We start from the raw sequence: 56202 nt of genomic DNA, 5'->3' as shown, positions 1-56202 counted from the left end.
GAGGTGTCCTCGCTGGCCACGGTCCTGGAGGTACGGGCCCCGGACGCGGTGGGTCTGCTGCACCGGATCGGCCGCGCGCTGGAGTCCTCCGGGGTGCGGGTCCGCAGCGCGCACGTCTCCACGCTCGGAGCCAACGCGGTGGACTCCCTGTACGTGGTCGACCCGGACGGCAAGCCCCTGCCGCCGGCTGCGGCCTCGGCCCTGGCCACCGCCTTGGAGGCCGCCCTCCACTGACCCGGGGCCCCTCGGCGCCCCGCCGGGCCCGGGAGCCTCTCGGGCGCGGCCCCGCCACCTCCGGAAGCGGGAACGCCCGAGCGGCGGGCCGCGCCGCGGAGGGGACGGCGGAGCCCTGCCCTCGGCGCCCGCCTGTGTTCACGGGCGCGGGGCTTTCGGGGCCGGCCCCCGACCACGGCGCCGTACCCGCGGGGGTCCGGGCGGGCGCCCCGGGGAACGGCGGAAGGGCGGGCAGGGGACCGGCCGCCCCGCGCAGCTGCGGCCCGCGGCCACGGGGCTTCGCGTTCTGCCGCTGCCCCGGCACCGTCGGCGGGAGCCCGGCGGGGTGGCGGAGCGCTCCGGGCGGCGGGCCCGCCCGGGCGGGCCCCGGACCGGGGGCGGGCCGGTTCCCGGGCCGGGGACGGGCCGCCGGGTTCAGCATCCGGCGCGGCCCGATACCCTGGGGGGCGACCACACGCCCCCGACCCGAGGAATCGCGACCACCGTGTTCGATACGCTTTCCGACCGCCTCAGCGCGACCTTCAAGTCCCTCCGGGGCAAAGGTCGCCTCTCCGAGCAGGACATCGACGCTGCGGCGCGGGAAATCCGTATCGCCCTCCTTGAGGCCGACGTCGCGCTCCCGGTCGTCCGTTCCTTCATCGCGAACGTCAAGCAGCGCGCGCTGGGTGCCGAGGTCTCCAAGGCCCTGAACCCGGGCCAGCAGGTCCTCAAGATCGTCAACGACGAGCTCGTCTCGATCCTCGGCGGCGAGACCCGGCGCCTGCGCTTCGCCAAGACCGCGCCGACCGTGATCATGCTCGCCGGTCTCCAGGGTGCCGGTAAGACCACCCTCGCCGGAAAGCTCGGCCTCTGGCTCAAGGGCCAGGGCCACGCGCCGCTCCTCGTCGCCTGCGACCTCCAGCGCCCCAACGCCGTCAACCAGCTCAGCGTCGTCGCCGAGCGCGCCGGTGTCGCGGTCTACGCGCCCGCTCCCGGCAACGGCGTCGGCGACCCGGTGCAGGTGGCCAAGGACTCCATCGAGTACGCCCGCACCAAGCAGTACGACATCGTCATCGTCGACACCGCCGGCCGCCTCGGCATCGACCAGGAGCTGATGCAGCAGGCCGCGGACATCCGCGACGCCGTCAGCCCCGACGAGATCCTGTTCGTCGTCGACGCCATGATCGGCCAGGACGCGGTCAACACCGCCGAGGCCTTCCGCGACGGCGTCGGCTTCGACGGCGTCGTACTCTCCAAGCTCGACGGCGACGCCCGGGGCGGTGCCGCGCTCTCCATCGCGCACGTCACCGGCAAGCAGATCATGTTCGCCTCGAACGGCGAGAAGCTCGACGACTTCGACGCGTTCCACCCCGACCGCATGGCGGGCCGGATCCTCGACATGGGTGACATGCTCACCCTCATCGAGCAGGCCGAGAAGACCTTCAGCCAGGCCGAGGCCGAGAAGATGGCGGCCAAGCTGGCGAAGGGCCCGAAGGAGTTCACGCTCGACGACTTCCTGGCCCAGATGGAGCAGGTCCGGAAGATGGGCTCCATCTCCAAGCTGCTCGGCATGCTCCCGGGCATGGGCCAGATCAAGGACCAGATCAACAACATCGACGAGCGCGACGTCGACCGCATGGCCGCGATCATCAAGTCGATGACCCCGGCCGAGCGCCACGACCCGCACATCATCAACGGTTCGCGCCGCGCCCGTATCGCCAAGGGCTCCGGTGCCGAGGTCAGCGCCGTCAAGTCGCTGGTCGAGCGCTTCTTCGAGGCCCGCAAGATGATGTCCCGCATGGCCCAGGGCGGCGGGATGCCCGGCATGCCCGGCATCCCCGGGATGGGCGGCGGCCCCGGCCGGCAGAAGAAGCAGGTCAAGCAGGCCAAGGGCAAGCGCAAGAGCGGCAACCCGATGAAGCGCAAGGAAGAGGAGGCGGCAGCAGCCGCCCGGCGCGAGCAGGGTCCGCAGACCGCCGCGCCCGCCACCGGCAGCCCGTTCGGCCTTCCCGCCGGTGGCCAGTCCGGCCAGGACTTCGACCTTCCGGACGAGTTCAAGAAGTTCATGAAGTAACCCGCGAAGCAACCGCAGTCGCATCGGGAAGGGCCCTGGCCGGGCGATCCGGCCGGGGCCCTTCTGCGTACGCCTCGCACATTCCGCAGGGGCAATGGTGCGTTACATCCCTTATGGTCGGCCACGAGGACGGCAGTAAGGAGGCCCTGTGCCCAGCCCCACCCCCGTACCGCCTCGCGACCGCGCCGACACGCCTTGGCGCTCCGAGGGCGCGCCGCCCGCACCGCCGCCCAGGAGGCGGATGCCCGGGGGCTGGCGCGGACTGGTCCTCACCGCGCTGATCGTCTTCCTGCTGGCCAATGCGGTCCTGTCGTACTTCAACCAGGGCGACGAGCCGACGGTCTCGTACACGGAGTTCAGCCGGCAGGTCGCCGACGGCAACGTCTCCAAGATCTACTCCAAGGGCGACGCCATCCAGGGCGAGCTGAGGAACAAACAGCCGCTGCCCGACGGAGGCAAGGGCGACTACACGAAGTTCGTCACCCAGCGCCCGGCCTTCGCCGACGACCAGCTGTGGGCCAACCTCAGCAAGCACAACGTCGTCGTCACGGCCTCCCCGGTCGTCGTGCAGCGCAGCTTCCTGGCCAATCTGCTGATCTCGCTGGCGCCGATGCTGCTGCTGGTCCTCCTGTGGGTGTTCATCGCCCGCCGCATGGGCGCGGGCACGGGCGGCACCGGCGGCGTGCTGGGCCGCAAGGCACCGCCCAAGCCCGTGGAACTGGAGGGCGGCAGGCGCACCACCTTCGCCGACGTGGCCGGCATCGACGAGGTCAAGGGCGAGCTCAACGACGTCGTGGACTTCCTCGGGAACCCGCAGCAGTACCGGGCCCTGGGCGCCCGGATGCCCGGCGGGGTCCTGCTCGCCGGACCGCCCGGCACCGGCAAGACCCTGCTGGCGCGGGCGGTGGCGGGCGAGGCCGGGGTGCCGTTCTTCTCCGCCTCCGCCTCCGAGTTCATCGAGATGATCGTCGGCGTGGGCGCCTCCCGGGTCCGCGAGCTCTTCTCCGAGGCGCGCAAGGTGGCCCCCTCGATCGTCTTCATCGACGAGATCGACACCATCGGCCGGGCGCGCGGCGGCGGCGCCGCCCTCGGCGGCCACGACGAGCGCGAACAGACCCTGAACCAGATCCTGACCGAGATGGACGGATTCTCCGGCTCGGAAGGCGTGATCGTCATCGCCGCCACCAACCGGCCCGACGTCCTGGACCCGGCGCTGACCCGCCCCGGCCGCTTCGACCGTACGGTGTCGGTCTCCCCGCCGGACCGGGCCGGACGCGAGGCCATCCTGCGCATCCACACCCGGGACATCCCCCTGGCCGCCGACGCGGATCTCGGCCGGGTGGCCCGCACCACCCCGGGCATGACGGGCGCGGACCTCGCCAACCTGGCCAACGAAGCCGCCCTCCTCGCCGTGAAGCGCAAGCAGAGCCAGGTCACGCAGGCGGACTTCATGGACGCCCTGGAGAAGGTCCAGCTGGGCGCGGCGCGTTCGCTGGTCATGCCGGAGGAGGAGCGCCGCCGTACGGCGTACCACGAGAGCGGCCACGCCCTGCTCGGCATGCTCCAGCCGGGCGCCGACCCGGTCCGCAAGATCACGATCGTGCCGCGCGGCCGGGCCCTCGGCGTCACCCTCTCGACGCCGGACGCGGACCGCTACTCCTACACGGAGGACTATCTGCGCGGCCGCATCATCGGCGCGCTGGGCGGCATGGCCGCCGAGCACGTCGTGTTCGACGTCATCACCACGGGCGCGGAGAACGATCTCGAACAGGTCACCAACCTGGCCCGCGGCATGGTCGGCCGCTGGGGCATGAGCGAGCGCGTCGGCCGCCTCACCGCGATCCCGGCGGACGCACAGAGCCCGTACGGGCTCCTGGCGGCCCCCGCCACGCTGGACGCGGTGGACCACGAGATGCGGCGGATCGTCGACGAGTGCTACGTGGAGGCCTGCCGGCTGCTGCGCGAACACCGGCCGAAACTCGACGCCCTGACCGAGGCCCTGCTGGCGAACGAGACCCTGGACGAGCCGGCCGCGTACGAGGCCGCGGGAATCCCCCGCCTGTCGAAGTAGCGGGGGAGGCCGGCCGGGGCCGGGGCCGGAGCCCCGGCGCCGGGCGCGGTCACGGAACGCGGGCGATCACGTAGCGGAAGATGTTCGGCAGCCAGACCGTGCCGTCCGGCCGTTCGTACGGGTGAAGCGCCTCCGTGAGCTCCTTCTCGACCTGCGCCGCATCGGAGGAGGACTCGTACAGCCCCGTCGACAGCAGTCCCCGTACCGCGCTGTCCACGTCCGCGTACCCGAAGGGGCAGAACACCCGCCCCGACCCGTCGGGGCACAGCCCGGCGTCCGACACCGCCGCGTCCAGGTCCTGCGGTGCGGGACCGCCGCCCAGGACCGCCGGCACCGTGCACCGCTCCGCCGGGCCCCAGTCGGCCAGCACCACCGCCCCGCCCCGCCGGACCGCCGGCAGGGCGGCGCCCAGGGCCGCCGCGGACGGCGAGAAGGCCAGCAGCACGTCGTACGGCCGCGCACCGGCCGGCGGGGCGGGGACCACCTCCAGCAGCCGTTCGCGCGCCAGCGCCCGCCGGGCCGGGTCCGCCTCCACGCCCGTGGCGGCGGCGCCCCGCCCCGCGGCCAGCAGCAGGGCCAGCCCGGACCCGCAGTCCAGGCCGAGCAGCCGGTCGCCCGGCCCGACCTCCAGCCGGTCGTAGACCGCTTCGTACAGCGGTACCAGCATCCGTTCCTGGATCTCCGCCCAGTCCCGGGCGACGAGCGTCGCCGTCGGCGTCGGTGTCATCGAAAGAGCGCTCCTGATTCCTTCTCGCCCCCTTGCCCCCGTTGCCAGAGAACTCCCCATTCGCCCCCGCGTCCAGAGGAGTGCGCCACCCGATTCACGCATCGAGTGCCCGGCGCCGTACCATTCGCGCCATGGCAAAGGCACCCGTTCTCACCCCCCAGGCGGAGGATTTCCCCCGCTGGTACCAGGATCTGATCAACAAGGCCGAGCTGGCCGACAACGGTCCGGTACGCGGCACCATGGTCATCCGGCCGTACGGCTACGGCCTGTGGGAGCGGATGCAGCAGGAGATGGACGCGCGGATCAAGGACGCGGGCGCCCAGAACGCGTACTTCCCGCTGTTCATCCCGCAGTCGTACCTGACGCGGGAGGCCGAGCACGTCGAGGGCTTCGCCCCCGAGCTCGCAGTCGTCACGCACGGCGGCGGCAAGGAGCTGGAAGAGCCGGTCGTGGTCCGGCCCACCTCCGAGACGATCATCAACGACTACTTCTCCAAGTGGGTCCAGAGCTACCGCGACCTGCCCCTGCTGATCAATCAGTGGGCCAACGTCGTCCGCTGGGAGATGCGCCCGCGCGTGTTCCTCCGTACGAGTGAGTTCCTCTGGCAGGAGGGCCACACCGCCCACGCCACGTACGAGGACGCCCGCGACTACGCCGCCCGCATCCACACGGACGTGTACGGCGACTTCATGACGAACGTGCTCGGCATCGACGTCGTGCTCGGCCGCAAGACCGCCAAGGAGCGCTTCGCCGGCGCCATCAACACCCTCACCCTTGAGGGCATGATGGGCGACGGCAAGGCCCTCCAGCTGGGCACGAGCCACGAGCTCGGCACCAACTTCGCCAAGGCCTTCAACACCCAGTACCTGTCGAAGGAAGGCAAGCAGGAGCTCGTCTGGCAGACCTCGTGGGGCGTCTCGACCCGCATGGTCGGCGGTCTGATCATGTCCCACGGCGACGACAACGGCCTCCGCGTCCCGCCGCGCCTCGCGCACGTCCAGGTCGTCGTCATGGCGATCAAGGGCGACGAGGCCGTCGCGAAGGTCCGCGAGCTCGGCGCGCAGCTGAAGGCCGCCGGCATCCGCGTGCACGTCGACGACCGTGTCGACACCCCCTTCGGCCGCCGCGCCGTGGACTGGGAGCTCAAGGGCGTACCGGTCCGTGTGGAGATCGGCCCCCGCGACCTGGAGGCCGGCACCGCGATGCTGGCCCGCCGGATCCCGGGCGGCAAGGAGCCCGTGCAGATCGACGCGCTCGCCGACCTGCTGCCCAAGGTGCTCGACGAGGACCAGGCGCAGCTGCTGCGCGAGTCCCGCGAGCGCCGCCTGGCCCGCACCTCCGACGTCTCCACCATCGAGGAGGCCGCCGAGGCCGCCGTCGCCGGCGGCTGGGCGCGGATCCCGTGGGCCGACCTCGGCCCGGAGGGCGAGGCCAAGCTGGGTGAGCAGGCCGTGTCCGTGCGCTGCCTGATCGCCGAGGACGGCTCGGTGCCGGAGGCGGACGACGCCCCCGGTACGCTCGCCATCGTCGCGCGCTCGTACTGATCGCCGCCGCCTGACAGACGATCAGCCCCGGCGCACGGCACGAGCCGCGCGCCGGGGCTGATCTTTGCCGGTCGTCGTTACGTACCGACTCCTCCGGGGATCGGCGCACCCGTCCTCGTCGGCACGCATGAGACTGAACTGACGGGTACGTGCAAAAAATTTGGAATGGCCCGGAATCGGAACACCGGGGCACCCCGGCTCGTTGTGACGACGTGAGCACGACACCACCTGTTCTCGCCGCAGAGCTGGCGCAGGCGTGGGCCGACATTCAGCGGTACCACCCCGAGCTGCCTGACCTTGCCGCGCCCGAGTCCCTGATCGGAGAGTCCTCGTCCGCCTGCGGCGCCGAGCTCTCCTTCGAGCGACTGCTGCACGAGGCAGTCCACGGCATCGCCGCCGCCCGCGGAGTGCGTGACACCTCGCGGGCAGGCCGCTACCACAACCGCAGATTCCTGGCGATCGCCGAGGAGATGGGGCTGGACCACTCCGACGAGCCGCACGCCAGCAGCGGCTTCTCGCTGGTCTCGCTCAATCCCGAGGCGAAGAAGCGCTACCGCCCCACCATGGAGCGGCTCCAGCGCGCACTGAAGGCGCACACGGCCGCCACGACCGCCGACACCAAGCGCAGCTTCCGCGGGCCGGCCGCCCGGCACGGCTCCTCGGGTGGCGGCGTCCGCGTCAAGGCGGTCTGCGACTGCGGGCGCAATGTGCGGGTGGTCCCCTCCGTGCTGGCCCAGGCCCCGATCGTCTGCGGCGGCTGCATGAAGCCGTTCCGCATCCCCGAGGTCGCCATCTCGGCCGCCGCCTCCTGAGCCCGCGGCCCCACGGCCGTACGGGGGCGATGGGCGGGCGGGGTGCTTCCGCAGGGCGGGAGCGGCCCGGTGGCGCGCGGCCGCGCGCCACTGATCGCCGCTCCCCGCAAGAAGCGCCACGGGCATGTGGCACAATGGCTAGCTGTACTCGACAGTCGCATAGGACCCCTCTCTCCTCCGGCTGACGCGTCCATCGGGCACCCGAGTACCGCAACCCCACGTGGCATCTCATGTGCCCAACCACGTCAAGTTCAGGAGACACCACTCCAGTGGCAGTCAAGATCAAGCTCAAGCGCCTCGGCAAGATTCGCCAGCCGCACTACCGCATCGTCGTCGCCGACGCCCGCACCCGCCGGGACGGTCGCGCGATCGAGGAGATCGGTATCTACCAGCCGACCTACAACCCGTCGCGCATCGAGGTCAACGCCGAGCGTGCGCAGTACTGGCTGTCGGTCGGCGCCCAGCCCACCGAGGCTGTGCTCGCCATCCTGAAGCTGACCGGCGACTGGCAGGCGCACAAGGGCCTCCCGGCCCCCGCGCCGCTGCTCCAGCCGGAGACGAAGGAGAGCAAGCGTCGCTCCTTCGACGAGTTCGCCAAGGCCCTTGAGGGCATCGGCGAGACCAAGGGCGAGGCCATCACGCAGAAGGCCAAGAAGGCCGACAAGAAGGCGGACGAGGCTGAGGCCGCCGCCGAGTCGACCGAGGCCTGATCATGCTCGAGGAGGCTCTTGAGCACCTCGTAAAGGGCATTGTGGACAACCCCGACGAAGTGCAGGTCGCCTCGCGCAACCTGCGTCGCGGGCAGGTGCTTGAGGTCCGGGTTCACCCCGATGACCTCGGGAAGGTGATCGGCCGCAACGGCCGCACCGCACGTGCCCTGCGTACCGTCGTGGGCGCCATCGGCGGCCGCGGGATCCGCGTCGACCTCGTCGACGTGGACCAGGTCCGCTGAGCAGTTGAATCACCGGCACGGGCCGGGGAGGGCATACGTGCCCGCCCCGGCCCGTCGTCGTCTGGACAGGAGAGAACGAGAGTGCAGCTGGTAGTCGCGCGGATCGGCCGCGCCCACGGGATCAAGGGTGAGGTCACCGTCGAGGTGCGGACCGACGAGCCGGAACTGCGGCTCTCGCCCGGTGCCGTGCTCCTCACCGAACCGGCGTCGGCGGGCCCGCTGACCATCGAGACGGGCCGGGTGCACAGCGGCCGGCTGCTGCTCCGCTTCGAGGGCGTCAAGGACCGCACCGCCGCCGAGGCGCTGCGCAACACGCTGCTCATCGCGGAGGTGGACCCGGCCGAGCTGCCGGAGGAGGAGGACGAGTACTACGACCACCAGCTCATGGACCTGGACGTGGTGCTGGAGGACGGCACCGAGATCGGCCGGATCACCGAGATCTCGCACCTGCCCTCGCAGGACCTCTTCATCGTCGAGCGGCCGGACGGCTCCGAGGTGATGATCCCGTTCGTCGAGGAGATCGTCGCCGAGATCGACCTGGAGGAGCAGCGCTGCGTCATCACGCCGCCGCCCGGGCTGATCGACGACCGCGCCGAGGTCGTCTCCACGCGGGACGCCGAGGCCGGGGACGACGCCTGATGCGGCTCGACGTCGTCACGATCTTCCCCGAGTACCTGGAGCCTCTGAACGTCTCCCTCGTCGGCAAGGCGCGGGCCCGCGGCCAGCTCGACGTACACGTCCACGACCTGCGGGACTGGACGTACGACCGGCACAACACCGTCGACGACACCCCGTACGGCGGCGGTCCCGGCATGGTGATGAAGACCGAGCCGTGGGGCGAGGCCCTCGACGAGGCGCTGGCCGACGGATACGAGTCCGGCGCGCACGGGCCGGTCATGGTCGTCCCGACGCCCAGCGGCCGCCCGTTCACGCAGGAGCTCGCCGTCGAGCTGTCCGAGCGCCCCTGGCTCGTCTTCACCCCGGCCCGGTACGAGGGCATCGACCGCCGGGTCATGGACGAGTACGCCACGCGGATGCCGGTGTACGAGGTCTCCATCGGCGACTACGTGCTGGCGGGCGGCGAGGCCGCCGTCCTGGTGATCACCGAGGCCGTGGCCCGGCTGCTGCCCGGAGTCCTCGGCAACGCCGAATCGCACCGCGACGACTCCTTCGCGCCCGGCGAGATGGCCAACCTGCTGGAGGGGCCGGTCTACACGAAGCCCCCGGAGTGGCGTGGCCGGGGCATCCCCGACGTGCTGCTCAGCGGCCACCACGGGAAGATCGCCCGCTGGCGCCGGGACGAGGCGTTCCGCAGGACCGCGCAGCACCGCCCCGACCTGATCGAGCGCTGCGAGGCCTCCGCCTTCGACAAGAAGGACCGCGAGATGCTGAGCATCCTGGGCTGGCGGCCGGTCGAGGGCGGCCGATTTTGGCGTAGGCCGGAGGCCGTGGAAGAATAGGCGGCTGCTGTGTGCTCGCGTACGCCCCTGCCACAGGGGGACAGTCGTCCGCCGAGTGACCCGGCTCCCGAATTCTCTACGGAAACCCGCACCGGCGGCCTGTGGCGCCGTGCGAAGAAAGCAGACGAAGAACATGTCTCACCTGCTCGATGGCGTCAACGCCGCCTCGATCCGCTCCGACGTCCCGGCCTTCCGCCCGGGTGACACGATCAACGTGCACGTCCGCGTCATCGAGGGCAGCCGCTCCCGTATCCAGCAGTTCAAGGGTGTTGTCATCCGCCGCCAGGGCTCTGGCGTCTCGGAGACCTTCACCGTTCGCAAGGTCTCCTTCAGCGTCGGCGTGGAGCGCACCTTCCCGGTGAACTCCCCGATCTTCGAGAAGATCGAGCTCGTCACCCGCGGTGACGTGCGTCGCGCCAAGCTGTACTTCCTCCGTGAGCTCCGCGGCAAGGCCGCGAAGATCAAGGAGAAGCGCGACCGCTGATCTCCTCTCCGGGTCCCGGGGGCGGCCGGATAGGCTCGTTCCCGATGGACACCGAAGCAGAGCTCACACAGCGCGGCCACTCCTCCCCCGAAACGGGGGCGGGGCGGCCGCGTTTTGCGTTGTGGAGGCGCCGCGCGCTTCCCGGTTGGCGCGCCGTCCTGACCTGGCGGCGGGCCGGGGTGCTCGGCGTGCTCTGCACCACTTTCCTGCTGCTGATCAGCAATTTCGTCGTACAGCCCTTCCTGATCCCCAGCCGGTCGATGGAGCCGACGCTCCAGGTCGGGGACCGGGTGCTGGTGAACAAGCTGGCGTACCGTTTCGGCGACGGGCCGAAACGCGGGGACGTGGTGGTCTTCGACGGCACGGGGTCCTTCGTGCCGGAGCGCGCCGAGGGGAATCCGATCGGCGAGGCGGTGCACGGCGCGGTCTCCGCGCTCGGGATCGGCGAGCCGTCCGACACCGATTTCGTGAAGCGTGTCGTGGGCATCGGCGGCGACGACGTGGTGTGCTGCGACGCCAGCGGGCGGATCAAGGTGAACGGGGTGCCGGTGCCGGAGCCGTACTTGTATCCCGGCGACACGCCGTCGAAGGTGCCCTTCCGGATCGTCGTACCCGTGGGGACCCTGTGGGTCATGGGTGATCATCGTTCCCAGTCCCGGGACTCCCGGGACCATCTGGGGGAACCGGGCGGGGGGATGGTGCCGGTGGACAAGGTGATCGGGCGGGCCGACTGGATCGGCTGGCCGGTCCCGCGCTGGGGTCCGACAGCCAGGGGTACGGCGACCGCGTCGTCCGGCGGCGGTCATGGGTAGCCGGGGCCGCCAGAGAGGCGGGCGGGTCCCCGAGCCGGAGCCGGATCCGGAACCCGGGCCGAGGCGCGCGCCCCAGCCCCCGCGCGCGCCCGAATTCTGGCGTGCGCCCGAGACTCCGGGCGGCCCCGGGCCCCGGTGGGAGCCCGAGCCCGCCGCGTTCCCCGAGCCCGGGCCCCGGTGGGAGCCCGAGCCCGCCACGGTCCCCGAGCCCGGGCCGGCGCGGGAGCCCGGGTCCCGGCGAGCGTCCAAGGCGCAACCCGTCGCGGCGGAGGGCGGTCGGGCCGAGCGGCGCCGGCTGGCGCGCCGGGTCCGACGGCGCAGGCGAACACGCCGGGTGGGCGAGGTACCGCTGCTGATCGTCGTGGCGCTGTGCATAGCTCTCGTCCTCAAAACGTTCCTCGTACAGGCCTTCTTCATCCCGTCCGGGTCCATGGAGCAGACGATCCGGATCGGCGACCGGGTGCTGGTCGACAAGCTGACCCCGTGGTTCGGCTCCAAGATCGAGCGCGGCGACGTCGTCGTGTTCAAGGATCCGGGCGGCTGGCTCAAGGGAGAGACCGCGCGCCCGGCCGCCGACCCGGTCGGCGTCAAGCAGATCAAGGAGACGCTGACCTTCATCGGCCTGCTGCCCTCCGCCGACGAACAGGACCTGATCAAGCGGGTCATCGGCGTCGGCGGCGACCACGTCGTGTGCTGCGACGCCCAGGGCCGGGTCACCGTCAACGGGGCGCCGCTCGACGAGCCGTACGTGAACCCGGGCAACGCCCCCTCCGACATCCGGTTCGAGGTGCAGGTGCCCCCGGGACGGCTCTTCGTCATGGGCGACCACCGGGCGAATTCGGCCGACTCCCGCTTCCACCTCGACGAGGCCTTCGACGGCACCATCGACGAGAAGGGGGTCGTGGGGCAGGCCGTCGTCATCGCCTGGCCGTTCGACCACTGGCGCAAGCTGGAACAGCCCGCGACCTTCCGCACGGTCCCCGATCAGGCGCGGAGCGGGCGACGCGGGCGCCGTGGGCGCCGTCGTGGGCCACCGTTCGCATAGTGTGTCCTCGGTCTCCCGAGCCTTAGGGAACTCCCGCTCGTTAAGGGAGGGGAGGGCCCGTGCCCGATCCGGTACGGGCGGCGATCTGCGAGTGAGGAGTGGATGTGGGGGATGTGGCGGTAGGCGCGCGATCCGGACGCGACGAAGGTGAGGAGCGGCCGGACGATGCCGAGCGCGAGGCCGAGGACGGTGGTGCCGAGGCGCGCCCGCACCGCTCGTTCTGGAAGGAGCTCCCGCTCCTCGTGGGCATCGCCCTGCTGCTCGCCCTGCTGATCAAGACCTTCCTGGTACAGGCGTTCTCGATCCCCTCCGACTCGATGCAGAACACCCTGCAGCGGGGCGACCGGGTGCTCGTGGACAAGCTGACCCCGTGGTTCGGCTCGGAGCCCGAGCGCGGCGAGGTCGTGGTCTTCCACGACCCCGCGAGCTGGCTGGCCGGGGAGCCCACCCCGGAGCCCAACTTCGCGCAGCAGATCCTCAGCAAGATCGGTCTGATGCCGTCCGCGGACGAGAAGGACCTGATCAAGCGGACCATCGCCATCGGCGGTGACACGGTCGAGTGCAAGAAGGGGGGACCGGTCATCGTCAACGGCAAGGCGCTGGACGAGCCGTACATCTACCCGGGCAACACCCCGTGCGACGACGCCCCGTTCGGCCCGATCACCGTGCCCAAGGGCAAGATCTGGGTGATGGGCGACCACCGGCAGAACTCCCAGGACTCCCGCTACCACATGCAGGACTCCACCCAGGGCTTCGTGCCGGTCGACAAGGTCGTCGGGCGGGCCGTGGTCGTGGCGTGGCCGATCACCCGCTGGGCGACGCTGCCCGTCCCGGACACCTTCGACCAGCCGGGCATCGGGAACCAGACCAAGGCGACCGCCATGGGTCTCGGGGCCGCCGGACTGGGGCCCGTCGGGCTCGGCCCGGCCGCACTGGGCCTCGCCGGCGCGGTTCCGGTCGTGATGTGGCGCCGGCGGAGGCTGACCAGCGGGACTACCGGCAGGTAGGGTGCCGCCCAGGTCGTCGATCCCGGAAGTGTGGGGGCGCTGCAATGGGCGGAACGCAGGCAAGCGGTACTGAAGGAATACGCGGTGGCAAGGACGGCCGCGGCGGTCTCGGCCATGTGCTGTCGGGACTCGCCGTGGCCGTCGGCTTTGTGCTCTTCCTCGGCGGCTTCGTGTGGGGGGCGTTCGTCTACCAGCCCTACACGGTGCCGACCGACTCGATGATGCCGACGGTGAAGCCCGGCGACCGGGTGCTCGCCCAGCGGATCGACGGCGGACAGGTGCGGCGCGGCGACGTGGTCGTGTTCACTGATGCCATGTGGAGTGACTCGCCCATGGTCAAGCGGGTCGTCGGCGTCGGCGGCGACACCGTGAAGTGCTGCGGCCAGGGCGGCCGGCTCACCGTGAACGGCAAGGAGCTCGACGAACCGTACATCGAGCACACCAAGCCCGCGGCCGGGGCTGCGGGCACGGGTCTGGGCGTGGCCTCCGACACGCCGTTCGAGGTGACCGTGCCCGAGGGCAACCTCTTCCTGCTGGGCGACCGGCGGTCCGCCTCGCTCGACTCCCGGGCCCATCTCCAGGAGGCCGGCCAGGGCACCGTGGCCCGGTCGGCGGTCCGCGCCCGGGTCGACGCCCTCGCCTGGCCCTCCATGACGATGCTGGAGCGGCCCGGCACGTACGCCGCCCTGCCCGGCGGGACCTCGAAGCCGGGGCCGCTGCGCCTCCAGCTGGCCGCGGTGGTGGCCGGAGCCGCCCTGGTGGTGCTGGGAGCCGCGTACGGGCCCCTCGTGCGGGTCCTGGGGCGCGGGCGGCGGCGGGAGCCGGCCGGTGTCCGCTGACGCGGCCGCGGCGGGCGGCCCCCGCAAGGTGTCACGCGTGATCCTGCTGGACCCCGCGGACCGGATCCTGCTGCTGCACGGCTTCGAACCGGACGACCCGGCGGAGAACTGGTGGTTCACCCCGGGCGGCGGACTGGAGGGCGACGAGACCCGGGAGCAGGCCGCGCTGCGGGAGCTCGCCGAGGAGACCGGGATCACGGAGGTGGAACTGGGGCCGGTGCTGTGGCACCGGTACTGCTCCTTCCCGTTCGACGGGCGGCGCTGGGAGCAGGACGAGTGGTACTACCTGGCCCGCACCACCCGGACGCGGACCGAGACGGGCGGGCTCACCGAGCTGGAGCGGCGCAGCGTCACCGGTGCCAGGTGGTGGACTTCCGAGGAACTTCTCGCGGCCCGTGAGACGGTGTATCCGACCAGACTCGCCGAGTTGCTCCGTACGCTGCTCGACGACGGTCCTCCGGGTGCGCCGGTGGTCCTGGCCCCGGAAATCGTTTAGGGGCGCACGGGCCTGGCGCACAATAGGGGGACGCACGGCTGAAGGGGAACATGCCATGAGCGCCGAGGACCTCGAGAAGTACGAGACCGAGATGGAGCTGAAGCTCTATCGCGAGTACCGCGACGTCGTCGGGCTGTTCAAGTACGTGATCGAGACCGAACGCCGGTTCTACCTCACGAACGACTACGAGATGCAGGTGCACTCGGTCCAGGGGGAGGTGTTCTTCGAGGTCACGATGGCCGACGCCTGGGTGTGGGACATGTACCGGCCGGCCCGCTTCGTGAAGCAGGTGCGGGTGCTGACCTTCAAGGACGTGAACATCGAGGAGCTCAACAAGAGCGATCTCGAGCTGCCGGGCAGCTGACGCCCGCTCCTTCGCCGCCCGCGCGCGTCCCGCTTCGGATTCCCCCTCAGGAGTGAGGGGGTTGTCCACAATGCCCGGGCTGTCCACCAAGATCCACAGGGTGGGCGGGAGCGCGGGATCGTCGGGGGCGGAGGTGGTGCCCGATGAACGCGAAGGGCGTGGCACAGCAGGCATTGGGGCGGTACGGCGAGGAGCTCGCGGCGCGGCGGCTGACCGAGGCCGGGATGACCGTGATCGCACGGAACTGGCGGTGCCGCAGCGGAGAGATCGACATCGTCGCGCAGGACGGGGACGCCCTCGTCGTGTGCGAGGTCAAGACACGTCGGCCGGGGCGCTTCGAGCACCCCATGGCCGCCGTCCGCCCCGGCAAGGCCGAGCGATTGCGCCGGCTCGCCGGGCGCTGGCTCGCCGACCACGGCGGACCGCCCCCGGGCGGGGTGCGCATCGACCTCGTGGGAGTCCTGCTGCCGTGGCGCGGTGCGCCCGTGGTGGAGCACGTCCGGGGGGTGGCGTGATGGGGTTCGCACGCGCCTGCTCGGTGGCTCTGGCCGGCGTCGACGGAGTGGTGGTGGAGGTCCAGGCCGATCTGGAGCCCGGAGTCGCCGCCTTCACCCTGGTGGGGCTGCCCGACAAGACCCTGGTCGAGAGCCGGGACCGGGTACGGGCCGCCGTCGTGAACTCCGGCGCCGCATGGCCGCAGAAGAAGCTCACCGTCGGGCTCAGCCCGGCCTCCGTACCCAAATCGGGCGCCGGCTTCGACATGGCCGTCGCGGCAGCGGTGCTGGCTGCCGCGGAGGTGGTCGACCCCGCCGCGATCGCCGACCTGGTGCTCATCGGGGAGCTGGGGCTGGACGGCCGGGTCAGGCCGGTCCGGGGCATCCTCCCGGCGGTCCTCGCGGCGGCCGACGCCGGGTACCGGAACGTGGTGGTGCCGCAGCAGTGCGCCGCCGAGGCCATGCTCGTCCCGGATGTCTGCGTGCTCGGCGTCCGCAGCCTGCGCCAGCTGATCGCGGTCCTCACCGACGGGGAGGTCCCCGAGGAGGAAGCACCGGATCCGCAGGGGCGGCCGGACCCGATGCTGGCCGGGCTCGTGGTCCCGGGCGCCGGGCTCGGCACGGGGATTTCCCGGAGCCGGGCCGGGGAGGGCGGGTCCCCCGATTTCCCCGACCTCGGCGACGTCGCCGGCCAGCACGGCGCCCGCCGGGCCCTGGAGGTGGCCGCCGCCGGAGGCCACCACCTCTTCCTCAGCGGCCCACCGGGAGCCGGCAAGACGATGCTGGCCGAGCGGATCCCGTGGATCCTGCCACCGCTCTCGCGCCAGGACTCCCTGGAGGTCACGGCCGTCCACTCGGTCGCCGGGATCCTGCCGCCGGGCGAACCGCTGGTCGACCGGCCCCCGTACTGCGCGCCCCACCACTCGGCGACCATGCAGTCCCTGGTCGGCGGCGGAGCCGGGGCGCCCCGGCCCGGCGCCGTCTCCCTGGCCCACCGGGGCGTGTTGTTCCTGGACGAGGCCGCCGAGTTCAGCACCAAGGCGCTGGACGCGCTGCGCCAGCCCCTCGAATCGGGGCACGTGGTCATCGCCCGGGCCGCCGGGGTGGTGCGGCTGCCCGCCCGGTTCCTGATGGTGCTGGCGGCGAACCCCTGCCCGTGCGGGCGGCACACCCTGCTCGGCGCCGGCTGCGAATGCCCGGCCTCGGTGGTCCGGCGCTACCAGGCGAGACTGTCCGGGCCGCTGCTGGACCGGGTGGACCTGCGGGTGGAGGTACAGCCGGTCACCCGCTCCGACCTGCTGGGGCGCGGCGGTCGCGGGGAGGCCACGGCAGCCGTCGCCGACCGGGTGCGGGAGGCCAGGGACCGGGCCGCGGCCCGGCTCGCCGACACCCCGTGGCGGCTCAACGCCGAGGTGCCCGGGCACGAACTGCGGACCCGCTGGCAGGCGGCTCCCGGGGCGTTGGCGCAGGCCGAGCGGGACCTGGAGCGCGGGCTGCTCACCGCCCGCGGGCTGGACCGGGTGCTGCGGGTCGCCTGGACGGTGGCCGACCTGAGGGGCCGCGACCGCCCCGAGGCGCTGGACGTGGCCGTCGCCCTCGAACTGCGGACCGGAATCGCCCGAGGGGCGGCCCTGGCCATGGGAGCCGCGTCATGAGCGCCGCTGCCGGGCCCGAGCCCGCCGGGACGGGAGCCGCGGCCGGGCGTGAGCCGGACGCCGAGACCGCGGCGGCGGTCGGGCCCGGCCCGGAGCTGCTGGCCCGGGCGGCGCTGACCCGGGTGCTGGAGCCCGGCGACGAGCTCGGAGGGCGGTGGCTGCGCCAGCACGGCGCCGTCGCTCTGATACGGCTGCTGACCGGTCCGGACACCAAGGCGTCGGTCCTGGCCGGGGCGGGGGAGCAGCGGCTCGCCGGATACCGCAGACGGGCGGCGCTGGCCGACCCCCGGCGGGACCTGGCGACCGCAGCCCGGTACGGAGGGCGGTTCATCTGCCCCGGCTCGGCGCAGTGGCCGACCCAGCTGGACGACCTCGGCGACGCCCGGCCCGTCGGCCTCTGGCTGCGGGGCCGGCCGGACCTGCGGACCTGGGCGCTGCGCTCCGTCGCCGTGGTCGGGGCCCGGGCCTGCACCCCGTACGGGGCCCACATGGCCCAGACCCTGGCCGCCGGACTCGCCGAGCGGGGCTGGGTGGTGGTCTCGGGAGCGGCGTACGGGGTCGACGGCGCGGCCCATCGCGGGGCCCTCGCCTCGGGCGGTGCCACCGCCGCCGTGCTCGCCTGCGGGGTGGACGTCGCCTACCCGCGCGGACACGCCGGGCTCCTCGGCCGGATCGCCGGACAGGGGCTGGTGCTGGGGGAGCTGCCGCCCGGCAGCCACCCGACGCCCAGCCGGTTCGTCCTGCGCAACCGGGTCATCGCCGCGCTCACCCGGGGCACCGTGGTGGTCGAGGCGGCCCACCGCAGCGGCTCCCTGGTCACGGCCCGGCGGGCGCAGCAGCTCGGGCGGTTCACCATGGGCATCCCCGGACCGGCCACCAGCGGGCTCTCGGGCGGGGTGCACGAACTGCTGCGCGGCGAGGCCGTGCTCGTCACGGACGCCGCGGAAGTGGTCGAACTGGTCGGCGGCATGGGTGAACTGGCCCCCGAGCGGCGCGGCCCGGTGCTCGCCCGGGACCTGCTGGACCGGGACACCGCCCGCGTGCTCGAAGCCCTCCCCGCCGGCCGCCTCGCGCACGCGGACGAAGTGGCCCTCGCCGCGGGCACCGGTCCCGATGAAGTCATCGGCAGACTGTACGAACTTCACTCTCTGGGGTTCGTCGAACGGCAGGGCGAGGGCTGGCAGTTGACCACACGATCACCTGAGGGAGGCACACAAACCGGTGGTACCCGGCGAGGCGGTCGTTGACCTGGGGTGTTCCGGTGAAAGAGTGAAGCCGATGAGAGACGAGGTCTTCCCGGTGGCGGTCGCCGGGACCGGGCGCCAGGCGCCGGTCCCGGGTCGCCCGCGCGAGTCAGGACGCCCCGGGGCCCGTGCGCGATCCCGTACTCTTCGCGCACCGCGACACTCCCGTCACGCTACGCTCCCAAGGAATCCGGCTCCGGCAAAGGCGAAGCATGCCCCAGCACACCTCAGGGTCTGACCGCGCAGCGGTGCCCCCCGCTGCCCGCGGCAGCGTGCGGTCCACCGCGCCCTCGTCCCTGGAGGTGCTGTGGCGCTCGTACAAGGAGAGCGGCGACGAGCGGCTGCGGGAGCAGCTGATCCTGCACTACTCGCCCCTGGTGAAGTACGTGGCCGGCCGGGTCAGCGTGGGCCTGCCGCCCAATGTGGAACAGGCCGACTTCGTCTCGTCCGGGGTGTTCGGGCTGATCGACGCCATCGAGAAGTTCGACATCGGCCGGTCCATCAAGTTCGAGACGTACGCGATCACCCGGATCCGGGGCGCGATGATCGACGAGCTGCGGGCCCTGGACTGGATCCCGCGCTCGGTCCGGCAGAAGGCGCGGGCCGTGGAGCGGGCCTACGCCACCCTCGAAGCCCAGCTGCGCCGCACCCCGACCGAGCACGAGGTCGCCGGCGAGATGGGCGTCGGCGTGGAGGAACTCCACGCCGTGTTCAGCCAGTTGTCGCTGGCCAACGTGGTCGCCCTGGAAGAGCTGCTGCACGTCGGCGGGGAGGGCGGCGACCGGCTCTCGCTGATGGACACCCTGGAGGACACCGCCGCCGACAACCCGGTCGAGGTGGCCGAGGACCGCGAGCTGCGCAGGCTGCTGGCCCGGGCCATCAACACCCTGCCGGAGCGGGAGAAGACCGTGGTGACGCTGTACTACTACGAGGGCCTCACACTGGCCGAGATCGGCAACGTCCTCGGCGTCACCGAGAGCCGCGTCAGCCAGATCCACACCAAGTCGGTGCTCCAACTACGCGCAAAGCTGGCAGATGTCGGGCGCTGACCCAGCGCCACCTCCGTAAAGTGGAGACGTGCCCAGGATTCGAGCGGCCTCCGTGGCCGAGCACCGGTCGATGCAGCGCGCAGCCCTGCTGGATGCCGCGCGCTCCCTGCTGTCCGAAGGCGGGACGGAAGCACTGAGCTTCCCCGCCCTGGCGGAGCGCACGGGCCTCGCCCGCTCCTCCGTGTACGAGTACTTCCGCTCCCGCGCGGCCGTGGTCGAAGAGCTGTGCGCGGTGGACTTCCCCGTCTGGGCCGCCGAGATCGAGGCGGCGATGGAACAGGCGCCGTCCCCGGAGGCGAAGGTCGAGGCCTACGTGCGGAGCCAGCTCGGGCTGGTCGGGGACCGGCGGCACCGGGCCGTGGTCGCGATCTCGGCCAGTGAGCTGGACGCCGGGGCGAGGGAGAAGATCCGTGCCGCGCACGGGGGGCTGGTGGCGATGATCGTGGAGGCGCTCGGCGCCCTCGGCCACGAGCAGCCCCGGCTCGCCGCGATACTGCTGCAGGGGGTGGTCGATGCGGCGGTCCGGCGCATCGAGCTCGGCGCCGCCGAGGACCCCGCCGTGGTCACGGAGGCGGCCGTCGCCATGGCCCTGCGCGGCGTGCGGGGCTGAGGCCGCGGGGGCTCGGCCCGGGCCTCGCGGCTCAGTCGCCCGCCGCCGGAAGCGGCAGGAGTCTCGGGGTGGGCCGGGGGAGCAGGGTCAGGGGGTTCAGGTAGGCCTCGCCGGACAGCAGGCCCCAGTGGAGGCAGGGCTCCCCGCAGTGCGCGCCCTCCGTGAGGACCGCGACCACCTGGCCCGCCGTGACGTCCTCGCCCTCGGTGACCAGCGGCCGGACCGGTTCGTACGTGGTGCGCAGGCCGCCGGGGAGGGTGAGGGAGAGGACCCCGCGGCCGGCCACCGGGCCCGCGTAGTGGACCCGGCCCGGACCGACCGCCCGGAGTTCCGCGCCCACCGGGGCGGCCAGGTCCACCCCGCGGTGCCCCGCCGCGTAAGGGGTCGGGGGCGGGTCCCACCAGCGGGCCACCACCAGTGGGGGCGGGAGGGGGCGGCCCGTCGGCACGAGCGCCTGGGCCAGGGTCAGGATGAGCGTGAGCAGCAGTGTCGTCATACCGTCCAGGTTGCCGCGCCGTCGCGCAGCGTGAGCGTGCCTGTGGACGGGCGGCCGGGTGTGGACAACGGCGTCACCTGGCATACCGCCCGGTCCCGTACACTTCTTACGGCGATCCGGGTCACCGGGTCGACTTCGCACGCCCCAGCACCAGCCGCTCAGGCCGGGTGAAAGCGTCTCTCGGTCCCCTCTCCGGGGGCAGGGCGCGGTGGGGCGTCAGGAACCAAACCGAGAAACCAAGGAGATGGCCATGGCCGTCGTAACGATGCGGGAGCTGCTGGAAAGCGGCGTCCACTTCGGTCACCAGACCCGTCGCTGGAACCCGAAGATGAAGCGCTTCATCTTCACCGAGCGCAACGGCATCTACATCATCGACCTGCTCCAGTCGCTGTCGTACATCGACCGCGCCTACGAGTTCGTCAAGGAGACCGTTGCCCACGGCGGCTCCATCATGTTCGTCGGCACCAAGAAGCAGGCCCAGGAGGCCATCGCCGAGCAGGCGACGCGTGTCGGCATGCCGTACGTCAACCAGCGCTGGCTGGGTGGCATGCTCACCAACTTCTCCACCGTCTACAAGCGCCTCCAGCGTCTGAAGGAGCTTGAGGCGATCGACTTCGAGGACGTCGCCGCCTCGGGTCTCACCAAGAAGGAGCTCCTGGTCCTCTCCCGCGAGAAGACCAAGCTGGAGAAGACCCTCGGTGGTATCCGCGAGATGTCGAAGGTTCCCAGCGCCGTCTGGATCGTCGACACCAAGAAGGAGCACATCGCCGTCGGTGAGGCGCGCAAGCTGCACATCCCGGTCGTCGCGATCCTCGACACCAACTGCGACCCCGACGAGGTCGACTACAAGATCCCGGGCAACGACGACGCGATCCGCTCCGTCACCCTGCTCACCCGCGTGATCGCCGACGCCGTCGCCGAGGGCCTCATCGCCCGCTCCGGCGCTGCGACCGGTGACTCGAAGCCGGGCGAGAAGGCCGCCGCCGAGCCGCTCGCCGAGTGGGAGCGCGACCTGCTTGAGGGCGAGAAGAAGGCCGACGACGCCGAGGCCGCCCCGGCCGAGGCCGCTGTCGAGGCCCCCGCCGCCGAGGCTGCCCCGGCTGCCGACGCCGAGCAGGCCTGACCCACTGAGAGCGCCCGGCGTTCACGCGCCGGGCACTCACAGCACGGACGATGACGGCGGGGGAGCCGCGCCACAAGCGCGGCGCCTCCGCCGTTCACCCGTAGATCTACGACTTCGAGAGAGAATCACAGACTCATGGCGAACTACACCGCCGCTGACGTCAAGAAGCTCCGCGAGCTCACCGGCGCCGGCATGATGGACTGCAAGAACGCGCTGGTCGACTCCGACGGTGACGTCGACAAGGCCATGGAAGCGCTCCGTATCAAGGGTCAGAAGGGCGTCGCCAAGCGCGAGGGCCGTTCTGCCGAGAACGGTGCCGTCGTCTCCCTCATCGCGGACGACAACACCTCCGGTGTCATCGTCGAGCTGAAGTGCGAGACGGACTTCGTCGCCAAGGGTGACAAGTTCCTGGCCGTCGCCAACCAGCTGGCCGCCCACGTCGCCGCCACCTCCCCCGCCGACATCGAGGCGCTCCTCGCGTCCGAGATCGAGGCCGGCAAGACCGTCCAGGCGTTCGTGGACGAGGCCAACGCCAACCTCGGCGAGAAGATCGTCCTGGACCGCTTCGCGCAGTTCTCCGGCGGTTACGTCACGGCGTACATGCACCGCACCATGCCCGACCTGCCGTTCCAGATCGGTGTCCTGGTCGAGCTCGACAAGGAGAACGCCGAGGTCGCCCGCGGCGTCGCGCAGCACATCGCCGCGTTCGCCCCGCAGTGGCTGTCCGCCGAGGACGTCCCGGCCGAGAAGGTCGAGTCCGAGCGCCGCATCGCCGAAGAGGTCACCCGCGCGGAGGGCAAGCCCGAGGCTGCCATCGCCAAGATCGTCGAGGGTCGCGTCAACGGCTTCTTCAAGGAGGCCACCCTCCTCGGCCAGCCGTACGCGCTGGACAACAAGAAGTCCGTCCAGAAGGTTCTGGACGAGGCCGGTGTCACCCTGAAGCGCTTCTCGCGCATCAAGGTCGGCATCTGAGTCCGTCCGTACAACGACGGACACCGGACCCCGGTAGGGTCTGAAGCAGTCGTCCGCGTACGCGCGGAACGACCGCAGATCTGACGAGGAGGCCATTGCCGCAGAGGGAACCGCGAGGACCCACCGGCAATGGCCTTCTTCGTATGTGCACGAGGAGATCTCCATGAATCAGGGCGTGGACCCCCACACCGCTTCCGACGACAAGAGCGACCACGACAAGAAGGGCCGCCGCTTCATGCTGAAGCTGTCGGGCGAAGCCTTCTCCGGTGGTGGAGGACTGGGCGTCGACCCCGACGTCGTCCATGCCATCGCGCGCGAAATCGCCGCGGTGGTCCGTGACGGCGCGGAGATCGCCGTCGTGATCGGCGGCGGAAACTTCTTCCGCGGCGCCGAACTCCAGCAGCGCGGCATGGACCGTGCGCGGTCCGACTACATGGGCATGCTCGGCACCGTCATGAACTGCCTCGCCCTCCAGGACTTCCTGGAGAAGGAAGGCATCGACTCCCGTGTGCAGACGGCCATCACCATGGGCCAGGTCGCGGAGCCGTACATCCCGCTGCGCGCCGTACGGCACCTGGAGAAGGGGCGCGTCGTGATCTTCGGCGCCGGCATGGGCATGCCGTACTTCTCCACCGACACCACGGCCGCCCAGCGCGCCCTGGAGATCGACGCCGAGGCCCTGCTCATGGGCAAGAACGGCGTCGACGGCGTCTACGACTCCGACCCGAAGAAGAACCCCGACGCGGTGAAGTTCGACGCACTGGAGTACAGCGAGGTGCTCTCCCGCGACCTCAAGGTCGCCGACGCCACCGCCATCACGCTGTGCCGCGACAACAAGCTGCCGATCCTGGTCTTCGAGCTGCTCGCCGAGGGCAATATCGCCCGCGCCGTCAAGGGTGAGAAGATCGGCACGCTCGTGAGCGACCAGGGCACCCGGGCCTGAGCGTCCCGACGCCGGGCCCGGCCCCGCAGGGCCGAGCCCGCCCCGCCCGCCTGAACCATCCATATCTGACATGCAGGAGCACGTGGTGATCGAAGAAATCCTCCTCGAGGCCGAGGAGAAGATGGAGAAGGCCGTCGTCGTCGCCAAGGAAGACTTCGCCGCGATCCGCACCGGTCGTGCGCACCCGGCGATGTTCAACAAGATCGTGGCGGACTACTACGGCGCCATCACCCCCATCAACCAGCTCGCGTCCTTCTCGGTGCCCGAGCCGCGCATGGCGATCGTGACCCCGTTCGACAAGAGCGCCCTGCGCAACATCGAGCAGGCCATCCGCGACTCCGACCTGGGTGTCAACCCCAGCAACGACGGCAACATCATCCGGGTGACCTTCCCCGAGCTGACGCAGGACCGCCGCAAGGAGTACATCAAGGTCGCGCGCACCAAGGCCGAGGACTCCAAGGTCTCGATCCGCTCCATCCGCCGCAAGGCGAAGGACGCCCTCGACAAGCTCGTCAAGGACAAGGAGTCCGGCGAGGACGAGGTGCGCCGCGCGGAGAAGGAGCTCGACGACACCACCGCGAAGTACGTCGCGCAGGTGGACGAGCTGCTCAAGCACAAGGAAGCCGAGCTCCTCGAGGTCTGATGAACGACTCTCCCTGGGCCACGGAGCCGGTTCCGGCGGGTCCCGCATACGATGCGCTGGTGGGCCCGCACACTCGGCCCATGTCCATCGTGCCCGATGCCGCCGGCCGTGACTTCGACGACCGGGAAGTACGCGATCGGGGGGCCGCCGCCGACGGTGGCTTCCCGATCCGCACCGAGATGCCGCCGCAGGAGCCCATGCCCAGCCCCCCGCCCCCGCCCTCGCAGGCACCGCAGGACGCCTCGCCCCCGCCGCAGAAGAAGCGGGCTGGGCGAGACCTGCGTGCCGCCATAGGGGTCGGTGTCGGCCTCGGTGCGGTGATCTTCGCTTCGCTGTTCATCGTCAAGGCGGTCTTCGTCGGCGTCATCGTCGTCGCGGTCGTCGTGGGCCTGTGGGAGCTCACCTCCCGGCTCCAGGAGAAGAAGGGCATCAAGGCGCCGCTCGTCCCGCTCGCGGTCGGCGGCGCCGCCATGGTCATCGCCGGATACGTCCGGGGGGCCGAGGGTGCCTGGGTGGCCATGGCCCTGACCGCGCTGGCCGTCCTGGTCTGGCGGATGACCGAGGCGCCCGAGGACTACCTCAAGGACGTCACGGCGGGTGTCTTCGCGGCGTTCTACGTGCCCTTCCTGGCCACCTTCGTCGCGATGCTGCTCACCGCCGACGACGGCCCGCAGCGGGTGGTCACCTTCCTGGTCCTGACCGTGGTCAGCGACACGGGGGCCTACGCGGTGGGCTGGCGCTTCGGCAAGACCAAGCTGGCGCCGCGCATCAGCCCGGGCAAGACCCGCGAGGGGCTGATCGGCGCGGTGGCCTTCGCGATGGCCGCCGGCGCGCTGTGCATGGAGTTCCTGATCGACGGGGGCGCCTGGTGGCAGGGCCTGCTGCTCGGTCTCGCCGTCGCGGTCAGCGCCACGCTGGGCGACCTCGGCGAGTCGATGATCAAGCGGGACCTGGGCATCAAGGACATGGGTACGCTGCTGCCGGGCCACGGTGGCATCATGGACCGGCTCGACTCCCTGCTGCCGACCGCCCCGGTGGTGTGGCTGCTGCTGGCGGCATTCGTCGGCACGGGCTGAAACCGGCCTCCGCGGCTTCCGGCCCGGGGGCGGTTCACCGGAGCGACCCCGCTGAGCCGGGACGACGTAGATCCAAAGTCTCCGGGTGGGTCCGGGCGGTTACTCTTGAAAGGCGCGCTGCTTCTGCGGCGCGCCTTTCGTCTTACGAGGAGTACCAGCCATGGCCCGCCCCGTCCCGGGAGAGCTCACCTTCGTCGCCCCTCGCGGAGCAAAGAAGCCGCCCCGGCATCTCGCCGACCTCACGCCCGAGGAGCGGCGCGAGGCGGTCGCCGCGATCGGTGAGAAGCCCTTCCGGGCCAAGCAGCTCTCGCAGCACTACTTCGCCCGGTACGCGCACGACCCGGCCGAGTGGACCGACATTCCGGCGGGCTCGCGCGAGAAGCTCCAGCAGGAGCTGCTCCCCGAGCTGATGAACGTCGTCCGGCACATCTCGTGCGACAACGACACCACCCGCAAGACCCTGTGGAAGCTGCACGACGGCACCCTCGTCGAGTCCGTGCTGATGCGCTACCCCGACCGGGTCACCATGTGCATCTCCTCGCAGGCCGGCTGCGGCATGAACTGCCCGTTCTGCGCCACCGGCCAGGCGGGTCTGGACCGTAACCTGTCCACTGCCGAGATCGTCCACCAGATCGTCGACGGCATGCGCGCCCTGCGCGACGGCGAGGTTCCCGGCGGCCCGGCCCGGCTTTCCAACATCGTCTTCATGGGCATGGGCGAGCCGCTGGCGAACTACAAGCGGGTCGTCGGCGCCATCCGCCGCCTCACCGACCCCGAGCCCGACGGCCTGGGCATCTCGCAGCGCGGCATCACCGTCTCCACCGTCGGCCTGGTCCCGGCGATGCTGCGGTTCGCCGACGAGGGCTTCAAGTGCCGCCTCGCGGTCTCGCTGCACGCCCCGGACGACGAGCTGCGCGACACCCTCGTCCCGGTGAACACCCGCTGGAAGGTCCGCGAGGTCCTCGACGCGGCCTGGGAGTACGCCGAGAAGTCCAGCCGCCGGATCTCCATCGAGTACGCCCTGATCCGCGACATCAACGACCAGGCCTGGCGCGGCGACCTCCTCGGCCGCCTGCTCAAGGGCAAGCGCGTCCATGTCAACCTGATCCCGCTGAACCCGACGCCGGGCTCGAAGTGGACCGCCTCGCGTCCCGAGGACGAGCGGGCCTTCGTGGAGGCCATCGCCCGCCACGGCGTGCCGGTGACCGTACGCGACACCCGCGGTCAGGAGATCGACGGCGCGTGCGGGCAGCTGGCCGCGTCGGAGCGCTAGACGCTGTCGTCAAAGTAGCGCCGGTCCGGCCCGCGGCGTCCGGTGCCGTGCATCGCAAGGCGGAGGGGCTCCCGATTACTGGGCGTACTTGGGTGCCCCGACAACGCTGGGGGCACCTCCCAGCGGTAGCTGGGGGACGAGGTGCGGTGCCGGGCGTCGCGGGCCTGGGGGCACCTCCCAGCGGTAGCTGGGGGAGGGACTTTGACGACAGGGCCTAGCCCGCGGCCTGGGCTTTTCTCCGCCGCGATTCGGCCACGGGGTACCCTGTGGCCGAACCAATTGCATATTCCGACAGGGGAGCGCCACAGCGCTGAGAGTGCGGCAACCGTCATCCGCAGACCCTCTGAACCTCGCCCCGGTCATTCGGGGTAGGAAGTTCGGTCACCACTCAAGCTGTTGCGCCCTGCCCGGCTACCGCTCGCACTGAGCGCCGGGCAGGGCCGCGTCTTCTCCTGGTCATCCCAGGAGGAATTCACCAGTGAGCACCACCAAGAAGTTCGCGGGCGCAGCGCTCGCGGCCGCGCTCGGCGTCGCCACGCTCAGCGCCTGCGGCGGCGACGCCAAGGACAAGTCCGCGTCCGGCGCGAGCGAGGCGCCGAAGTCCAAGACGGTCACGCTCGTCTCCCACGACTCCTTCAACGTGACCGAATCGGTCCTCAAGGAGTTCGAGCAGCAGAGCGGCTACACCGTCAAGGTCCTGAAGTCCGGGGACGCGGGCGCCGCCCTCAACCAGGAGATCCTCACCAAGGGCTCCCCGCGCGGCGACGTCTTCTTCGGTGTGGACAACACGCTCCTCTCGCGCGCCCTCGACAACGGGATCTTCACGCCGTACGAGGCCAAGGGCCTGGCCGGCGTGAAGCCCGAGTACGTGCTCGACAAGGAGCACCGGGTCACCCCGATCGACTCCGGCGACATCTGCGTCAACTACGACAAGGCCTACTTCGCCGACAAGAAGCTCGCCCCGCCGCAGACGCTGGACGACCTGATCAAGCCGGAGTACAAGAACCTGCTGGTCACCGAGAACGCGGCGACCTCCTCGCCGGGTCTCGGCTTCCTCCTGGCCTCCGTCGGCAAGTACGGCGAGGACGGCTGGAAGGACTACTGGACCAAGCTGAAGGCCAACGGCGTCGAGGTCGTCGACGGCTGGGAGCAGGCCTACAACGAGCGCTTCTCGGGCTCCGCGGGAGGCAAGAAGGCCAAGGGCGACCGCCCGCTGGTCGTCTCCTACGCCTCCAGCCCGCCGGCCGAGGTCCTCTACGGCGACCCGCAGCCGGCCGAGGCCCCCACGGGCGTCTCCACCGGCACCTGCTTCCGCCAGGTCGAGTTCGCGGGCCTGCTCAAGGGCGCGAAGAACCAGGAGGGCGGCAAGGCGCTCCTGGACTTCCTGGTGAGCAAGAAGTTCCAGGAGGACATGCCGCTCCAGATGTTCGTGAACCCGGTGACCGAGGACGCGAAGCTGCCGGAGCTGTTCACGAAGCACGGCGTGGTCGTCGAGAAGCCCGAGAACGTCGCTCCGGAGACCATCGCCAAGAACCGTGAGCAGTGGGTCAAGACATGGTCCTCGCTCGTCGTGAAGTAGGACGCGAGAGCACTCCTGCGAAGGAGGGCGCACGCGGTACGGCCGTCAGGCTCGCCCTGATCGCCGTACCGCTCGCCTTCTTCGGGCTGTTCTTCGCCTATCCCGTCGCCGCGATCGTCGGCCGGGGGATCAAGACCGACGAGGGCTGGCAGTTCGGCCGGATCGGCGAGGTGCTGGCCCGGCCCGACATCGCCGAGGTGCTCTGGTTCACCACCTGGCAGGCCTTTGCGTCCACGGCGCTCACGCTGCTGATCGCACTCCCCGGCGCGTACGTCTTCGCGCGCTTCGAGTTCCCCGGGAAAGAGCTGCTGCGGGCGCTGGTCACGGTCCCGTTCGTGCTGCCGACGGTCGTGGTCGGCACTGCCTTCCTGGCGCTGGTCGGGCGGGGCGGGCTGCTGGACGAGCTGTGGGGCGTCCGGCTCGACACCACCGTGTGGGCGATCCTGCTCGCGCACGTCTTCTTCAACTACGCCGTCGTCGTACGGACGGTCGGCGGCCTGTGGGCGCAGCTGGACCCGCGCCAGGAGGAAGCCGCCCGGGTGCTGGGCGCAGGGCGGTTCGCCGCCTGGCGGCGGGTGACCCTGCCCGCGCTCGGGCCGGCGGTGGCCGCGGCCTCGCTGATGGTGTTCCTGTTCACCTTCACCTCCTTCGGCGTCGTGCAGATCCTGGGCGGGCCTTCGTACGCCACCCTTGAGGTGGAGGTCTACCGGCAGACCGCCCAGCTGCTGGACCTGTCGACGGCCGCCGTCCTCACGATGGTCCAGTTCGTGGCGGTCGGGCTGATCCTCGCCGTCCACGCCTGGACCGTGCGCAGGCGGGAGACCGCGTTGCGGCTGGTGGACCCGGCGCGGACCGCGCACCAGCCGAGCGGGCCGGGGCAGCGAGCCCTGCTGGGCGGGGTGCTGCTCACGGTGGCGCTGCTGATCGTGGCGCCGCTGGCCGTGCTGGTGGAACGTTCCTTCGATGCCCCGGGCGGGTACGGGTTCGGCTTCTACCGCGCGCTCCAGGACGCCGGCGCCGGCGGCGGAACGTTCCTGGTGCCTCCGCTGGAGGCGATCTGGAACTCCCTGCAGTACGCACTCGCCGCCACCGCCATCGCCCTGCTGATCGGGGGGCTCGCGGCAGCGGCACTGACCCGGCGCGGGGGGCGCTTCGTGCGCGGGTTCGATGCGCTGCTGATGCTTCCGCTCGGGGTGTCGGCGGTGACGGTCGGTTTCGGCTTCCTGATCACCCTGGACGAGCCGCCTCTGGATCTGCGGACCTCGTGGATCCTGGTGCCGCTGGCGCAGGCGCTGGTGGGCGTGCCGTTCGTCGTACGGACCATGCTGCCGGTGCTGCGCGCCGTGGACGCGCGGCTGCGTGAGGCCGCGGCGGTGCTCGGGGCGTCCCCGCTGCGGGCCTGGCGGGAGGTGGATCTGCCGCTGGTGCGGCGGGCGCTGCTGATCGCGGCCGGGTTCGCCTTCGCCGTCTCGCTCGGGGAGTTCGGCGCGACCGTCTTCATCGCGCGGCCCGACCGTCCGACGCTGCCGGTGGCCGTGGCGCGGCTGCTGGGGCGTGCCGGTGAGCTGAACTACGGGCAGGCGATGGCCCTGAGCACGATTCTGATGCTGGTGTGCGCGGCGTCCCTGCTGGTGCTGGAGCGGCTGCGCCCCGACAAGACCTCGGGAGAGTTCTGATGACGTTGCTCGAACTGGCCGGGGTGTCGGTCCGCTTCGGCGAACGCGCAGTCGTCGACTCGGTGGACCTGGAGGTCGCCGAGCAGGAGACCGTGTGCGTGCTCGGACCGAGCGGAAGCGGCAAGTCCACGCTGCTGAGGGTCGTCGCCGGACTCCAGCCGGTCTCGGCCGGGCGGGTCCTGCTGGGCGGTGCGGACCAGGCGCGCGTGCCCGTACACCGGCGCGGGGTCGGCCTGATGTTCCAGGACCACCAGCTGTTCCCGCACCGGAACGTCGGCGGGAACGTCGCGTTCGGCCTGCGCATGCGCGCCGCCGGGCGGTCGTCGAGCCGCTCGTACGAGGCCCGCGTCGCGGAACTGCTGGAGCTGGTCGGGCTCCCCGGGTCCCAGGGCCGCTCGGTGTCCTCCCTGTCGGGCGGTGAACAGCAGCGGGTCGCCCTGGCCCGGGCGCTGGCCCCGTCACCGCGGCTGCTGATGCTCGACGAACCGCTGGGGCAGCTGGACCGGGGGCTGCGCGAGCGGCTGGTGGTGGAGCTGCGGGGGCTGTTCTCCCGGCTCGGGACCACGGTGCTGGCCGTCACCCACGACCAGGGCGAGGCCTTCGCCCTGGCCGACCGGGTGGTGGTGATGCAGGAAGGGCGGATCGCGCAGGCCGGGACCCCGCTGGCGGTCTGGCAGCGGCCGGCCTCGGAGTTCGTGGCGCGGTTCCTCGGGTTCGAGAACGTGGTCCCGGCGACGGTTTCGGGCGGGGCCGCGGCGACCGCGTGGGGCAAGGTCCCGGTGCCGACCGGGTCCCCGGAGGGCGAGCAGCGGATCCTGATCAGGCCGGCGGGAGTCGTCCTCGCCGCCGCCGGCCTGCGCTGCGAGGTGCTCGCCCGCACCTTCCGCGGCACGCACGTGGCGCTTCGGCTGCGGCCGGAGGCGGGGCCGGTTCTGGAGGCCGAGTGCGCCCTGGCCGCGGCCCCGGCCGTGGGCGACCGGGTCGCGGTGTCGTTCACCCCGGCCGAGGTGGTCGTCCTCCCGGCGGCGTGAGCGCTGCGTTCGGGCGGGCGCCGCGGTCAGGCAGCCGGGGCCGGTTCCGGGGCCGGTTCCGGGGCGTCGGCTCCGGCCGCGTCGTGGTTGCCGTACCAGGCGACCGCGACCGCGCCCGTGACGGCCAGGACGAAGCCGAGGACCGCGAGCCACGCCAGGCCCGGCCGGGACGCGTCGCCCAGCCACAGCACGCCGATCGCACCCGGCAGAACGGTCTCGCCGACCACCAGCGCGGCCGTCGCGCCGTTCACCGAGCCGATCTGGAGGGCGACCGTGTGCAGGTACATGCCACCGACGCCGGCCAGCAGGATGGCGTAGAGGGCCGGGTCGGCGAGCAGCGTCCCAAGGTCGAACGGGTCGATGCCGTCGAGGATCCGGACGCCGACGCCCAGCGCGCCGAAGGCCAGGCCCGACAGGAGGCCCGCCAGGATCGCCGCCCGGGCGCCCAGGAGACGGACGGCCACCGTGCCACCCGCGATGATCAGCAGCGTCACCGCGAACAGCCACCAGTGCGTGGCCATCGGGGCGTGGTGGCCGCCCTCGTGGCCCGCCGCCGTCGCCAGCAGGACCAGCGCCGCGCAGACGACCCCGATCGAGGCCCATTCCTTCCGGGTCAGCCGGATGCCCAGCATCCTCACGCTGAGTACGGCCGTGATCACCAGGTTGGCGCTGATCACCGTCTGGGACAGGAAGAGGGGCAGCAGCCGGGCGGCCAGTGCGCCCAGCCCGAAGCCCACGAAGTCGAGGATGGTGCCGACGATGAATTCCCACGTCATCGCCGCCTTGGCGGTCGACGAGAGGTTGGGGCCGCCGTGCGCGGTCACGCCGGCGGCGGCCGGGGACGTCCGGGCCGCCCTGCGTGAGCCGACGGCTTGCAGGACGGACCCCGTGCCGTAGCAGATGGACGCCGCGATCGCGGTCAGCAGGCCTATGAGCACCGAGGGCTCCGTTCACGTCTGGCAGGGTTTTGCGCTTTGATTACCTAAGGCAGACGTGTGATCGGGCCGGGAAGTTGCCTCGGGCCGCTGCTCACTTCATCGCGGCGAGTGCGGCGGGAACCTCGTCCACCGAATCGACCAGTGCTATCCGGGACTCCATCGCGCGGCCGCGCGCCAGCGCTTGCAGCAGCGGCCACGCCGGCAGGTGCTCGGTCCAGTGAGCGCGTCCGACGAGCACCATCGGGGCCGGCTCGCCCCGCGACCCGTAATAGTTCGGCGTGGCGTTGTCGAAGATCTCCTGGAGGGTGCCCGCTGCGCCCGGCAGGAAGACGACCCCCGCGGTCGACCGGGCGAGCAGCCCGTCCTCCCGGGTGGCGTTCGCGAAGTACTTGCCGATGTGGCCGGCGAAGGCGTTCGGCGGCTCGTGCCCGTAGAACCAGGTCGGGATCCCCACCGAATCGCCGCCGCCGGGCCAGCGGCCCCGTACGGCGAACGCCGCCTGCGCCCAGTCGGACACCGAGGGCTCGAACGAAGGGGCCTTGGCCAGGATCTCCAAGGCCTCCGCGAGGGCCTCGTCGGGGGCGGGCGCCAGGTAGGCGCCGAGGTTGGCCGCCTCCATGGCGCCGGGGCCGCCGCCGGTGGCCACCGTCAGCCCGGACCGGGCCAGCTCCCGGCCGAGCTCCGCCGCGCCCCGGTAGTCCAGCCCGCCGCGGGCCATGGCGTGGCCGCCCATGACGCCCACCACCCGGGCGCCGGCGAGGTGCTCGTCGAGGGCGTCGGAGATCGCGTCGTCGTGGACGGACCGCAGCATCGAGGAGAAGACGTCGCCGTCCGCCTTGGTCTCCTGGAACCAGGCGTACGACTGGGCGTCCAGCGTGGCCTCGTAGCCGGCGGACAGCCCGGTGAACAGCTCGTCGGCGGTGTACAGCAGGCCGCGGTACGGGTTGAACGGCAGGTCCGGCACCGGAGGGAAGACCAGCGCGCCGTCCGCGCGCACCTTTGCCGAGGCGTCGGGCTCCATCGCGCAGCCCAGGAAGACTGCGGTGGAGGTGTCGGCGGACAGCAGGGCGAACGTGCGCTCCAGCAGGTTGACCGACTGGATCCGGTAGCCGCTGAGCGAGCCGCGGGCCACGACCTGGTCGAATTCGGCGAGCGTCTCGATCTCGATGTCTGCGTTGACCATTCGGCCCACCCTAAGGGCTGCCCGTGTCAGCGGGTCAACGCCAGCGACGTCAGCTGTGCCACACCCCACACGACCGGTGCGCACACCGCGAGCAGCGCGGCGGCCCGCAGGGTCGCGGCTGTACGCAGGACCGTGCCGGCGGCGCCGAGGTCGTGCAGGGTCGCGCGGGTGGCGGAGCGGTCCTGGCGGACCTCGACGGCGCAGGTGAGCAGGGTCGCGGCCACGCACAGCACCACCAGGGCGCAGGCGGGTCCCGTCAGCGGGCCCAGCGGGACGGCGATGCCGCCGTGTTCGCGCAGGGCCGCGGCGGTGAGGGCGCCCGCGCCGACCGCGCACAGCACCCCGAGCGGGCGGCCCAGTCGGGGCGCCTCCTCCTGGAGGGCCCGCCCGGCCAGCAGCCGCAGTCCGCCCGGGCGGGCCGCCTGGACCAAGGCCCCGCAGGCGTAGGCCAGTCCCGGGCCCGCGAGGGAGAGCCCGACGGCGGTGAGCGCCCAGCCGGCCGGCATCCCGGCGCCGCCGAGGCCCGCGTACGCCTCGACCGCCAGTCCGCAGGCGGTGAGTGCGATGCCCCAGGGCAGGGCGGTCTGCGGGGCCAGCGGCGGGTGCGGGCGCAGGGCGAGGGCCGTCGCGGCCGAGGCGGTGAGCGGGAGCAGGGCCAGCAGGGTGAGGGCGGCCGCCACGGGCAGCGGCCGGTCGGCGTGCAGCAGTCCGGCCCCGGCGCCGTCGAAGGGCAGGCCGGTGAGGTCGCCCCGCAGGTGCAGGAAGGCGGCCAGGGCGAGGGCGCTGCCCAGGGTGCACGAGACGGCGGTGGAGAACGCCGCGACGAGGGTGAGCCGTACGGGGCCCAGCCCGACGGCGTCCAGGCCTTCCCGGGGCCGGGTCGCGGGGTCGGTCCGGGCGACGGCGACTGCGAACTGCACGGTGACGGCGAGCGGGATCAGGGCCCACAGCAGGCGGGGGAACGATCCGGCAGGCCGGGCGGTGGCCCCGGCGAGCACGTAGAGCAGGAGGAATCCGGTGCCGGCGCAGGCGGCGGCGACCAGCAGCCGGCGCAGCTGGACGAGCGGGCGGGCGCCGCGGGCTAGGCGGAGAGCGAGCACGCGGCCTGGCCTTCCGGGGTCTCGTCGGGAGGGCCCCCGACGCCGTCCACGCCGATGGCGACGGCGGCAGCGGCCTCGGCGGGGCGGCCGTCGAGCAGCTCGACCCGGCGCTCGGCGACGGCCGCCGTCTCCTCGTCATGGGTGGCCAGCAGCACGGTGATCTCGTGCGAGCGGGCCGCGGTGGTGAGGTTGCGGAGCAGCAGGGCCCGCTCGGCGCGGTGCAGCGGGGCGGTGGGCTCGTCGGCGAAGACCACCGCGGGCTCGTTGACCAGGGCCCGGGCGAGGGCGACCCGCTGGGACTCGGCGCGGGTCAGTGCGCCGGGGCGCTTGCGGGCGAACGCGCCGAGGTCGAGGCGGTCCAGCCATTCGCAGGCGACGGCCTTGGCGGTCCGGTGGGAGCTGCCGGCGATGAGCAGGGGCAGTGCCGCGTTCTCCCACACCCTGAGCTCGGGCAGCAGCATCGGATCGGGGCCGATCCAGCCGAACCGGTCTAGGCGCATCCGTTCGCGGGAGGCGGCGCTCATGGTGTGGACGGGCGCGCTGTTGAACCAGATCTCGCCCTGCTCGGGCACCAGGTGTCCGGCCAGGCAGCGCAGCAGGGTGGTCTTCCCGCTGCCGCGCGGGCCGGTCAGGGCCAGGATCTCGCCCTGGCGGACGCCGAGCGAGACTCCGACGAGGCCGGGTGAACCTCCCCCGGACTTCGTCCGGGGGGACCCCCAGTGGGAGTAGTGAACGGACCGTGCCCAGAGGACGTCATTGTCCGGTGGGGCGTTGTCCGATGGAGCCACCATGGCGTACACCTCCGTCCGGGGGAACGAAGCGGAACCGGTTCAGTCACTGGCGCCGCACTGAGATGTAAAGAGATGAACGTCTTGGATGGTGACAGCACACGGCCCGGACCCCCGCGTTCTCACTCGAACGGAGGATCCGGGCCGCGGGGCCGGACGATTTACAGCTTGGTCCACGCCTCGGTGAGCACCGAGCGCAGGATGCCTTCGATCTCGTCGAAGGTGCCCTGGTCCGCGGTCAGCGGCGGGGCCAGCTGGATGACCGGGTCGCCACGGTCGTCGGCACGGCAGTACAGGCCGTTGTCGAAGAGCGCCTTGGAGAGGAAGCCGTAGAGCACGCGCTCCGTCTCCTCGTCCGTGAAGGACTCCTTGGTGACCTTGTCCTTGACGAGCTCGATGCCGTAGAAGTAGCCGTTGCCGCGGACGTCTCCGACGATCGGCAGGTCGTGCAGCTTCTGCAGCGTCTTGAGGAAGGCGCCCTCGTTGTCCAGCACGTGCTGGTTGAGGCCTTCCTTGTCGAAGATGTCGAGGTTGGCGATCGCCACCGCGGACGACACGGGGTGTCCGCCGAAGGTGTAGCCGTGCAGGAAGGTGTTGTCACCCTTGTAGAACGGCTCGGCGAGGCGGTCCGAGATGATGCAGGCACCGATCGGGGAGTAGCCCGAGGTCATGCCCTTGGCGCAGGTGATCATGTCCGGTACGTAGTCGAACTTGTCACAGGCGAACATCGTGCCGAGGCGGCCGAAGGCGCAGATCGTCTCGTCGGAGACGAGGAGCACGTCGTACTCGTCGCAGATCTCGCGGACCCGCTGGAAGTACCCGGGCGGCGGCGGGAAGCAGCCGCCGGCGTTCTGCACCGGCTCCAGGAAGACGGCGGCGACGGTGTCGGCGCCCTCGAAGAGGATCTGCTGCTCGATCTGGTCGGCGCACCAGCGGCCGAAGGCCTCGGGGTCGTCGCCGTGGATCGGGGCGCGGTAGATGTTGGTGTTCGGCACCTTGTGCGCGCCGGGGACCAGCGGCTCGAACGGGGCCTTCAGGGCCGGCAGGCCGGTGATGGACAGCGCGCCCTGGGGGGTGCCGTGGTAGGCGACCGCACGCGAGATGACCTTGTACTTGGTGTGCTTGCCCTGCAGCTTGAAGTACTGCTTGGCGAGCTTCCACGCGGTCTCGACGGCCTCGCCGCCACCGGTGGTGAAGAAGACCTTGTTCAAGTCGCCCGGCGCATAGTGGGCGAGGCGCTCGGCCAGCTCGACGGCCTTGGGGTGCGCGTACGACCACACGGGGAAGAAGGCGAGTTCCTGGGCCTGCTTGTAGGCGACCTCGGCCAGTTCCTTGCGGCCGTGACCGGCGTTGACGACGAACAGTCCGGCGAGACCGTCCAGGTAGCGCTTGCCCTTGTCGTCGAAGATGTAGGTGCCCTCACCCCGCACGATGGTGGGGACGGGGGAGTTCTCGTACGACGACATGCGGGTGAAGTGCATCCACAGGTGGTCGTACGCGGTCTTGGAGAGGTCCTGGCTCACGGGCTATCGAGTTCCCCACATGTAGGTCTGCTTCTTCAGCTTCAGATAAACGAAGCTTTCGGTTGATCGCACGCCGGGGAGCGCGCGGATCTTCTTGTTGATCGTCTCCAGCAGGTGGTCGTCGTCCTCGCAGACGATCTCCACCATCAGGTCGAACGAACCCGCGGTCATGACCACGTACTCGCACTCGGCCATCTGGGTCAGTGCGTCGGCGACCGGGTCGAGGTCTCCCTCGACGTTGATGCCGACCATGGCCTGGCGTCGCAGGCCCACGGTGAGCGGGTCGGTGACGGCGACGATCTGCATGACGCCCTGGTCGAGCAGCTTCTGTACGCGCTGGCGCACCGCTGCCTCCGAGAGGCCGACGGCCTTGCCGATCGCCGCGTAGGGGCGGCGACCGTCCTCCTGCAGTTGCTCGATGATCGCCAGGGACACAGCATCGACCGAAGGGGACGGTTGTCTGTTCCTGGAATCTGCGCTTCGACTGACCACGACCACACTGTGCACGAGGAGTCGTCTGTTCCGCAAGACGGAATCGATGAAATCCGTTGTTTGAAGACTTGGATCTCACTGATTTCGTAGTTGGCTGTGTCTGGCCCTGTCGAAAGCATCCGCCGAGAGGCTAGGCTTGGGATTCGTCTCAACCATTGGACATGTGATCAGGAGTGTGGCTGTAGTGACCACCGAACTGCGTCGTCTGCGCAACTACATCGGCGGAGAGTTCAAGGACGCCGCCGACGGGCGGACCACCGAGGTGGTCAACCCCGCCACCGGCGAGGTGTACGCCACCGCCCCGCTCTCCGGCCAGGCCGATGTCGACGCCGCCATGGCCGCGGCCGCGGCCGCGTTCCCGGGCTGGCGCGACACCACCCCCTCGGAGCGGCAGAAGGCCCTGCTCAAGATCGCGGATGCCTTCGAGGCGCGCGCGGACGAGCTCGTGGCCGCCGAGTCGGAGAACACGGGCAAGCCGCTGGGCCTCACGGCCAGCGAGGAGCTGCCGCCGATGGTGGACCAGATCCGCTTCTTCGCGGGCGCGGCCCGTCTGCTGGAGGGCCGCTCGGCCGGCGAGTACATGGACGGGATGACCTCGATCATCCGCCGTGAGCCGGTCGGCGTATGCGCCCAGGTGGCGCCGTGGAACTACCCGATGATGATGGCCGTGTGGAAGTTCGCCCCGGCCATCGCCGCGGGCAACACCGTGGTGCTCAAGCCCTCGGACACCACCCCGGCCTCCACCGTCCTGATGGCCGAGATCATCGACTCGGTCCTGCCCAAGGGCGTCTTCAACGTCGTGTGCGGCGACCGCGAGACCGGCAAGGCCATGGTCGAGCACTCCACCCCGGCGATGGCCTCCATCACCGGCTCGGTTCGCGCGGGCATGCAGGTCGCCGAGAGCGCCTCGAAGGACGTCAAGCGCGTCCACCTGGAGCTCGGAGGCAAGGCCCCGGTCGTGGTCTTCGAGGACGCCGACATCGCCAAGGCCGTCGAGGACATCGCGGTCGCCGGCTACTTCAACGCCGGCCAGGACTGCACCGCCGCGACCCGTGTCCTCGTGCACGAGTCCATCCACGACGAGTTCGTGTCCGCCCTCGCCAAGGCCGCTGCCGAGACCAAGACCGGGCAGCCGGACGACGAGGACGTGCTCTACGGCCCGCTGAACAACCCGAACCAGCTCAAGCAGGTGGCCGGCTTCATCGAGCGCCTCCCGGCGCACGCCAAGGTCGAGGCGGGCGGCCACCAGGTCGGCGACAAGGGCTACTTCTACGCCCCGACCGTCGTCTCGGGCCTCAAGCAGGACGACGAGATCATCCAGAACGAGGTCTTCGGCCCCGTCATCACCGTCCAGTCCTTCGCGGACGAGGCCCAGGCCCTGGAGTACGCGAACGGCGTCGAGTTCGCCCTCGCCTCCTCCGTCTGGACCAAGGACCACGGCCGCGCGATGCGGATGTCGAAGAACCTCGACTTCGGCTGCGTGTGGATCAACACCCACATCCCGCTCGTCGCCGAGATGCCCCACGGCGGCTTCAAGAAGTCCGGCTACGGCAAGGACCTCTCCGCCTACGGCTTCGAGGACTACACGCGCATCAAGCACGTGATGACCTCGCTCGACGGCTGATCGGTCCCCGCGGGGACCGCATCGTTCACCGAAGGAGCTTGAGAGGGCGGGCAGTAGACAATGTGTCTATTGTCCGCCCTCTTCTCGTCCCCGAGGCTTTCCCCATGCCTGAACTCGCCTTCTCCCGCCGCGCGGCGCTGCGCGGCCTCGGTGCCGCCGGCCTGTTCGCGGCCCTTGCCGGCTGCGGCGTGCCTGCCGCCTACGTCCCAGAGGACCGGCGGGGAGGCCCGGACCGCTCCGACCGGGACAAGAGGGTCGCCTTCTCCAACTGGCCGTTGTACATCGACACCGACGACAAGGACGAGGAACGCCGCCCCACGCTCGACGCCTTCTCGGAGAAGACCGGCATCGAGGTCCGGTACACCGAGGAGATCAACGACAACGACGAGTTCTTCGGCAAGGTCAGCCCGGCCCTGATGAACCACCAGGAGACCGGCCACGACCTGGTGGTGGTCAGCGACTGGATGGCCGCCCGCTTCGTCCACCTGGGCTGGGCCCAGAAGATGGACCGTGCGGCGCAGCCCAACGTGACCGCCCACCTGGATCCGCAGCTGCGGTCCCCCGCCTTCGACGAGGGCCGCCTGCACACCGTCCCGTGGCAGTCGGGGATCACCGGTATCGCCTACAACCGCAAGGCGCTGGGCCGCGAGATCAAGTCCGTCAAGGACCTGTGGCACCCGGACCTGGCCGGCAAGGTGACCCTCTTCTCCGGCCTGGACGAGTCCTTCGCCCTGCTCATGCAGGGCAGCGGCGTGGACGTCACCCGGTGGACCGAGTCCGACTTCCACCGGATGTGCGATCAGGTCGAGAGCATGGTGAAGAAGAAGCACATCCGCCGCTTCACCGGCAACGACTACACCTCCGATCTGAGCAAGGGCGACGTCCTGGCCTGCCAGGCGTACTCCGGCGACGCCATCCAGCTCCAGGCCGACAACCCCGACATCGAGTTCGTGGTCCCGGAGGAGGGCGCCGAGCTCTGGGCGGAGAGCCTGCTCGTCCCCAACCTGGCCCGGCACAAGGCCAACGCCGAGGCCCTGGTCGACTACTACTACGCCCCGGAGGTGGCCGCCGAGCTGGCCGCCGCCGTCAACTACGTCTGCCCGGTCCCGGCCGCCCGCGAGGTCCTGGCCGGCTCTGGCGAGAAGGAGACCGCCCAACTCGCCGAGAACCCGCTGATCTTCCCTGACGAGGAGATGCGCAAGCGGCTCGCCGTGGCCCGGGACATCTCCTCAGCCGAGCGCCGCTCCCTCGCCCAGTGCTGGAATGCCATCGTCGGCCTCTGACGGCCGAGGGGAGAACGACCACGATCCTGCCACCGAACTGAACGCGTTCAGGATTTTGGCTGAACGTGTTCAGAAACGGGCGTACGCTTCTTTCCATGAGCGAGAGAAGCGCCCTTCAGCGGCGTATCCGTGCCTGGCTGGTCCTGTTCATCGTCTGCCTCGTGCTCAGCGGGCTCACGGCCTTCCCCCTGGTCAGCGAGCTCCACTGGGCCAATGCCCTCGTGTCCCACGAGTGGCTGCGACGGGTGGGGGACGGGCTGGACCAGGCCGATGCGGACTACCCCTTCCTGCTCTACGGCACCGACTGGCTCGCCTTCGCCCACCTGGTCATCGCGGTTTTCTTCTACGGAGTCCACCGCGACCCCGTCCGCAACATCTGGATCGTCGAAGCCGGCATGATCGCCTGTGCCGGCGTGATCCCCCTCGCCCTGATCTGCGGTCCCATCCGCGGCATCCCCTTCGGGTGGAGCGTCATCGACATGTCGTTCGGCTTCTTCGGGGTCATACCCCTGCTGGTGCTCCGCCGCATGATCAAGCGTCTTGAGGCGCTGCCCGCCTGACGGTCACTTGGCGAAGGCGGCCATCACGATGCAGAAGGCCACCGGGCTCATGTCCTGGCCCTTGGCGTCCGTGGAGTTGACCGAGTAGACGAGCGTGCGGGAGAGATCGCGCGTCCCGCCGATCACGGTGCTGTATCCGTACCGGGAGCCCGTCTTGCCGTAGACCACCGTGCGGTCCGGCAGCACGAACCGCTTCATCCCCGCCGTCTGCACGGCGTCCTCCCCGGACTCGGAGTCCTTCACCGCCGGCACCGTGAACATCTCCTCCAGCTGCGCCTTCGGCACCACCCGGCCGCCGAACAGGGCCTGGGTGAACTTCTCCAGATCCGACGTGGTCGATATCAGGTCCCCGGCAGCCCAGTTGGACGAGGAATTCCACTCGGTCACATCGACCAGCGACGTCCCGCCGCCGGGCTGCCCGACCGCCTGGTAGCCGTGGTGGTGCGGACCCGCCAACCGGTTCTCCGCACGCGCCGGAACCGAAGTGCGGCGCAGGCCCAGCGGCTTGAGGATCCGCGTGGACAGGGCCTGCTCGTACGTCGTCCCTGTCAGCTTCTCGATCAGCACGCCCAGCACCGTGTAGTCGATGTTGAGGTAGTGCTGCTTCTCGCCCGGCCGGAACTCCGGCCCCTTCGCCGCCGCTTCGGCGATCAGCGTGTGCGGATCGACCACGTCGAACCGGTGCGCGTACTGCGCCTCGAACGAGTCCCCGGGGCCGTCGGCCGGCTGTATGCCGCTCGTGTAGTTCAGCAACTGCCGCACGCTGATGGGCTCGAAGCCCTTCGGGCCGCCCGGCAGCAGGCCCGGCAGATACTCCTGCACCGGCTTGTCCAGATCGACCTTGCCCTCGGCGGCCAGCTGGAGAACCACCGCCGCCGTGAACGTCTTGGTCACCGACCCCGCTCGGAACCGGGCGTCGTCCATGGCCTTGCGCCCCGTGCGGACATCGGCCACCCCCGAACTGCCCACCCAACTCCCGCTCGTACCGCTCACCCTGACCAGCGCCGCCGTCGCGTCCTTGTGGTCCGGGCCGAGGCCGGCGATCGCCTTCCGCAGCGCAGCCGCATCCGGCGGGGTCGTGTAGGCGGGCGGCGCCGTGACGCCCGCGGTCACCGCTCCGGTCACCGGCGCGGCCGCCGGTGCGGCATGGGCGACGGCCGGGCCGGCCGCGATGCCCAGCACCAGGGCGGTGGCGATCAGCGTGCGCATACGGACATTCATGACGGGAACCCCCTGTGAGCCATCCGGGCCCCAGCAGCCCCGATGACTCAATGCTGCAGGTCACAGGGGTGCCCGCGTATCACCACCGAGAGGGGTCTTCACCGGTACGACAACTCGCCGGTGCGAGGGAGGCGACTCGCCCGCCTCTCACTCCCCAGAGGGAGATACCCGGGAGCCGGCCCCGGCCCCGGCCGCGATCAGGCCCGTCTCGTACGCGCAGATCACCGCCTGGATCCGGTCCCGCAGTCCCAGCTTCGCCAGCACGTTCCCCACATGCGACTTCACCGTGTGCTCACTGACCACCAGCGCGGCAGCGATCTCCGCATTCGACAGCCCCCGCCCCAGATGCAGCAGCGTCTCCCGCTCCCGCGCCGTCAGCACCTCCAGGCGCTGGGCGGGCAGCGCCCCGGCGGCCGCCGGCCGCGCCGTCGCCGCCGTGTACTCCTCGATCAACCGCCGCGCCACCGAAGGCGCCAGCAGCGACTCGCCCGCCGCCACCACCCGTACGGCATGCACCAGATCGTCCCGCCGCACGTCCTTCAGCAGAAAGCCGCTCGCCCCCGCGTGGAGCGCCTCGTACACGTACTCGTCCGAGTCGAAGGTCGTCAGCATCACCGTCCGGCACGCGCTCTGCGCCGAGATCGCCCGGCACGCCTCGATCCCGTCGAGCACCGGCATCCGGATGTCCAGCAGCGCCACGTCCGGCTCCAGCTCCCGAACCGCCGCCACCGCCGCCGCGCCGTCCCCGGCCTCCGCGACGACCTCGATGTCCTCCTGCACGTCCAGGATCATCGCGAACCCGCTGCGCACCAGCTCCTGGTCGTCGGCCACCACCACACGGATCGTCAACTCCCCACCTCCAGCGGTGAGGTTACTAGGACGACGCGGACCGAGAACCCCGGGCCACCGGGGACCGGACCGCAGACGGCCGTGCCGCCGTGGGCCGCCGCCCGCTCCCGGATCCCGATCAGCCCGTGCCCGCCGGGCGTCCCCCCGGCCGCGGCCCCCGCTCCCGGTCCCCGCCCGTCGTCCACCACCGACACCGTGAGCGTCCGCGGCCCGTACTCCAGCCGTACGGACACCTCCGACGCCCCGGCATGCTTCACCACGTTCGTCAGTGCCTCCTGGACCACCCGGTGCACCGTCGCCTCCAGCGCCGCCGGCAGTGCGCGCACCGCGCCCGTCCGCTCGTAGGACACCTGCGGCCCGCTGCCGCGGACCCGCTCCAGCAGCTGCGGCAGCTCCTCGATCCCCGGCTGCGGCGCGCGCGGAGCCGCCTCCTGCGCGCGGTCCGTCCGCAGCACGCCCAGCATGGTCCGCAGCTGCGCCATCGCGTCCCGGCCTGTCTCGGCGATCGCGTCGAAGGCCGCCTCGGCCCGCTCAGGGGCCCGGCGCACCGCCACCGGACCGGCCTCCGCCTGCACGATCATGATGCTGACCGCGTGCGAGAGGATGTCGTGCATCTCCCGTGCTATCCGGGCCCGTTCGCGCGCCGCCGCCTGTTCCGCCTCGATCCGGTTCGCCCGCTCCAGCTCGGCGGCCCGCGCCTCGATGGCCGCCGTGTACGCCTGGCGGGTGTGCTGCAGGCGCCCCAGCACGTACGCCGCGGCGAAGACGAACAGTGCGAACAACAGCTCCCTGGTGGTCCCGGTGTTGAGCGCCACGGAAGCGAGGATCAGCCCGGTCAGGGTCACGCCCATGGCGATCCGCACCCGCGCCGGGCACAGGAGCGCCATCGTGTACACGCCGATCAGCGGGGCGTACGGCAGTGGCTGCCCGGGGCCGTCCAGCGCCAGTGTGTACACCGAGCCGGCCACGACCATCCCGAAGATCGCCGGCACGGGTGCCTGCCGCCGCCACACGAGCGGAACGTTCCCCAGCGTCGTCAGCAGGTACGCCGGCCAGGTGGCCGGCGAATCCAGCGGATCCCGGGGCACGACGAACGGAATCGTCGTCGCCACCTGGACCAGGAGCGTCAGCCCCAGGTCCTGCCACCGCGGATCCGCCCGCCGGATCCGCTCCCCCCAGGCGCGTATCACCGGCCGGACAGCCCGAGCCCGGCCCGCACGCCGGCCAGTGCGTCCACGCGGTTGGTGGTGACGGAGTCCACCCCGGCGGCGATCAGCCTGCGCATCGTCCACGGGGTGTCCGCGGTCCAGGCCGAGACCAGGAGGCCATCCTTGTGGAGGGCATCCGTCAGCTCCCGGCCGACCAGTCCGAAGCGGTAGTTGAGCCAGGCCGGCGCCACCGCGTCGATCAGCACCCGGCGGGGCGGCGCCAGCGTGGTCCACGTCAGCGCGATCTCGGCGCCCGGATCGGCGGCGCGCACGGCCAGCATGGTGGCGGGGCCCGCGCAGTAGTACGCACGCTCGCGCGCCCCGCACTCGCGGACCTGGCCGACGACCGTCCGCACGGTCTCGGCCGTCGCACCGGGCAGGTCGATCATCACCCGGCCCGCGCCGGCCGCCGACAGGGCCTCGCGCAGCGTCGGTACCGCACCGTCCGTCAACTCCTTCAGCTGCGGGGCCGTGACGGCGTCGAGCCGCACGTCGTGGCCCCACAGCCGCTGGAGCGTCTCGTCGTGGAGCAGGACAGCCTCCCCGTCCCGGGTCAGCCGTACGTCGATCTCGACCGCGTCCGCCCCGCGTACGAAGGCCGACCGGATCGAGGGCAGGGTGTTCTCACGGGCACGGTACGGATCTCCGCGGTGGCCTACGGCAGTCAGGGTGCGCATGACTGCCATTGTCGGCGTTCCCAGCAGTCCGTCAGCGCGCCAGCCAGGCGGAGGTGTAGGTGTCGATCTCCGCGCTGAGCTTCGCCTTGCCGGCATCGTCCAGGAAGGAGGCCTCGACGGCGTTCTTCGCCAGCTGCGCGAGCCCGCGCTCGTCGAGGTCGAGGAGCCGGGCGGCGACCGCGTACTCGTTGTTGAGGTCGGTGCCGAACATCGGCGGGTCGTCGCTGTTGATGGTGACGAGCACGCCCGCCGCGACCATCTCCTTGACGGGGTGCCGGTCCAGGTCGGTCACGGCGCGTGTGGCGATGTTCGAGGTCGGGCAGACTTCGAGCGCGATCCGGTGCTCGGCGAGGTAGGCGAGGAGTTCCGGGTCCCGGGTGGCGCTGGTGCCGTGGCCGATGCGCTCGGCGCCCAGCTCGCGGATCGCGTCCCAGACCGTCTCTGGGCCGGTGGTCTCGCCGGCGTGCGGCACGCTGTGCAGGCCGGCGGCGCGTGCGGCGTCGAAGTACGGCTTGAACTGCGGGCGCGGGACGCCGATCTCGGGGCCGCCGAGGCCGAAGGAGACCAGGCCCTCCGGGCGCAGGTCGACGGCGAGGCGCGCGGTCTCGGCGGCGGCCTCCAGGCCGGCCTCACCGGGGATGTCGAAGCACCAGCGCAGGATGACGCCGAGTTCGGTCTCGGCGGCCTTGCGGGCGTCCTCGATGGCCTCCATGAAGGCCTTCTCGTCGATGCCGCGGCGGGTCGAGGAGTACGGGGTGATGGTCAGTTCGGCGTAGCGGATGTTCTGCCGGGCCATGTCGCGGGCGACTTCGAAGGTCAGGGTGCGTACGTCGTCGGGGGTGCGGACCAGGTCGACGACGGAGAGGTAGACCTCGATGAAGTGCGCGAAGTCCGTGAACGTGAAGTAGTCGGTGAGCGCCTCGGGGTCGGTGGGGACCTTGGAGTCGGGGTGGCGGGAGGCGAGTTCGGCCACGATGCGGGGAGAGGCGGAGCCGACGTGGTGGACGTGGAGTTCCGCCTTGGGCAGCCCTGCGATGAAGGGGTTCAGGTCGGGCATGAGGGCGCCTCCGGGAGAACGCTGGTACGGACGGATCGGGCTTCATCGTAGGCAGCCCCGGGGGCTGTCGGCGGCAGCGCATAGCATGGCCGTACGAGAGGGGGGCGCCGCATGACCGACCAGAGCCCCGAGCCGAGGGACCCGTGGGCGCCGCCGGAGCGGCCGGCGGTGGAGCTCGGCAAACCGCAGCCCGCGCCGGGCGTTCCGGGTTCGCCGTCCGTGCATGACCAGGCCACGGTCGCGGGGATGCCGGGGGCCGACCTTCCGCCGGCGCAGATACCGGTGCCGGACCCGGCGCCCGCTCCGACGCTGCCGCCCGTGTACGGGTACCCGGCCCAGCCGGACCCGGGCGGCTACGCCTACCCAGGACCGCCGCCCGCGCAGCCGGTGTACGGCCACCCCGGCTATCCGGGCCACCAGGGATACCCCGGGTATCCCGGATACCCGGTCTATCCGGCGAAGAGCAACGGCTTCGGGGTCACCGCCCTCGTCCTCGGCATCGTCGGCGTGGTCACCTGCTACCTGGGCCTCCTGTTCGGAGTCCCCGCCGTCGTCTTCGGCGTCCTGGGCCGCGGCAAGGCGCGGCGCGGCGAGGCCGACAACGGCTCGATGGCGCTGGCCGGCATCATCCTGGGTGCGGTCGGCATCGTGATCAGCATCCTGATGATCGCGCTCGTGATCGCGGGCGTCCTGCTCGGCGACCCGGGCAGGGGCTCCGACTTCGACGGCCCGTCCTCGCACACGCAGATCCGCGAGAAGGTCTGACGCGGAGCGCGCAGAGCGCAGAAGCCGTCGGGTCGCCGCCGTAGGGGTACGTCGCCTGCTCGTCCGTGACGGTCAGGACCCGGTCGTGGCCCTTGTGGTACGGCCGTACGGCCTCGGCGGTGCAGGTGCCGCCGAGGTCCTCGAACCGCTCCAGCACCTTCAGCACGGACTCGCCCCGGCCGTACGGGACCTGCTTGCTGTCCGTCCCGAACTGCACCAGGTCCGCGTCCTCGGCGCGCAGCGCCGGCACCGTGCCGAAGACGGCGGCCGCATCGGCCCGCTCGAGCTGCGAACGGTCCGACAGCGGCGGCGGCATCGACCCGGAGCGGTCCACGAGCACCAGCGTCCGCCCGGGCAGGGCCGGTACGTTGGCCAGCGAGTGGCCGAGCGCCGGCTCCTGCGGGTACGCCCAGCGCGGCGAGGGCGCGTGCTGGCAGGCGGCCAGGTAGCGGAACGGCAACTGTTGGGACCGGGCGAACCCGACGCCTCCACCGCCTCGTACTTCTTCGCGGCGGCCGCGGTCACCGGGACGAGCGTCACCGTGCCCGGGTTCGGCCGGCGCACCGGGAGGTGCGTGACGCAGGTGTCCAGAGTTCGAGGCCGGCGAAACCACGTGGTGCTCTGCCAACCGAGCCACACCGGTCTGAAGCCGATGACGGGACTCGAACCCGCGACCGCCCCAGCAGGAGTGGAAGCAGGTCTCGCCTTCGCACCTGGACGAGTCCCGCGTCAGGCGGGCGGCTCGGCGGCCCGCCCGCCACGCATTTACGTCAGGCGGCGTCCGCGAGCAGCCGGTCACGGGCTTCCATGAGGGCGAAGCCCAGCAGGTTCAGGCCGCGCCAGCGGGACGGGTCCAGGGCGCGGTCGTCGTCCGCCGCCAGGCCTATGCCCCAGATGCGGTCCATCGGGCTGGCCTCCACCAGCACCCGCTTCCCGGTGGACAGCAGGTACGCGCGCAGCTCCGGGGTGGACCCGAACTTGTGCACGCTGCCCTCCACCACCAGCGCGAACCGCTCCTGCGCCCACACCGCCTCGTCGAAGCCGCGCACCAGCCGCCCGGCCTTCTTGGCCGCCGCCGGGCTCTTCGCCTCCAGCGCGGCGCGCTCCGCCTCGGCGTCGCCGAAGAGCCGGGCCTTTCCAGCCATCATCCAGTGCTCGGCGGTGGCATAACGGACATCACCCACGGTGAACGGGGACGGCCACCACTGGCTCATGCAGCTGGGGCCGAGCTTCCCGTCCGGCCGCGGCCGGTGCCCCCAGAAGGGCAGGTACTTCACCCGCTCACCGCGGCTGACCTGCTCGATCAACTTGTCGATCTTTTGCATGCACGCGAGTCTGGCAGTCGCCACTGACACTTCGTACGGGATTTGGAGTGTGCCTCGACACATGGTCGACCGATTCCGTCGCGTAATCAAAAGGCAACAACGGAATCACTTGGCGGTGGGGAACACCTCTGCCAGGATCGGCACTCAATTCGAGCTGAAGCTACGGAGAGCGTGAGAGCGTGATGGGTAGTCGCTTCCAGGTCAAGGACCGCTTCGCAGACGGCGCGCAGTTCATCGACGGGCAGCTCAGGTCCGGTACCTCCGGGCAGTCGCACACCATCGTCAATCCTGCGACGGGCGAGGAGGTGCTCACGTACGAGCTGGCCTCCACCGCCGACGTCGACGAGGCCGTCGCCGCTGCCAAGCGGGCCTTCCCGGCCTGGTCCGCGGCCACACCCGGCGAGCGTTCGGACGCCCTGCACCGGCTGGCCGCCGTGCTCGCCGAGCAGGCAGAGGACTTCGCGTACGCGGAGTCCCTGCAGTGCGGCAAGCCGATCAAGCTGTCCACCGAGTTCGACGTACCGGGAACCATCGACAACACCGCCTTCTTCGCCGGCGCCGCCCGGCATCTCCAGGGGCAGGCGGCCGCCGAGTACTCAGGGGACCACACCTCCTGCGTGCGGCGCGAGGCCATCGGGGTCGTCGGCTCCATCGCACCCTGGAACTATCCGCTCCAGATGGCCGCCTGGAAGATCCTCCCGGCGATCGCCGCGGGCAACACGATCGTCCTGAAGCCTGCCGAGCTGACCCCGCTCACCTCCCTGATGTTCGCCCAGGCGGCCAAGGACGCCGGCCTGCCCGACGGCGTGGTCAACATCGTCACCGGCGCCGGCCGGGACGCCGGGGAGCACCTGGTCGGGCACCCGGACGTGGTCATGACCTCCTTCACCGGGTCCACTGCCGTCGGCAAGCGGGTCGCCGAGATCGCGACCGCCACCGTCAAGCGGCTGCACCTGGAGCTCGGCGGCAAGGCGCCCTTCCTGGTCTTCGACGACGCCGACCCGGAGGCTGCCGCACACGGCGCCGTCGCCGCCTCCCTGATCAACACCGGCCAGGACTGCACCGCCGCCACCCGCGCGTACGTCCAGCGCCCCCTGTACGACGCCTTCGTCGCCCGCGTGGCCGAGCTGATGGAGACCGTCCGCGTCGGCGACCCCAACGACTGGGCCACCGACCTCGGCCCGCTGGTCTCGCACGCCCAGCGCGACCGGGTCGCCGGCTTCGTGGAGCGCGCCCGCGGATACGCCACCGTCGTCACGGGCGGCGAGATCCCGGGGGGCGAGCTCGCCGACGGCGCGTACTACCGGCCCACCCTCGTCTCCGGAGCCGCCCAGGACAGCGAGGTCGTCCAGTCCGAGATCTTCGGCCCGGTCCTCGTCGTGCTGCCCTTCGACACCGACGACGAGGGCATCGCGCTTGCCAACGACACGCCCTACGGACTCGCCGCATCCGCCTGGAGCCGTGACGTCTACCGGGCGAACCGCGCCACCCGCGAGATCAAGGCGGGCTGCGTCTGGGTCAACGACCACATCCCGATCATCAGCGAGATGCCCCACGGCGGCTACAAGGCGAGTGGCTTCGGAAAGGACATGAGCGCCTACTCCTTCGAGGAGTACACGCAGGTCAAGCACGTGATGTACGACAACACGGCGGTGGCGGCCAAGGACTGGCACCGCACGATCTTCGGGGACCGCACCTAACCGTCTGCGGCTTGTGCCGCGTGGTAGCCGACCGCCTGACCAGCGGCGCCCACCCATCCCGAAAGGGCAGCTCATGGAGCAGTTCGAGCCCGACCGCCTCTCGGCGGCGCAACTCGCCGCGATGCGGCGCAGCCTCACCAGTGGGCGCGGCGCCCTCACCCGCCGCTCACTGCTGCGCGCCTCCGGTGTCGGAGCGCTCACCCTCGGCGGCCTGGCCTCCCTGTCCGCCTGCGGCATCCCGCCGGCCAAACGCGAGGGCGCTGCCCCCGCCGCCTCCGACGACCACTCGGACCGGGAGAAGGAGATCAACTTCTCCAACTGGACCGAGTACATGGACACCAGCGAGGACGAGAAGAGCCACCCCACGCTGGAGGAGTTCACCAAGCGCACCGGCATAGCGGTCAAGTACACCGAGGACATCAACGACAACGTCGAGTTCTTCGGCAAGGTCCGCCCGCAGCTCGCGGCCGGCCAGGACACCGGCCGCGACCTGATCGTCGTCACCGACTGGCTCGCCGCCCGCATCATCCGGCTCGGCTGGGCGCAGAAGCTGGACCCCTCGCACCTCCCGCACGCCTACGCCAACCTGATCCCGCAGTTCCGCAACCCCGACTGGGACCCGGGCCGCGCGTACAGCTACCCGTGGACCGGCATCGACACCGTCATCGCCTACAACGAGAAGGCGACCGGCGGCAAGAAGGTCGACTCCGTCACGCAGCTGCTCGACGACCCCTCCCTCAAGGGTCGCGTCGGCTTCCTCACCGAAATGCGCGACAGCGTCGGCATGACCCTGCTCGACCAGGGCAAGGACCCGGCGAACTTCACCACCGCCGACTACGACGCCGCCATCGGCCGGCTCCAGAAGGGCGTGGACACCAAGCAGATCCGCCGCTTCACGGGCAACGACTACACCGCGGACCTCGACAAGGGCGACCTGGCAGCCTGCCTGGCCTGGGCCGGCGACGTCATCCAGCTCCAGGCCGGCAACCCGGACATCAAGTACGCGATCCCGGCGCCCGGCTACATCACCTCCAGCGACAACCTGCTGGTCCCCGCGCACGCCCGGCACAAGGCCAACGCCGAGAAGCTGATCGACTTCTACTACGAGAGCGCGAACGCCGCTCAGCTCGCCGCGTTCATCAGCTACGTCTGCCCGGTCGAAGGCGTCAAGGAAGACCTTGCGAAGATCGACCCCGCGCTCGCGGACAACCCCTTGATCATCCCGGACAAGGCGATGGCGGCCAAGGCCCACGCCTTCCGCTCCCTCAGCAGTGAGGAAGAGACCGCGTACGAGGAGAAGTTCGCCAAGCTCATCGGAGCCTGACGCCCCCTCGTGCCGGCACCCGCGCCCCGCACCCTTCCGACGACACCACCACCGAAGGCCGCGACCCATGACTGACAAGACCGCGGGCGGCGACGTCCGCCTCGCCGGGATCAGCAAGCACTACGGCTCGTTCACCGCCGTGCACCCGCTGGACCTCACCATTCCCCAGGGCTCCTTCTTCGCCCTGCTCGGCGCCTCGGGCTGCGGGAAGACCACCACCCTGCGCATGATCGCCGGCCTGGAGGAGCCCTCCACCGGCACGGTCCACCTCGGCGACCGCGAGGTCACCCAGCTGCCGCCGTACAAGCGCCCCGTCAACACGGTGTTCCAGAGCTACGCGTTGTTCCCGCACCTGAACATCTACGAGAACGTGGCCTTCGGACTGCGCCGCCGCGGCATCAAGTCCGTCAAGAAGCAGGTCGAGGACATGCTGGAGCTGGTCGAGCTGGGCCAGTTCGCGCAGCGCAAGCCGCACCAGCTCTCCGGCGGCCAGCAGCAGCGCGTTGCCGTCGCCCGCGCGCTCATCAACCACCCGCAGGTGCTCCTCCTCGACGAGCCCCTCGGCGCCCTCGACCTCAAGCTGCGCCGCCAGATGCAGCTGGAGCTCAAGCGGATCCAGACCGAGGTCGGCATCACCTTCGTGCACGTCACGCACGACCAGGAGGAGGCCATGACCATGGCCGACACGGTCGCCGTGATGAACGGCGGCCGCGTCGAGCAGCTGGGCGCGCCCGCGGAGCTGTACGAGAACCCGCGCACCACCTTCGTCGCCAACTTCCTCGGGACGTCCAACCTCATCGAGGCCGAGGTCCTGGAGGCGGGCGCCGCCGATGTCATGGTCAGCTCGGCCGAGACCAAGCTGCGGCTGCCCGCGGCCCGATGTTCGACAGCGCCCAAGGCCGGCGGAAAGCTGCTGGTCGGGGTGCGTCCCGAGAAGATATCCCTGGTCCACGCGGACGAGGAGGACACCATCGCGGCCGGCCGCAACAAGGTCCACGGCCGGATCGCCGCCTCCTCCTTCATCGGGGTCTCCACCCAGTTCGTCGTCGACAGCCCGGTCTGCCCCGAGCTGGAGGTGTACGTCCAGAACATCGAGCGCGACGCCCGCCTGGCCCCCGGCGCCGAGGTGATCCTGCACTGGAACCCGGAGCACACGTTCGGCCTCGACGCCGCCCAGGACATAGACGCCGGCATCGAGACGGTCGAGGAGGGCGCATGACCGCCACCGCCGCGCCGCCGGAGACCGAGGCCCCGGTCGAACCCCCGGTCCACAAGGCGTCCCTGCGCAAGCGGCTCGTCCCGTACTGGCTGCTGCTCCCCGGCATCCTGTGGCTGGTCGTCTTCTTCGTGCTGCCGATGGTCTACCAGGCCTCCACCTCGGTGCAGACCGGCTCACTCGAAGAGGGCTTCGAGGTCACCTGGCACTTCCGGACGTACTGGGACGCGTTCGCCGAGTACTACCCGCAGTTCCTGCGCTCCCTCGCCTACGCAGGCACCGCGACCGTGCTGTGCCTGCTGCTCGGGTACCCGCTGGCCTATCTGATCGCCTTCAGGGCGGGCCGCTGGCGCAACCTGCTGCTGGTGCTGGTCATCGCACCGTTCTTCACCAGCTTCCTGATCCGCACCCTGGCCTGGAAGACGATCCTGGCCGACGGCGGCCCCGTCGTCGCCGTGCTGAACAAGATCGGCTTCCTCGACGTCACGAGCTGGCTCGGCATCACCCAGGGCGACCGGGTGCTGGCCACGCCGCTCGCCGTGGTCTGCGGTCTGACGTACAACTTCCTCCCCTTCATGATCCTGCCGCTCTACACCTCGCTGGAGCGCATCGACACGCGCCTCCACGAGGCGGCCGGGGACCTGTACGCCCGCCCCGCCACCACCTTCCGGAAGGTGACCTTCCCGCTCTCCATGCCGGGTGTCGTCTCCGGGACCCTGCTCACGTTCATCCCGGCGAGCGGCGACTACGTCAACGCGGAGCTGCTCGGCTCCACGGACACCCGGATGATCGGAAACGTCATCCAGTCGCAGTACCTGCGGATCCTCGACTACCCGACGGCCGCGGCGCTGTCCTTCATCCTCATGGCCATCGTGTTGATCATGGTCACCATCTACATCCGCCGAGCGGGGACGGAGGACCTGGTCTGATGCGTTGGCTCCGGCGCAATCTCGTCGTCATCTTCGGCCTCGGCACGCTCGCGTACATGATCCTGCCGAACGTCGTCGTGACGGTCTTCTCCTTCAACAACCCCGCCGGGCGGTTCAACTACGCCTGGCAGGAATTCTCGCTGGACGCCTGGAAGGACCCCTGCGGGGTCGCCGACCTGTGCGGCTCCCTGTCGCTGTCGCTCCAGATCGCCCTGTGGGCCACGATCTGCTCCACCGTCCTCGGCACGGCCATCGCCTTCGCGCTCGTGCGCTACCGCTTCCGGGCGCGCGGAGCGGTGAACTCGCTGATCTTCCTGCCGATGGCCATGCCCGAGATCGTGATGGCGGCCTCGCTGCTCGCCCTCTTCCTCAACATGGGCATCCAGCTGGGCTTCTGGACGATCCTGATCGCGCACATCATGTTCTGCCTCAGCTTCGTCGTCGCGGCGGTCAAGGCGCGCGTCCTGTCCATGGACCCGCGGCTGGAGGAGGCCGCCCGTGACCTCTACGCAGGCCCGGTGCAGACCTTCGTACGGGTCACCCTGCCGATCGCGGCACCCGGTATCGCGGCGGGCGCGCTGCTCTCGTTCGCGCTCTCGTTCGACGACTTCATCATCACCAACTTCAACTCGGGCAACACCGTCACCTTCCCCATGTTCGTGTGGGGATCGGCCCAGCGCGGTACGCCCGTCCAGATCAACGTCATCGGCACGGCGATGTTCGTCATTGCGGTGCTGGTGGTCCTCGCCGGCCAGATGGTCGGCAACCGCCGCAAGAAAACCCAGCACAAGTAGCGCCCAAGTAACTCTGTGGGGAGTTGGAAGACATGGCCCCAGTCGCCATGCGAAGTGTTGCTCGATCCCTTTCCGAAGCACTGCCGGTCTCGTACTGGCTGGACGACCCCGGCAAGCCCGCCGCGCAGCCGGCGCTGACCTCCGACGAGGCCTGCGACCTGCTCGTCATCGGCGGCGGGTACAGCGGACTGTGGACCGCGCTGATAGCCAAGGAGCGCGATCCCGCCCGGGACGTCGTGCTGATCGAGTCGAAGGAGGCGGGCTGGGCCGCCTCCGGCCGCAACGGCGGCTTCTGCGCGGCCTCCCTCACGCACGGCCTCGCCAACGGCATGGCCCGCTGGCCGGGCGAGCTCGCCAAGCTGGAGGAGCTGGGCGCCCGCAACCTCGACGAGATCGAGGCGGCGATCGCCCGCCACGGCATCGACTGCGACTTCGAGCGCACCGGCGAGATCGACGTGGCCACCGAGCCGCACCAGGTCGAGGAGCTGCGCGAACTGTACGAGGAGGCCCAGAAGCTGGGCCTCGCGGGCGGATCGCGCTGGCTGGACCGCGAAGAGCTGCGCGCCGAGGTCGACTCGCCGACGTTCCTCGCCGGCCTGTGGGACACCGACGGCGTCGCCATGCTGAACCCCGCCAAGCTCGCCTGGGGCCTGAAGGAGGCCTGCCTCTCGCTGGGCGTGCGGATCTACGAGAACACCCGCGGGCTGTCGCTGGCCTCCTCGGGCGCCGGGATGGCCGTGCGCACCCCGTACGGGCGGATTTTCGCCCGGCGGGTGGCGCTCGGCACGAACATCTTCCCGTCCCTGGTCAAGCGGATCCGCCCGTTCACGGTGCCGGTCTACGACTACGCGCTGATGACCGAGCCGCTGACCGCCGACCAGCTGAAGGCGATCGGCTGGCAGGGCCGCCAGGGCCTGGGCGACAGCGCCAACCAGTTCCACTACTTCCGCATCACCCCGGAGAACCGCATCCTGTGGGGCGGCTACGACGCCATTTACCCCTACCGCGGCAAGCTCGACTCCGAGTACGACCACCGCCCCGAGACGTACCTGAAGCTCGCGCAGCACTTCTTCACCGCGTTCCCCCAGCTGGAGGGCATCAAGTTCAGCCACGCCTGGGGCGGGGCCATCGACACCTGCTCGCGCTTCTCCGCCTTCTTCGGCACCGCGCACGGCGGCAGGGTCGCCTACGCGGCCGGCTACACCGGGCTCGGGGTCGGCGCCACCCGCTTCGGCGCCGACGTGATGCTGGACCTGCTGGACGGGGCCCGCACCGAGCGGACCGAGCTGGAGATGGTGAAGTCCAGGCCGATGCCGTTCCCGCCGGAGCCCTTCGCCTGGACGGGGATCACCCTCACCAAGTGGTCCCTGGCCCGGGCGGACGCCCGCGGCGGCCGCCGCAACCTGTGGCTGAAGGCCCTCGACAAGCTCGGCCTGGGCTTCGACAGCTGACCTGCGTTCCACTGGCAGGATGCCGGCCGGTGCGTCGGCCGGCATCCGGTGCACGCCCCGGGCGCGCACCGCGGCTCACGGCGTGAGCCGCTTCACCACCACGGGTTGGTGAAACCCGCGTCATCGCAGGGCCCGGCCCCGCTCTCTCCCGGTGAGGACCCCTCACCACAGAGAACGGAGGCCGGGCGATGCAGGGCTCGGATTTCAAGACCGCGGTGGAATGGCTGGTGTCGGTGGCGCCGGATCCCGACGCCTGCCGGTGGGAGTGGGAGCGCAACCCCCTCGGGGTCGTCCTGCTGCCCGCCGGCCGGCTCTGGGACGTGCTGATCCTGCCCGGCGAACTGGGGCAGGCCGCCCTCGACGTCCTGACCTGCCTCCTCGACCGGCCCGGCCCGGTGCTCGCCGACTTCGGCGATTCGCGGCTGGGCTTCTTCGTGCCCCCGGGTACGGCGTCCCGCTGGCTCGGCACCGGTGTACGGGGGGCCGGGCGCGGGACCTGGATCGTGGTCCCGTACCCCGGCCGGGACACGGGCGGGGCGTACTGGGCGGTGGTCCCGGACGGCCGCGGGACGCTCACCGATCCGGTGCTGCTGGAGCTCGCGATGCACGAGGCCGCGGCCCGGGTGGCGGGGCAGGAGGGCCGGAAACCCTGACAAGGGTTTTGGTCCGGACCGTGTTGGGCGCCGCTGCCGCCTCACCGGCGGCCTGGCTCCATCCCCCATGTTCCGGCGGCAGTTGTGCGCAGGTCCCCGGCCGTGCCCCCAGCCGGAGTCACGGCCTTCCCGCCTCCGGCCGGTCGTGCTAGTCGCCGGAGGAGCCGTGGAAGCCGACGTGGGTGGGCTCGTCGCCGGTGTACAACAGGACGTACAGCCCGCTCCACCGCAGGTCGGCCTCGGCCGACAGGCTTTCCGCGTACTCCTGGTGGTTCATCGCCCGCCCCGCCCGAGCGAGCGCCTCCTCGTACTGGGCGACGGTCGGCCGGTCCGTGCCGAAGTGGTGGAGCAGGCGGTCGGCCGCGAGGGGCCGGACGGCGCCGTCCACCTCGTCCGGGCCAGGGACGACCCGCACGACGTCGAGGATCGTATGCGTGCCCTGCGTGCCCATGAACTCGTGGTCGGTCCACAGCGCGGCCAGGTCCGGGTAGTCGCCGATCTCCCCGAACTCCTCGACGAACACCCGTGCCTGAAGGGCGGTCAGCGATTCCTCGACGCTGCCCTCGTAGTCCGTCACGTAGTCCCAGTCGCTGGCACCCATCGCGCGCCGCCGCCTTCCGTAGAGGTCAGGTCCCGTGCAGCACAAGCCTCGGGACCGGCTCAGGCTAGGCGGACGGTCTGACAGTGCGGCGTACGGACCATTCGACGGCCAGCAGCAGGGGCGTGCACAGGAAGCCGCTGGCCAGAACGTCCAGGGGCCAGTGCCAGCCGCGCAGGA

The 56202-nt window shown here is 71.1% G+C and carries 57 protein-coding genes and 2 pseudogenes (2 of these 59 running past the window's edge); 42 read left to right on the top strand and 17 right to left on the bottom strand.

The genetic code is table 11. From position 1 onward, the window contains the following. From ABTY04_RS17165 to ftsH, 3 genes are all read left to right on the top strand, one after another. Positions 1–234, top strand: the end of a protein-coding gene (locus tag ABTY04_RS17165; protein ID WP_352214204.1) for a [protein-PII] uridylyltransferase. Its footprint begins 2187 nt before the window's first position; only the last 234 of its 2421 coding nucleotides appear in the window; the start codon falls outside the window, past its left edge; the stop codon is at positions 232–234. Between the two features lie 484 nt (positions 235–718). Continuing rightward, positions 719–2287, top strand: a complete 1569-nt coding sequence (gene ffh / locus ABTY04_RS17160; protein ID WP_352214160.1) for a signal recognition particle protein — start codon at positions 719–721, stop codon at positions 2285–2287. Between the two features lie 148 nt (positions 2288–2435). Continuing rightward, entirely contained in the window at positions 2436–4358 is a 1923-nt protein-coding gene (ftsH, locus tag ABTY04_RS17155) for an ATP-dependent zinc metalloprotease FtsH (protein WP_352214159.1), read from the top strand. A gap of 49 nt (positions 4359–4407) precedes the next feature. Here ftsH and ABTY04_RS17150 read toward each other — a convergent pair whose 3' ends face one another. Then, on the bottom strand, positions 4408–5085 hold the full coding sequence (locus ABTY04_RS17150; RefSeq protein ID WP_352214158.1) for a methyltransferase type 11: 678 nt from the start codon (positions 5083–5085) through the stop codon (positions 4408–4410). A gap of 131 nt (positions 5086–5216) precedes the next feature. Between ABTY04_RS17150 and proS the strand changes: the two genes are divergently transcribed. From proS to ABTY04_RS17060, 18 genes are all read left to right on the top strand, one after another. Next, positions 5217–6629, top strand: a complete 1413-nt coding sequence (gene proS / locus ABTY04_RS17145; RefSeq protein ID WP_352214157.1) for a proline--tRNA ligase — start codon at positions 5217–5219, stop codon at positions 6627–6629. A gap of 212 nt (positions 6630–6841) precedes the next feature. Beyond that, on the top strand, positions 6842–7441 hold the full coding sequence (locus ABTY04_RS17140) for a hypothetical protein (RefSeq protein ID WP_352214156.1): 600 nt from the start codon (positions 6842–6844) through the stop codon (positions 7439–7441). 269 nt (positions 7442–7710) lie between these two features. Then, positions 7711–8151 (top strand): 30S ribosomal protein S16, encoded by a 441-nt coding sequence (gene rpsP, locus ABTY04_RS17135; protein WP_352214155.1) that lies wholly within the window; start codon positions 7711–7713, stop codon positions 8149–8151. Between the two features lie 2 nt (positions 8152–8153). Next, complete coding sequence (locus ABTY04_RS17130) at positions 8154–8393, top strand: RNA-binding protein (protein ID WP_030011889.1); 240 nt, start codon at positions 8154–8156, stop codon at positions 8391–8393. Positions 8394–8474: 81 nt separating this feature from the next. Then, on the top strand, positions 8475–9032 hold the full coding sequence (gene rimM, locus ABTY04_RS17125; RefSeq protein WP_352214154.1) for a ribosome maturation factor RimM: 558 nt from the start codon (positions 8475–8477) through the stop codon (positions 9030–9032). Next, the gene (gene trmD, locus ABTY04_RS17120; protein ID WP_352214153.1) at positions 9032–9853 is read left to right on the top strand and encodes a tRNA (guanosine(37)-N1)-methyltransferase TrmD; all 822 of its coding nucleotides are present in this window, start codon (positions 9032–9034) and stop codon (positions 9851–9853) included. The genes rimM and trmD overlap by 1 nt, the downstream gene beginning before the upstream one ends. 133 nt (positions 9854–9986) lie before the next feature. Beyond that, positions 9987–10337 carry a 50S ribosomal protein L19 gene (rplS, locus tag ABTY04_RS17115; protein WP_054226492.1) on the top strand — a complete coding sequence of 117 codons (351 nt, stop codon included), beginning with the start codon at positions 9987–9989 and terminating at the stop codon, positions 10335–10337. Between the two features lie 44 nt (positions 10338–10381). Beyond that, positions 10382–11149 carry a signal peptidase I gene (gene lepB / locus ABTY04_RS17110; protein WP_352214152.1) on the top strand — a complete coding sequence of 256 codons (768 nt, stop codon included), beginning with the start codon at positions 10382–10384 and terminating at the stop codon, positions 11147–11149. Between the two features lie 334 nt (positions 11150–11483). Continuing rightward, on the top strand, positions 11484–12194 hold the full coding sequence (lepB, locus tag ABTY04_RS17105) for a signal peptidase I (RefSeq protein WP_352214151.1): 711 nt from the start codon (positions 11484–11486) through the stop codon (positions 12192–12194). A gap of 113 nt (positions 12195–12307) precedes the next feature. Further along, complete coding sequence (lepB, locus tag ABTY04_RS17100; RefSeq protein WP_352214203.1) at positions 12308–13201, top strand: signal peptidase I; 894 nt, start codon at positions 12308–12310, stop codon at positions 13199–13201. 44 nt (positions 13202–13245) lie between these two features. Next, positions 13246–14040 carry a signal peptidase I gene (gene lepB / locus ABTY04_RS17095; RefSeq protein ID WP_352214150.1) on the top strand — a complete coding sequence of 265 codons (795 nt, stop codon included), beginning with the start codon at positions 13246–13248 and terminating at the stop codon, positions 14038–14040. Next, positions 14030–14536 (top strand): NUDIX hydrolase, encoded by a 507-nt coding sequence (locus ABTY04_RS17090; RefSeq protein WP_352214149.1) that lies wholly within the window; start codon positions 14030–14032, stop codon positions 14534–14536. Before lepB (ABTY04_RS17095) ends, ABTY04_RS17090 begins: the two co-directional genes overlap by 11 nt. A 55-nt stretch (positions 14537–14591) precedes the next feature. After that, positions 14592–14900, top strand: coding sequence for a DUF2469 domain-containing protein (locus tag ABTY04_RS17085; protein ID WP_006139554.1), 309 nt, complete (start codon positions 14592–14594; stop codon positions 14898–14900). Between the two features lie 143 nt (positions 14901–15043). Continuing rightward, the gene (locus tag ABTY04_RS17080; protein WP_352214148.1) at positions 15044–15415 is read left to right on the top strand and encodes a YraN family protein; all 372 of its coding nucleotides are present in this window, start codon (positions 15044–15046) and stop codon (positions 15413–15415) included. After that, positions 15415–17049 (top strand): YifB family Mg chelatase-like AAA ATPase, encoded by a 1635-nt coding sequence (locus ABTY04_RS17075; RefSeq protein WP_352214147.1) that lies wholly within the window; start codon positions 15415–15417, stop codon positions 17047–17049. Before ABTY04_RS17080 ends, ABTY04_RS17075 begins: the two co-directional genes overlap by 1 nt. Then, positions 17046–18296 carry a DNA-processing protein DprA gene (gene dprA / locus ABTY04_RS17070; RefSeq protein ID WP_352214146.1) on the top strand — a complete coding sequence of 417 codons (1251 nt, stop codon included), beginning with the start codon at positions 17046–17048 and terminating at the stop codon, positions 18294–18296. The genes ABTY04_RS17075 and dprA overlap by 4 nt, the downstream gene beginning before the upstream one ends. Before the next feature lie 209 nt (positions 18297–18505). Next, entirely contained in the window at positions 18506–19342 is an 837-nt protein-coding gene (gene whiG, locus ABTY04_RS17065; protein ID WP_352214145.1) for an RNA polymerase sigma factor WhiG, read from the top strand. Positions 19343–19394: 52 nt separating this feature from the next. After that, positions 19395–19952 (top strand): TetR/AcrR family transcriptional regulator, encoded by a 558-nt coding sequence (locus ABTY04_RS17060; RefSeq protein ID WP_352214202.1) that lies wholly within the window; start codon positions 19395–19397, stop codon positions 19950–19952. Positions 19953–19983: 31 nt separating this feature from the next. Here ABTY04_RS17060 and ABTY04_RS17055 read toward each other — a convergent pair whose 3' ends face one another. After that, positions 19984–20448 (bottom strand): M23 family metallopeptidase, encoded by a 465-nt coding sequence (locus ABTY04_RS17055; protein WP_352214144.1) that lies wholly within the window; start codon positions 20446–20448, stop codon positions 19984–19986. A 250-nt stretch (positions 20449–20698) separates the two neighbouring features. Between ABTY04_RS17055 and rpsB the strand changes: the two genes are divergently transcribed. From rpsB to ABTY04_RS17010, 9 genes are all read left to right on the top strand, one after another. Further along, positions 20699–21571 (top strand): 30S ribosomal protein S2, encoded by an 873-nt coding sequence (gene rpsB / locus ABTY04_RS17050; RefSeq protein ID WP_352214143.1) that lies wholly within the window; start codon positions 20699–20701, stop codon positions 21569–21571. A gap of 135 nt (positions 21572–21706) precedes the next feature. Then, complete coding sequence (tsf, locus tag ABTY04_RS17045) at positions 21707–22543, top strand: translation elongation factor Ts (RefSeq protein ID WP_352214142.1); 837 nt, start codon at positions 21707–21709, stop codon at positions 22541–22543. Between the two features lie 163 nt (positions 22544–22706). Continuing rightward, positions 22707–23486, top strand: a complete 780-nt coding sequence (gene pyrH / locus ABTY04_RS17040; protein WP_030162523.1) for a UMP kinase — start codon at positions 22707–22709, stop codon at positions 23484–23486. Between the two features lie 85 nt (positions 23487–23571). Next, entirely contained in the window at positions 23572–24129 is a 558-nt protein-coding gene (frr, locus tag ABTY04_RS17035) for a ribosome recycling factor (RefSeq protein ID WP_030298420.1), read from the top strand. Then, positions 24129–25205, top strand: coding sequence for a phosphatidate cytidylyltransferase (locus ABTY04_RS17030; protein ID WP_352214141.1), 1077 nt, complete (start codon positions 24129–24131; stop codon positions 25203–25205). The genes frr and ABTY04_RS17030 overlap by 1 nt, the downstream gene beginning before the upstream one ends. A gap of 160 nt (positions 25206–25365) precedes the next feature. Continuing rightward, positions 25366–26478, top strand: a complete 1113-nt coding sequence (gene rlmN / locus ABTY04_RS17025) for a dual-specificity RNA methyltransferase RlmN (protein ID WP_352214140.1) — start codon at positions 25366–25368, stop codon at positions 26476–26478. A gap of 478 nt (positions 26479–26956) precedes the next feature. Next, positions 26957–28057, top strand: coding sequence for a thiamine ABC transporter substrate-binding protein (locus ABTY04_RS17020; protein ID WP_352214139.1), 1101 nt, complete (start codon positions 26957–26959; stop codon positions 28055–28057). Further along, positions 28033–29733, top strand: coding sequence for an ABC transporter permease (locus ABTY04_RS17015; RefSeq protein WP_352214138.1), 1701 nt, complete (start codon positions 28033–28035; stop codon positions 29731–29733). The genes ABTY04_RS17020 and ABTY04_RS17015 overlap by 25 nt, the downstream gene beginning before the upstream one ends. After that, on the top strand, positions 29733–30764 hold the full coding sequence (locus ABTY04_RS17010; RefSeq protein WP_352214137.1) for an ABC transporter ATP-binding protein: 1032 nt from the start codon (positions 29733–29735) through the stop codon (positions 30762–30764). Before ABTY04_RS17015 ends, ABTY04_RS17010 begins: the two co-directional genes overlap by 1 nt. Positions 30765–30790: 26 nt before the next feature. Here ABTY04_RS17010 and ABTY04_RS17005 read toward each other — a convergent pair whose 3' ends face one another. From ABTY04_RS17005 to ABTY04_RS16980, 6 genes are all read right to left on the bottom strand, one after another. Beyond that, positions 30791–31702 carry a DMT family protein gene (locus ABTY04_RS17005; RefSeq protein ID WP_352214136.1) on the bottom strand — a complete coding sequence of 304 codons (912 nt, stop codon included), beginning with the start codon at positions 31700–31702 and terminating at the stop codon, positions 30791–30793. A gap of 91 nt (positions 31703–31793) precedes the next feature. Then, complete coding sequence (locus ABTY04_RS17000; protein WP_352214135.1) at positions 31794–32885, bottom strand: LOG family protein; 1092 nt, start codon at positions 32883–32885, stop codon at positions 31794–31796. A 26-nt stretch (positions 32886–32911) separates the two neighbouring features. Then, on the bottom strand, positions 32912–33985 hold the full coding sequence (locus ABTY04_RS16995) for a hypothetical protein (RefSeq protein WP_352214134.1): 1074 nt from the start codon (positions 33983–33985) through the stop codon (positions 32912–32914). Beyond that, on the bottom strand, positions 33967–34776 hold the full coding sequence (locus tag ABTY04_RS16990; RefSeq protein ID WP_352214133.1) for an ABC transporter ATP-binding protein: 810 nt from the start codon (positions 34774–34776) through the stop codon (positions 33967–33969). The genes ABTY04_RS16995 and ABTY04_RS16990 overlap by 19 nt, the downstream gene beginning before the upstream one ends. 158 nt (positions 34777–34934) lie before the next feature. Further along, positions 34935–36296: an aspartate aminotransferase family protein gene (locus tag ABTY04_RS16985; protein WP_352214132.1), complete on the bottom strand. Its 1362-nt coding sequence runs from the start codon at positions 36294–36296 to the stop codon at positions 34935–34937. Between the two features lie 3 nt (positions 36297–36299). Continuing rightward, entirely contained in the window at positions 36300–36803 is a 504-nt protein-coding gene (locus tag ABTY04_RS16980) for an Lrp/AsnC family transcriptional regulator (protein ID WP_352214131.1), read from the bottom strand. A gap of 169 nt (positions 36804–36972) precedes the next feature. On the opposite strand from ABTY04_RS16980, the gene ABTY04_RS16975 reads away from it, so the two are divergent. The 3 genes from ABTY04_RS16975 to ABTY04_RS16965 all read left to right on the top strand — a co-directional run bounded on the left by ABTY04_RS16975 (position 36973) and on the right by ABTY04_RS16965 (position 40255). Further along, entirely contained in the window at positions 36973–38412 is a 1440-nt protein-coding gene (locus ABTY04_RS16975; protein ID WP_352214130.1) for a gamma-aminobutyraldehyde dehydrogenase, read from the top strand. Positions 38413–38516: 104 nt separating this feature from the next. Beyond that, entirely contained in the window at positions 38517–39695 is a 1179-nt protein-coding gene (locus tag ABTY04_RS16970) for a polyamine ABC transporter substrate-binding protein (RefSeq protein WP_352214129.1), read from the top strand. A gap of 95 nt (positions 39696–39790) precedes the next feature. Then, on the top strand, positions 39791–40255 hold the full coding sequence (locus ABTY04_RS16965; RefSeq protein ID WP_352214128.1) for a hypothetical protein: 465 nt from the start codon (positions 39791–39793) through the stop codon (positions 40253–40255). Positions 40256–40258: 3 nt separating this feature from the next. Here ABTY04_RS16965 and ABTY04_RS16960 read toward each other — a convergent pair whose 3' ends face one another. From ABTY04_RS16960 to ABTY04_RS16940, 5 genes are all read right to left on the bottom strand, one after another. Next, entirely contained in the window at positions 40259–41476 is a 1218-nt protein-coding gene (locus ABTY04_RS16960; protein ID WP_352214127.1) for a serine hydrolase domain-containing protein, read from the bottom strand. A 147-nt stretch (positions 41477–41623) separates the two neighbouring features. After that, complete coding sequence (locus ABTY04_RS16955; protein WP_352214126.1) at positions 41624–42325, bottom strand: response regulator; 702 nt, start codon at positions 42323–42325, stop codon at positions 41624–41626. After that, positions 42322–43515 carry a sensor histidine kinase gene (locus ABTY04_RS16950; RefSeq protein ID WP_352214125.1) on the bottom strand — a complete coding sequence of 398 codons (1194 nt, stop codon included), beginning with the start codon at positions 43513–43515 and terminating at the stop codon, positions 42322–42324. The genes ABTY04_RS16955 and ABTY04_RS16950 overlap by 4 nt, the downstream gene beginning before the upstream one ends. Further along, on the bottom strand, positions 43512–44219 hold the full coding sequence (locus ABTY04_RS16945) for a glycerophosphodiester phosphodiesterase (protein WP_502996655.1): 708 nt from the start codon (positions 44217–44219) through the stop codon (positions 43512–43514). Before ABTY04_RS16945 ends, ABTY04_RS16950 begins: the two co-directional genes overlap by 4 nt. 22 nt (positions 44220–44241) lie before the next feature. Further along, entirely contained in the window at positions 44242–45267 is a 1026-nt protein-coding gene (locus ABTY04_RS16940; protein ID WP_352214123.1) for an adenosine deaminase, read from the bottom strand. A 111-nt stretch (positions 45268–45378) separates the two neighbouring features. Between ABTY04_RS16940 and ABTY04_RS16935 the strand changes: the two genes are divergently transcribed. Continuing rightward, positions 45379–46032: a DUF4190 domain-containing protein gene (locus ABTY04_RS16935; protein ID WP_352214122.1), complete on the top strand. Its 654-nt coding sequence runs from the start codon at positions 45379–45381 to the stop codon at positions 46030–46032. Between the two features lie 25 nt (positions 46033–46057). On the opposite strand, the pseudogene ABTY04_RS16930 reads toward ABTY04_RS16935, so the two are convergent. Continuing rightward, a pseudogene (locus ABTY04_RS16930) lies at positions 46058–46507 on the bottom strand (vWA domain-containing protein); the annotation flags it as partial. On the opposite strand from ABTY04_RS16930, the pseudogene ABTY04_RS41165 reads away from it, so the two are divergent. Beyond that, positions 46508–46588: pseudogene (locus ABTY04_RS41165) on the top strand (carboxyvinyltransferase); the annotation flags it as partial. It lies immediately after the preceding pseudogene. 214 nt (positions 46589–46802) lie between these two features. Here the strand turns inward: ABTY04_RS41165 and ybiA are convergent. Beyond that, positions 46803–47357: a riboflavin biosynthesis intermediates N-glycosidase gene (ybiA, locus tag ABTY04_RS16925; RefSeq protein ID WP_352214121.1), complete on the bottom strand. Its 555-nt coding sequence runs from the start codon at positions 47355–47357 to the stop codon at positions 46803–46805. Between the two features lie 182 nt (positions 47358–47539). Here ybiA and ABTY04_RS16920 point away from each other — a divergent pair, with 182 nt between their 5' ends. The 7 genes from ABTY04_RS16920 (at position 47540) to ABTY04_RS16890 (ending at position 55424) form a co-directional block, all read left to right on the top strand. Then, positions 47540–49057, top strand: coding sequence for a gamma-aminobutyraldehyde dehydrogenase (locus tag ABTY04_RS16920; RefSeq protein WP_352214201.1), 1518 nt, complete (start codon positions 47540–47542; stop codon positions 49055–49057). 73 nt (positions 49058–49130) lie between these two features. After that, positions 49131–50381 carry a polyamine ABC transporter substrate-binding protein gene (locus ABTY04_RS16915; protein WP_352214120.1) on the top strand — a complete coding sequence of 417 codons (1251 nt, stop codon included), beginning with the start codon at positions 49131–49133 and terminating at the stop codon, positions 50379–50381. Positions 50382–50448: 67 nt separating this feature from the next. Further along, positions 50449–51600, top strand: coding sequence for an ABC transporter ATP-binding protein (locus ABTY04_RS16910; RefSeq protein ID WP_352214119.1), 1152 nt, complete (start codon positions 50449–50451; stop codon positions 51598–51600). After that, on the top strand, positions 51597–52526 hold the full coding sequence (locus tag ABTY04_RS16905) for an ABC transporter permease (protein ID WP_352214118.1): 930 nt from the start codon (positions 51597–51599) through the stop codon (positions 52524–52526). Before ABTY04_RS16910 ends, ABTY04_RS16905 begins: the two co-directional genes overlap by 4 nt. Next, positions 52526–53320 (top strand): ABC transporter permease, encoded by a 795-nt coding sequence (locus ABTY04_RS16900; protein WP_352214117.1) that lies wholly within the window; start codon positions 52526–52528, stop codon positions 53318–53320. Before ABTY04_RS16905 ends, ABTY04_RS16900 begins: the two co-directional genes overlap by 1 nt. Positions 53321–53352: 32 nt before the next feature. Next, complete coding sequence (locus ABTY04_RS16895; protein ID WP_352214116.1) at positions 53353–54771, top strand: NAD(P)/FAD-dependent oxidoreductase; 1419 nt, start codon at positions 53353–53355, stop codon at positions 54769–54771. Positions 54772–54959: 188 nt separating this feature from the next. Beyond that, complete coding sequence (locus ABTY04_RS16890; protein ID WP_352214115.1) at positions 54960–55424, top strand: hypothetical protein; 465 nt, start codon at positions 54960–54962, stop codon at positions 55422–55424. Positions 55425–55572: 148 nt separating this feature from the next. Here the strand turns inward: ABTY04_RS16890 and ABTY04_RS16885 are convergent, their stop codons facing one another. Further along, positions 55573–56025: a hypothetical protein gene (locus ABTY04_RS16885; protein WP_352214114.1), complete on the bottom strand. Its 453-nt coding sequence runs from the start codon at positions 56023–56025 to the stop codon at positions 55573–55575. A 64-nt stretch (positions 56026–56089) separates the two neighbouring features. After that, positions 56090–56202 carry the 3' portion of a phosphatase PAP2 family protein gene (locus ABTY04_RS16880; protein ID WP_352214113.1) on the bottom strand. Its footprint extends 658 nt past the window's final position, so 113 of the gene's 771 nt are visible here — the last part of the coding sequence; the start codon falls outside the window, past its right edge; the stop codon is at positions 56090–56092.

This window comes from Streptomyces sp. NPDC097981, assembly GCF_040302565.1.
Taxonomy (GTDB): Bacteria; Actinomycetota; Actinomycetes; order Streptomycetales; family Streptomycetaceae; genus Streptomyces.
This window is presented reverse-complemented; position numbering and strand designations above follow the sequence as displayed.

Excerpts from the sequence above, each read along its gene's own strand:
- ABTY04_RS17150 (WP_352214158.1), bottom strand. The coding sequence starts at position 5,085 with ATGACACCGACGCCGACGGCGACGCTCGTCGCCCGGGACTGGGCGGAG.
- proS (WP_352214157.1), top strand. The coding sequence starts at position 5,217 with ATGGCAAAGGCACCCGTTCTCACCCCCCAGGCGGAGGATTTCCCCCGC.
- ABTY04_RS17130 (WP_030011889.1), top strand. The coding sequence starts at position 8,154 with ATGCTCGAGGAGGCTCTTGAGCACCTCGTAAAGGGCATTGTGGACAAC.
- trmD (WP_352214153.1), top strand. The coding sequence starts at position 9,032 with ATGCGGCTCGACGTCGTCACGATCTTCCCCGAGTACCTGGAGCCTCTG.
- rplS (WP_054226492.1), top strand. The coding sequence starts at position 9,987 with ATGTCTCACCTGCTCGATGGCGTCAACGCCGCCTCGATCCGCTCCGAC.
- lepB (WP_352214152.1), top strand. The coding sequence starts at position 10,382 with ATGGACACCGAAGCAGAGCTCACACAGCGCGGCCACTCCTCCCCCGAA.
- lepB (WP_352214150.1), top strand. The coding sequence starts at position 13,246 with ATGGGCGGAACGCAGGCAAGCGGTACTGAAGGAATACGCGGTGGCAAG.
- ABTY04_RS17085 (WP_006139554.1), top strand. The coding sequence starts at position 14,592 with ATGAGCGCCGAGGACCTCGAGAAGTACGAGACCGAGATGGAGCTGAAG.
- ABTY04_RS17080 (WP_352214148.1), top strand. The coding sequence starts at position 15,044 with ATGAACGCGAAGGGCGTGGCACAGCAGGCATTGGGGCGGTACGGCGAG.
- ABTY04_RS17075 (WP_352214147.1), top strand. The coding sequence starts at position 15,415 with ATGGGGTTCGCACGCGCCTGCTCGGTGGCTCTGGCCGGCGTCGACGGA.
- dprA (WP_352214146.1), top strand. The coding sequence starts at position 17,046 with ATGAGCGCCGCTGCCGGGCCCGAGCCCGCCGGGACGGGAGCCGCGGCC.
- whiG (WP_352214145.1), top strand. The coding sequence starts at position 18,506 with ATGCCCCAGCACACCTCAGGGTCTGACCGCGCAGCGGTGCCCCCCGCT.
- ABTY04_RS17055 (WP_352214144.1), bottom strand. The coding sequence starts at position 20,448 with ATGACGACACTGCTGCTCACGCTCATCCTGACCCTGGCCCAGGCGCTC.
- rpsB (WP_352214143.1), top strand. The coding sequence starts at position 20,699 with ATGGCCGTCGTAACGATGCGGGAGCTGCTGGAAAGCGGCGTCCACTTC.
- tsf (WP_352214142.1), top strand. The coding sequence starts at position 21,707 with ATGGCGAACTACACCGCCGCTGACGTCAAGAAGCTCCGCGAGCTCACC.
- pyrH (WP_030162523.1), top strand. The coding sequence starts at position 22,707 with ATGAATCAGGGCGTGGACCCCCACACCGCTTCCGACGACAAGAGCGAC.
- ABTY04_RS17030 (WP_352214141.1), top strand. The coding sequence starts at position 24,129 with ATGAACGACTCTCCCTGGGCCACGGAGCCGGTTCCGGCGGGTCCCGCA.
- rlmN (WP_352214140.1), top strand. The coding sequence starts at position 25,366 with ATGGCCCGCCCCGTCCCGGGAGAGCTCACCTTCGTCGCCCCTCGCGGA.
- ABTY04_RS17015 (WP_352214138.1), top strand. The coding sequence starts at position 28,033 with ATGGTCCTCGCTCGTCGTGAAGTAGGACGCGAGAGCACTCCTGCGAAG.
- ABTY04_RS17010 (WP_352214137.1), top strand. The coding sequence starts at position 29,733 with ATGACGTTGCTCGAACTGGCCGGGGTGTCGGTCCGCTTCGGCGAACGC.
- ABTY04_RS17000 (WP_352214135.1), bottom strand. The coding sequence starts at position 32,885 with ATGGTCAACGCAGACATCGAGATCGAGACGCTCGCCGAATTCGACCAG.
- ABTY04_RS16990 (WP_352214133.1), bottom strand. The coding sequence starts at position 34,776 with ATGGTGGCTCCATCGGACAACGCCCCACCGGACAATGACGTCCTCTGG.
- ABTY04_RS16970 (WP_352214129.1), top strand. The coding sequence starts at position 38,517 with ATGCCTGAACTCGCCTTCTCCCGCCGCGCGGCGCTGCGCGGCCTCGGT.
- ABTY04_RS16965 (WP_352214128.1), top strand. The coding sequence starts at position 39,791 with ATGAGCGAGAGAAGCGCCCTTCAGCGGCGTATCCGTGCCTGGCTGGTC.
- ABTY04_RS16960 (WP_352214127.1), bottom strand. The coding sequence starts at position 41,476 with ATGAATGTCCGTATGCGCACGCTGATCGCCACCGCCCTGGTGCTGGGC.
- ABTY04_RS16945 (WP_502996655.1), bottom strand. The coding sequence starts at position 44,219 with ATGGCAGTCATGCGCACCCTGACTGCCGTAGGCCACCGCGGAGATCCG.
- ABTY04_RS16940 (WP_352214123.1), bottom strand. The coding sequence starts at position 45,267 with ATGCCCGACCTGAACCCCTTCATCGCAGGGCTGCCCAAGGCGGAACTC.
- ABTY04_RS16935 (WP_352214122.1), top strand. The coding sequence starts at position 45,379 with ATGACCGACCAGAGCCCCGAGCCGAGGGACCCGTGGGCGCCGCCGGAG.
- ybiA (WP_352214121.1), bottom strand. The coding sequence starts at position 47,357 with ATGCAAAAGATCGACAAGTTGATCGAGCAGGTCAGCCGCGGTGAGCGG.
- ABTY04_RS16920 (WP_352214201.1), top strand. The coding sequence starts at position 47,540 with ATGGGTAGTCGCTTCCAGGTCAAGGACCGCTTCGCAGACGGCGCGCAG.
- ABTY04_RS16915 (WP_352214120.1), top strand. The coding sequence starts at position 49,131 with ATGGAGCAGTTCGAGCCCGACCGCCTCTCGGCGGCGCAACTCGCCGCG.
- ABTY04_RS16910 (WP_352214119.1), top strand. The coding sequence starts at position 50,449 with ATGACTGACAAGACCGCGGGCGGCGACGTCCGCCTCGCCGGGATCAGC.
- ABTY04_RS16905 (WP_352214118.1), top strand. The coding sequence starts at position 51,597 with ATGACCGCCACCGCCGCGCCGCCGGAGACCGAGGCCCCGGTCGAACCC.
- ABTY04_RS16900 (WP_352214117.1), top strand. The coding sequence starts at position 52,526 with ATGCGTTGGCTCCGGCGCAATCTCGTCGTCATCTTCGGCCTCGGCACG.
- ABTY04_RS16895 (WP_352214116.1), top strand. The coding sequence starts at position 53,353 with ATGGCCCCAGTCGCCATGCGAAGTGTTGCTCGATCCCTTTCCGAAGCA.
- ABTY04_RS16890 (WP_352214115.1), top strand. The coding sequence starts at position 54,960 with ATGCAGGGCTCGGATTTCAAGACCGCGGTGGAATGGCTGGTGTCGGTG.
- ABTY04_RS16885 (WP_352214114.1), bottom strand. The coding sequence starts at position 56,025 with ATGGGTGCCAGCGACTGGGACTACGTGACGGACTACGAGGGCAGCGTC.